Raw genomic sequence first — 57671 nt, 5'->3', positions numbered from 1 at the left:
TACTCTGGCGCCAACGCTACGCAACTGTTCAATCAGGACGCGACTGGATGCTTCTCGCATATCGTCTGTATTGGGCTTGAAAGCCAAGCCCCAAATAGCAAACGTTTTTCCCTCCAGCTGCCCATCGAAGTGATGTTGGATATGCTCGAAGAGATGTTCCTTTTGTCGCTTGTTGACTTCCTCTACGGCTGACAAAAGCGTTGCTTTATAGCCGATCGACGACGCGGTGCGTTCCAGGGCTTGTACATCTTTTGGGAAACAGGAGCCGCCATAGCCACAGCCGGGGTAGATAAAATCGTAGCCAATCCGTGGATCAGAGCCGATGCCTTTACGAACGGCCTCAATGTCCGCGCCCAATCGCTCGGCAAAATTGGCCATTTCATTCATGAATGAAATTTTTGTTGCCAGTAGACAGTTGGCCGCATACTTCGTCAGTTCGGCACTTCTGATGTCCATCGTGATGATTTTTTCGTGGTTTCTGTTGAAAGGCTCATAGAGTTGCCTCATTCGGTCCACCGCGTAACTGCTATCACTGCCTATGATAATTCTATCGGGACGGGTGCAGTCTGCCACCGCAGAACCTTCCTTCAGGAACTCGGGATTGGAGATAACGTGAAACTCCACCTCAAGGTCCCGGGACGTCAATACTTCGGAAACTTTAGCTCTGACTTTATCCGCCGTACCAACAGGCACAGTAGACTTGTTAACAATAATTTTAGCCTCCGTCATGTTGAGTGCGATGGTGGTGGCAACAGACAGCACGTATTTTAAATCAGCACTGCCATCGTCGTCTGGAGGCGTACCGACTGCAATAAATTGGATTTCACCATGACGCACGCCTTGTGCGGCATCAGTTGTGAAATGTAAACGTCCTGCTTCATGGCATTTTTCTACAAGAGCACTCAACCCAGGCTCATAGATAGGAATAATTCCATTCTTCAGGTTCTCGACTTTAATAGCATCGACGTCTACGCAACATACGTCATGACCTGCGTCAGCAAGTACAGCGGCCTGCACGAGGCCCACATAACCTATTCCAAAAACCGTAACATTCATTTTAATAATCCTTTAAACGAGCTCGAGGCGACCATAGCGATCTTCAAAACGAACGATGTCATCTTCGCCTAAGTAAGAACCTGATTGAACTTCTATCAACTCAAGAGGAATTCTCCCCGGGTTTTCAAGGGAGTGCACAACCCCGATGGGTATGAAGGTAGATTGGTTTTCGGTCAACAACACCTGTTTGTCAGCGATTTGCACATTTGCGGTTCCTGAGACCACGATCCAGTGTTCTGCCCGATGATGGTGAAGCTGAACGGAAAGTTTATGCCCCGGTTTGACGGTGATTCGCTTCACTTGATATCTATGACCTTGGTCCACTGAGTCATATTTCCCCCACGGCCGATAGACTTCACGATGACTAGCCCCCTCGACTCGATTATTTTTAGTGAGTTCAGACACTATTTTCTTGACGTCTTGAGAGTGGTCCTTGGTCGTCACCAATATCGCGTCCGACGTCTCGACGACAACGACATCACTTATACCCAGAACAGTAACTAGACGATGACTGGAGTGGACATAGCTGTTAGTAACGCCTTGCAGCAACACATCCCCTTGTGTGCAGTTTTCATTTTCATCCTTCGTTCCCGCCTCCCAAACCGAATCCCATGCACCAAGATCGCTCCAACTGGAGTTGAGGGTAACGACTGAAGCGATGTCGGTTTTTTCCATGACCGCATAATCAATGGACACATTGGGCGCGTTCACGAAATCCACCTGACTGAGCCTGGTGAAATCCTGGTCATGCGTTGCGTTGGCGAGAGAAAGCTCTGCTGCGACAATGATGTCAGGACTCAAGCGCTCCAGTTCCGATTTCATGACGGAAGCCCGGAACATAAACATTCCGCTATTCCAGAAATAGTTTCCTTGTGCAAGGTAGCTTTGTGCTGTTTCCAGATCGGGCTTTTCTATAAAAGCATCGACGTGCGCAGCGCCGTCGGCAGCACCCGTTTGAGTACGGATATAGCCGTAACCCGTCTCTGGCTTAGTGGGTACAACCCCAAAGGTAACAATTCTACCTTTATTGACTTCCAACTTAGCCAACGCCAAGGAAGCCTTAAAAGCATCAACGTCGGCTATTACATGGTCTGCAGCCAAAACCAACAGGATAGGATCATCCCCGTCCTCCAGGGCTGTCAGTGTCGCAGCCGCTATAGCGGGCGCGGTATTTCGCGCAGAGGGTTCCAATAGTATTTTTTGTGGCTTTATATCCAGTGATCTGCTTTGCTCAGCCACGATAAAGCGATGCTCTTCGTTACAAACGATTATCGGAGGACTTAAGCTATCTCCCTCTGCAGACAGATTCTTTATTCTATCCAAAGTAGCTTGAAATAAACTCAGATCACCGTGTATCGACATAAACTGTTTTGGCTTGAGTGCTCTTGAAAGCGGCCACAGACGTGTGCCTGAACCACCAGACAAAATAACTGGAATCATAGCGATTACTCAATAATTAAAAGTGATAAGAGAGCGCCGACAAACAGCGAGGAGTCAAGACGCAAATGACTTTACATAACTGATTAAACGATCTCTTTCTGTGAAATCCAAAGGAATTTCAGCATTGCTGTAATTGAGTGCCGAATCGATAGCCGAAAAAAACTCGTCTTTATCATGGGCAATGAAAACAGATGGAAAGCCCGAAAAATTCTCGACAGTGTCGTACTGATGGTTATTAATGTGTTCACCACGGCTACTATCCCGGGGCACAATAACTATTGGCTTTCCCAGCTCAAGCGAGCGAATGATATTACCCATGCCCGCATGAGAAACGACAACTGTTGAGGCGTTGAAGTTTTCGGAGAAAAAAGGTTCGGCTATTGTCTTGAATGCGCTAATGTGCCCCAAGTCCCTTTCATCATTGCCGACTTGGGCAACAATAGGGATATGGGGGTTTGCATGACTCCATTCACTTAAATAGCTGAGCATTCTCTCAAAGGGTGCTTGAGTACCAACGCTGCAGAATATCATTTAAACAACCCTCCCTTTATATTGAGCCCTGCCGTTTTCTGAAAGAGTGGGCCATTGCGTGAGTATTTCATCTACAAAACAAGAAGCTATTCTGCCGGACAACGATATTTTTTTTGGATTCGCGATACTATCAATCCACAGCGTTTTTTTTCCCATGATCTTTGCCGTGATCAAACCCAGCAGACCCGGTGCAGCTCCCGTAGAGATGACATATTTCGCTTTACTTTGGTAAACGATGTTGAAGATCTGACAGAACCCTTTAATTATTTTGAAGGGCTCACTTCTATTGAAATCGGGAACTTTAACAAAATCGTGAAGTGGGTACTGTGAGCGAACGCTTGTATCGACGGTAGCAATGTTGACTTTTTGGCCGTCAAACGCTGGAAGCAGTTTGCTCATTTGTACCCAGTGCCCACCTCCGGAACAAATCAGTAAAACATCATACGATTGATTCATGACGAATCCCTTTCTGTCAGGATTAATAGACATCATTAGATAACAACAGCTGCTTTCAATAACTCCGCCTGCCCCTCCCAACGTGTTATTCGCTTGGCTTTCAACAACGCTGACTTTTCCTTATAGAGCTCTTCATTTTCGAGGAGTTGAGAAAGTCCGAACTTTATTGACAGGGGGTCTAACGTATCAACAAATACAGCAGCGTCCGAAAACAATGATCGCAGTACTGGTGTGTTCGAAAGTGCCATCGGCCTGCCGGCGCTAACCGCTTCGTTTGCCACACTCAACTGGACATTGTCGCGCGTTGTCAGGCCGAGAACGACGTTTGCGTTGCACAGCAGTTGTTCGAAAGTCAATTTACTCAGAAAACCCGTAAGCTTTATATTGTCTGGCATTGACGCGATGAGAGCTCCGGACAACTTTCCTCCATACCTCCCGGTGATAAAAAAGTCTACATGCGGCATTTCTCTGGCTGCCTTAATAACGATTTCTATCGGCTCGTCGACATCGAAAGAACAGGGAAAAAGCACGTAGGGTGTCTGATGATCACTGGCAGGAGGAGTATTAAAATCACACGGCAAATCCTCCAGGATGAAAATATTTTCCACATTAACGCCTGAGCGGGACAACTCCTCTTTGACTTTGAAGTTATGAACCACAACGGCGTCAATTTTATTGAGCAAGGACACTGTGCCCGGGAAGGTTATCCATTGCTTGCGCAACAAACTATTATGTACATCAGCAATAATCTTGAGGCGCCTATTAATAAAAAACTTGTAGGCCAGTGCTATGTGCAACACAGGGCTCGGCGGCAACTGGACCCAAAGAACCTCCGGCGCACCGACAAAAAGCGATTTAATAGTTTTAAAAGCCTTAATTAAATAATCCAATGGACGTGCATATTTTTTTTTGAATTTATTAGGTAGATGTAGAATGTCATACGCCCAATATTTTTTCATTGTGTCGGCGCGTCGTTGATAGCCGACCCATGCGATCATTAATGATTTCACTTCTGAATCCTGCGTAAGAATAGTAAAGAAAACTGGGCACTACAATGCAAACCAAATAGGAAAATCCGCGCTGTACTGAATGTGTTTATTTCTGAAGCGAATATGTTTAGCCGGATTCCCTCCCACAATCGAATACTCTTCAATATTGCGTGTAACAACGCTACCAGGATAAATGACTGCACCTTTTCCTATTTTGACGCCTGGCATAATCATCACACTGGGAAAGATCCAAACGTTATCTTCAATGACAACCGGCTTCCCGACCGTGTGACTCATGGGGTCGTCGATATCGTGCCCCAGTGTATAAATCCTTGTGCCATGAGATATATTGACATTGTCGCCGATGCGAATTCCCGCTCTATTATCCATGTAACAGTTGTAATTTATGGTGCAGTTTTTTCCTACTGAGAACTTACCGAATGAAAAAAAAACGACTTTCCTATGGACAGTGGTTTTAACGCCAATACGGCAGCCCGTCGCCCTTAGCAGTGAGCGTCTCAAACTGAAAAAGAAAACCAGGTTAAGCGCCGTATTAAACAAGGCCACGGCGACCTTCTTGATATTGAGCTTCAAGTTCTTCATCTAGTTACCTGCACTCTGCCCTGATGTATTAGCGATGCGATGTGAACTCATTACGAAATTTCTGAACTGTATATTGGTACTGGCAGGTGTGGCGAAGGATGCATTGTTTCCACCGAAGAACGTAGAAAATAGCAGTCCATCGATCGTCAGGTTCTTAGTGTCTCTGAACGTCAACCCGGTTTCGGAGTGCACCAGTTTCTTATCATACCAAATAGAAATCACGCCATCGGCGCGACCCGGCGTATTCAACTTTACGAGTTGTTCCAATGTATGCCACTGGCCGACACTAAACGTCCAGGAACCCAGGCCTATCGCTGTGCCCCATGTTTTGCTGGTGGGTAAATAAGCATAGATTGCACCGACACCGTTTTCTTTCCATATGTAGCGAGTGGAAAAACCATCATGGCCATTAGGTATTTTTCCGCCGGTATTGCCTGTGCCGCCGTAGAGCCCTGGAAGTTTTCCGCCTTTTACAAAATTAAAGTTCTTATCGAATTTCAATTCATACGTAAGAATCAGGCATTCCCTACCCGGCTGCTTGAGCTTGGATTTGAATTCAATCCCCCCATAGGGCAACCCCAACCGGACCATCGAACCTGGATCGTACGACCCGGCGGGATAATGCACCGTAATGTCTTTTATTTCATGACTGTAGGTTTTGTTTGTTAAATTAGCACTGCCTTTTATGTTGTCCTGTGCGCGCCTGTTGCCATGACGACTGGCGAACACCTGTGAATCTTCTGGAAGTGTTGGGTAGATGTTTTCAACATTTTGTTCACAGCGGTCATTTATATCGGATGCACTGCTCGTAGCCACATGCAGAGAGAGGGCTAAAGCGATTAACGTCGAGGCTTTTTTTTTCACGTCAGTTGCCCCTCTGATTTTATTTCTTATCGACCCATGCCAAAAAATCATCAACAGCATTTTGTGCGATGGATGATCTCTGTGAAATCTCTTGTTTGAGGTGCTCTGCCATTTGCTCTCTGGCTTGCCTGAATTCGCCAATGGTCGCCATGATCAGGTTATGGTCAGGGGCGCTGACCAGCTTGGTGCCGCGAGGAAGCATCTCATGTACCTTTTTTAGCTTGTTTTCGATTTCAACTGCAATGGTTGGATAGCCTAAGGAAGCAGGCAAAAGTACGCCATGCGCCCTGGCGCTGATAATGACGTCGGATTCAACTATCAATTTCGCCATGAACGTCTCTGGCGTATCGACGGCGGCATCCCAGCACAACCACTCAAACGTGTGGTGCTTATCGATAAGATGCTGGTCGCGCTCTTTATACAGTGACACCAGACGAACATGCTCTCCACGCTTGGACAGTTCATGAGCGGCCTGAACCATAGCCTCGATGAATTTTTGCCCATTCGCATCATGCGGCCAATCCCGCAGGATAAATGACAGGTATTTGTTCTTATTTACGCTGTTTATCTTCAGATCGGTATTAGAGATCCATAGGTCAGAAAGCAAGGTCGGATCGGTGTACACGTCGACATCCGATTTACCAAAAGCATTGCAATGCTTTTGGCTTGTACCATCCCTGACGGAAATATAGTCACAACGATTAATGACATTGACTGCGCGATTCAGCGGCTTGCCGCCACCATCAAACGGGCCTAAACCGATACAGAATGCAGCAAGACGACGATGAAAGAATATTTTGTCTATCCCGCCGCGCATCCCTACATACAAACGTAAAAGAGTGGATTTCAAATCCGTTTGGGCTTTTATGCTTTTGTAAAGTTTTGACACCTTAAGTTGAATTGAGGAAGCCTTCCTGGCGGGAGGAATGAACGAGAAAAACTGACCGCCACCCCCTAAAACCACCAAGTCTGCTTTGACGGGCTCCTTGATATGCAACCATTTTATGCGCGGGTTAAAATTTTTGGCGACAGCTGGATGATCCACCCCCACGGCAATGTCCGACTCTTTGTATCTTTTTTTCAGAATATTGATGACGCACAGCATCAATATGTCATCACCTAGATTGCCTGGGCCGTAAGCACCACGGATATAAACTTTACTGGAATTCATGCTGGGCTTCCAATCTCTACGGGTTCATTAAACATAGTATTCAAGGTAAATGTCGTCGCTAGAATATAGATAAAAATCACGACCACTATCATCAGTCGGTACAGGACACTTTCAACGTAAGCACTTGAGATGAAACTGACAAAAGGCAATGTCCACAAAATCAATATTCTCGGGGTGACAAGCAACTCCAAGGGTAATATTTTTTTGTATATGAAATAGGGTAAGCCTAGCAGGAAGTGTATTAATTGCGAGCCAATGAATGCTTTGGCAATTCCGATGGCGCCTTCTTCCCTCAGGAGCAGGGCCCCGGATATGAACAATACACCCCACAAAATATTACTCATGACGCTGTACCACGCTAAATCCATCACGATCATTTTTCTTGAAACGCCGGATTTAAATGCACTTAGCAGCGAGCCCAGAATGACCAGAATTAACGTTATTTCAAAATCCCGACCGAGAAAGCTGTTGCCATAGAGTTTTGCCAGCAGTTCGGGGAACATGATGACCGGCTGTATAATGATCAATACAATTAGCCAGCCAGACAGAAAATTCAAGGCGTCTAATTTCCGGCTTTTTCCTCCTAGCGTTGCGGCTAGCATCGGGACAAGTACGGAGCCTAATACCACGGAGACATGTGAGAATATTGCATTCCATTGCATGGCAGCTGCATACATGCCTAACGCGGCGAACCCGTTACTTGTTTCTGCCAGCAATTTATTCGCGAACCAATTCATTGGAGCGACCATCAGTCCTGTCAGCAAGACCGGGAGTCCGACCGAAAGAACGGTATGCTTTTCAGTCATTGCCCCTTTGAAACTGAGCGCCGTATTCTTTGCCTTCAATGTTTTCCAGCATGCAAGCGCGCTAAAGAACACGATTAACAGTTGAGAGCACGCCAACCCCAGCAGCGCACCATTGAGTCTGAATTTTGTCGTCAAGAAGTAAGTTGCCGGGATCCCGACGATGGCGATAATTCCATTGATCGTCGCAATAGACCGATATTGCCCCCAGCCAGTTAAACAGCCTTGGGTCCATCCAGATAAAATGATGAAGGTGATGGTGCTCAATACAATCAGTGATACATATTTCAGATTGTCGGAGCCGAGAATAATGGTGGAGAAGAAAAGCGGAAAAAACAGGGCGACGCCAATGATCATTAAACTAAAGGATAAGGAAAAAATCAGCGTTAAAGCGATACCCCTGCCCGTTTTTTCCGGAGACGTCTCTTTAAACTGACCAATATGTTTAGCCGTCGCCGTCGTTGTGGCTTGGGCGGCCACATTGGCGAGCATGACAATGGCGCTTTGTATCAGGCCATATTCTCCAAATGATTGTGCACCCAGTACTCTGGCGACCAAGATACCCGTAATGACAACCGAGACTTTCGTAGCCACTGCTGATATGAAACTCCACGCAGTGCTGGACACAAATTTTTTCAACAGCATATTGTTCATCTGGCTTCAACCTGTAAAGGTGGAGTGATCAGCGGTTGATGAAGTGTCAGTGCTTTTTTACGTTGCCTGGCGGTGTTTTCCGAAAGGGCACGTAAAATGATTGCGCTATAAGCAATTCCGATAGCGTACGGCTGATAAGGTGTGGCCGATACGATGAACATCAGCGCCAGAAAGGTGGCTATTGATACCGCTACACGGGTTTTTAAGTGGTGAGTTATGGACGTAGTAAATACGAATAGCAAGTACAAGCCGATGACCCCGTATTTGACAAAATACGTTAAGTACGCACTGTCGATATTCGAGTTTTTGTCATCGAGACCACGGTATTCAAACCAGGGAATTTCAAAAGGGGTTCCGGCCCCTAGCCCGACAAAGTAGTGCATGGGGTTCATATTTCTTATCAAGTCCAGCGCAGGGCTGAAGCGAGTGGTTAGCTGAACTGCCAAGCCTTCAGATGACAACGCATCATTGATTCGATCAGCACCAATCATGTTACTGACTTCAATAAAGGCCAACAATACAACCGAACCTAATAGCATGACACCCATCATTCGGGCAGGCTTTGTATATTGGTGAATGATGATAGCTGCAAAAACAGAAACAAAGATAAATCTCGAATTGGCGATGAACAGACAGAGGAATGAGGTCATCAAACAGATCCTCGCCAGATTTTTCTTATCTTCAAATATGCGTGGATCTATAAAATAATATATTAGATATGCAACGGCTGCGTATGTACCGCCATCAAGGTACCTGTAGGCGTTTTCTTCATAGTAGACGTCTTGAAAACTGTACAGACCCAATCGCAGCCAAGCGATATCCAATATATTAAAGGCGGTCATCGCAATCAATATTTTCAGTATTGTTTGCAGCGTCAATGTTTTCGCTGCCAGCGAAACAATGTTCGTGAGCACAATAAATGACAGGATCATTATAAATGGTCGAGTGTCTTTTAATAGGTATTTACTCGGAGATCCTATTAAGCCACACGCGAGCAACACCACGTAGAGCCCACATCCAAAAAGAAGGCCAGCAGGCATTGTTAATTGAGTTCTTTGTGTCACGACCTGCCTTATTAACAGCGCCCCCAGTCCGCCAGCTATATAAAAATCGAAAAAATAGATCCCCTTTAAGGATATAATTTCGCTATAGGAATTCCCGGTAGGGATAACAGACAGCATTACGCCAAAAAATATAATTGAGTATTTCGGGGCTTTTACTGCAAGCAAACCCGCTGACAAAGCCATAAGAGACAATAGGTAAAACATAGTTTGATATTCTTTATGCTGATGTTGTCATTTGACACGCTACCGCCCCAGGATTTTTCGTCATCTTCCTCAGGACGTAGCGCTTCCATGAAATATCGGTTTGATCATGCCCATTGGCTAATGATCCGGTGCAGCAATAGCGATAAAAACCCAAGCACAACAACAGCGCTATCGAACATCTGAACTTATGATGCGACCTGTTCAATACCCATCAGTTTTTGTCAGAGGCGTAGGCATAGTGGTAATAACCATAATCACTGTAGCCATATTTATTGGAAGCCTTTTTCTCCACGCCGTTAAAGATTGCGCCTTTAATTGCAACGCCGTTCTGGGTGAACCGGCGGACGGTCAACTCGATTTCTTTCGCCGGGTTCAGGCCATAGCGCGTCACGATCAAATTGGTTCCGGACAGACGCCCGACAATCGCCGCATCTGTCACCGCCAGTAGTGGCGGCGTATCGAGAATCACCAGATCGTATTGCTTGCTCACCTGCTCCAATAGCGCGCTGAAATTGGCGTGCATCAGTAACTCGGAAGGATTGGGCGGAATCAGGCCTCGACTGACAAAATCAAAGTTATCGACCGGGGTCTTGTGGATGGCGGTGGCCATATCACAGCGCCGGGCCAGGATATCGGAGAGCCCGTTGTCTGAGGAAACACCTAACACTTTGTGCAAATAGCCTTTGCGCATGTCGACATCGATCAACAATACCCGCAGCCCGGTTTGTGCTATCACCGCCGCGAGGTTGACCGAGACAAACGTTTTACCCACCTGAGGGCTAGGCCCGGAAATCATCAGGCGGTTGTTGTCGGCCTCATGCATGGCGAAGTGCAGACTGGTACGCAAACTGCGCAATGCCTCGATTGCCAGATCGGTAGGATGAGTGACGGCCAGCAATGAAGTCCCATTGGAGCGCCCTCGTCCGCGGGAGACTTTATCTTCTTCGGCTTTCTGCAGAATGCTGTAGGGAATCGACGCATAGACCGGCAACCCAAGTTGCTCGATGGCTTCCGGACTCTCCAGCCCGCGGTTCAGTGCCTTGCGTACGAGCACCAGGGCCACTGCCAGGAAGCCGCCAAGAATAGTGGCGATCAATACAATCAGGATTTTTTTCGGCTTGACCGGTTTGAGGAAATTGACGTCCGCGGTGTCGATCAGGCGTACGTTACCGACGGTGCCCGCGCGCATCACATCCAGTTCCTGAGACTTATTCAGCAGCTGGGTGTAAATGGCCGTACCGACCTCTACATCCCGGGTAAGGCTCAGCAGTTCTTGCTGGGTGGAAGGAAGGCCTTCCACCTTGGACGCCAAACTTTTCTGCTTGCTGCTCAACTCACCGATCTGGGTCAACAATGCGCGATAGGCGGGATGTTGACGGGTGAACTTGCGGTCCATCTCGGCTTGCTGCAGCTTCAATTCGGAAATGCTGGTATCGAGCCCGACTATCTGATCGAGTATGGCTTTGGTTTCGAGCGTGATGTCCACGGACTTGCTGCGTGTCTGGTACTCATTCAACGCTTTGCCGGCTTTTTCCAGGTCCTTCTTGACCTCAGGAAGTTGCTCTTTGAGAAACGCCAGGCTCTGCGCAGCTTCTGCTGAAGTGCGCTCTACGTTTTGCCGTACATATATAGCGGCGATTTCATTGAGTATTTTAATCGCCTGGTCCGGATCTGTGCTTTCCAGCGCCAGACCGATCATGCCCGACTCTTTTCCACGCTCGGCCACATCCAGGGACTCTTGATAGTCGAGGATACTGGTCAGGCGGGGGTTACGGATAATGCGGAAGCGGGTTCCAGGATTGGCGTGCATTTCCTCTATTTGAAACGTTACGCCATTTTGCTCGAAAAGCTCTCCGGCCCGGCTGGACGCCAATAGATTGTCATCTTCATCCACCAACGTGAAATGACCATTTTCACCCGCGGTCAGGGTCAATTTCTTGCCCAGTTGCGAGTCGGGGAGATCCAGTTTGAATATCTTCAGCGACTCCCCTCCCCAGGCGAAACTGTTCAACCCCAACAAGGGTTCGGCTATTTCACCGGGATTTTTATTCTGGAATCGACGCGCCAGGAACTCTCCGAAAACCGGGAAATACTTCGGCTGTATGACAATATCAAGTTTCAAGTTATCGACAGTTTTACCAATCACGGAGCGGGACTGGATCAACTCGATTTCGGTGGCCGAAGGAGACTCCTTGCCCAGCATGCTGCCGATATCGGAGAAGCCCAGTAAGTCGTTCTTCTTCGCTTCGACCTGTAACAGCGCATTCGCCTGAAATACCGGTGTCGCCAGCACCGCATACGCGGCCCCAGCCACCATAAAGGCACCGGTAATCGCGGCAATCAGCCATCTATGGTCGATGAGTGTTCCAAACAGGCCGAGAAGATCAATCTCGTCATTGTCGTCGTCCCGCACGTTGACTACCGGTGCTTGCTGCATAAGTCGGATTCTTTGCCTTGATTACGATTCAAAAAGGAAGTGGCCATCAGCGTGCCAGACGCTGTGCCCATGCGTGTACGGCTTCTTCGATCAACGCATAAGCGTGCACAAAAGCAGGTTTGCCTTGACGGTAGGGGTCGCTGATCTCTCGATCGTCCTGCCATTTGCCCAACAGCAACACTTTGCCCCGCGCTTCAGGGGCAATGTTGAGCACGCCACTGACATGCCGCCGCTCCATCACCAGTATCAAGTCCGCCTCACTAACGGCTTGAGACGTAAGTTGAACGGCCTGGTGCTCATGGGGCAGATGACCATGCTCCGTGAGTACGGCGTGTGCTGTCGGCTCGATGGGCTTGCCCGTCAGGGCGGCAAGGCCGGCCGAACTGACCTGAATATCGGAATGGACGAGTGCCCCGCGCAGCAAATGCTCCGCGGTGGGACTGCGGCATATATTGCCAACACAGACAATCAAAACCCTTTTAAGCAAGATGACCTTCCCCGTCTTGTCAACATTGGCGGTGACCTAGCACTTGCCGAACATAAGAGCTTTAAATTACGAATGAGCCCGGGCACTTATAATGGCCAGGAACTGCGACTGAAACTTTCAAACAATCAATGCGTATTTATTACCATGACGTTTGAACAGCCCCCAACTTTTTATCCAGACAAAAAATAACACCACACTCTCCAGAGTGTGAAAATAACAGTTATCGAATTTATCCAGACAATTTCTAACAGTTGTCGTTTTATGGCGGCCGTTCAATCTAAATTACACTGAAATAGCGAATGGCTAATGTATAGCCGTTCCGCTAGTGCATTGCCAGGGTGTCGAACATTTGGTTAGTAGTTGGGTAAGGGACGCCTTGGGCAATAACTCTATTTACAGCGGGTTACGTCACGAGCATGCCGTGGAACAACCGGGCATGCTCGCCGGCCAATCGGCTGCTCGATGCCTCCCCTGCCCGCGCCTGGCGAGAAGCATGGCGTGCAGACCATTCGCAGCCCCTGGCGCGTTGCGAACATTTTTCTCGAGTGACCGGGCCGCTTCGAGCCCGCACTCCCCAGCGTGACCGGTTCGGCCAGCCTGGATCGAACCTTTCCTACTGCCATCAGCTATTCCATCAGTCTACTTTCAAGGACGCTTCCATGATTCGTAAATGCCTGTTCCCCGCCGCCGGTTATGGGACCCGCTTTTTACCCGCCACCAAGGCCATGCCGAAGGAGATGCTGCCGATCGTCAGTAAGCCGCTGATCCAGTACGCCGTCGAGGAAGCGCGTGACGCTGGCCTGCAACACATGGCCATCGTCACCGGTCGCGGCAAGCGCGCGCTGGAGGATCATTTCGATACCAGCTACGAGCTGGAGCACCAGATTCGTGGCACCGATAAGGAAAAGTTCCTGCACGGCACTCGCGAGCTGATCGATACCTGCAGCTTTTCCTACACCCGTCAGGTGGAAATGAAAGGCCTGGGGCACGCCATTCTCAGCGGCCGCTCGTTGATCGGTGATGAGCCATTCGCCGTGGTGCTGGCCGACGACCTGTGCCTGAACCTGGAGGGGGATGGAGTTCTGGCGCAAATGCTCAAGCTTTATGAGCAGTTCCGCTGTTCGATCGTGGCGATCCAGGAAGTACCCCGCGAGCAGACTCAGAAGTACGGCGTGATTGCCGGCGAGTTGATTCGCGAGGGGATTTACCGGGTCAACAGCATGGTCGAAAAACCCCGTCCGGAAGACGCTCCGTCCAACCTGGCGATCATCGGTCGATACATTCTGACCCCCGACATCTTTGACCTGATCGCTGACACCGAACCTGGCAAGGGCGGTGAAATCCAGATCACCGATGCGCTGATGAAGCAGGCCCAGAACGGCTGCGTACTGGCTTACAAGTTCGAGGGTCGACGCTTCGACTGTGGCGGTGCCGAAGGTTATATCGAAGCCACCAACTTCTGCTTCGAGCATCTGCATCAAAACGCCCTGTGATGTTGCTGTCCCCCGATATGGTCTTTATCACCTTATGGACGAAGCCTCTATGAATACGTTGAGCGGTTTCAAGGCAGATGAGAGTCGCCACCCGTATAGCGCTGACCTTAAGCACAACCTCGCGTACCGCATCGTGCGCGCCTATGCGTCGGAACTGATTTCCCCTCGCGTGCGAAAACCACCGGTACTGCTGGTGGAACGCATCGGCGCGTTTCCCTCTTCCGGGGAGATCCGCCGCCAAGTCAAGGATGGTCCGGCGCTGTTGGCGAGCATCAAGCAGCGTTACGCCCGCGATGCCCTCGACCTCAATGAGAGCAGCGGGCTGAACCTGGTCTTTGCCGACTGGCGCTTCAGCTTGCGCCTCTCGGGCGAGGGTTGCGTAGCTTGCCTGACCGTGGAAAGTCGGGGCGACAGCTCGCTCCTGCAGCGCAAAACCGCCGAGCTGCTGGAGCAGATCGATGCAGGGAGGGCATTTGAATGAACGCGATTGCCGAACACGCCACCAAAGCCTGGTACCTGGTCCAGTGCAAGCCCAAACAAGATGAGCGCGCCGAAGAACATTTGCAGCGCCAAGGCTATGCCTGCTTTCGCAAGACCTACAGACGTGAGCGCATGTTGCGCGGGCAGCGTCGAGTGATCAGCGAGTCGCTGTTTCCGGGCTACCTGTTCATTCAACTGAGCCTTCAGGACAGCTGGGGTCCACTGCGCTCGACCCGCGGCGTTTCGCGGGTCGTCGGGTTTGGCGGTCAGCCATTGCCGATCCGCGATGCGCTGATCGACGAACTCCAGGAACCGGACAGCCAGGCGATCGTGACCACGCTGTTGAAACACGGAGATGCGGTGCGCATCACTGAAGGTCCGTTCTGCGATCTCGAAGCGGTGTTCCTGGCCATGGACGGCGAAGAACGGGTGCTGCTGATGATGAATTTGCTGCAGCGTGAACAGCAAATCAGCCTGCCACTGGCGCGGGTCAACAAGCTTTAGATGCTTTTAGCTGCTCACACAAAAACGCCGCTTAACAACAAGCGGCGTTTTTTATCAACACAGGAAAACCTACGCCCCTTCCGAGAGGTGATTCCAGTCGACCCAACCCAAAAACCACGTCGCCAGAATCAGTAAACCGAAGGCGATCCGGTACCAGGCAAACACTGCATAACTATGGTTGGCGATGAACTTGAGCAACCCGCGCACGGCAATCATCGCAAAGACGAAAGCGGCGACAAACCCCAGGGCAAACACCGGCAAATCTGCGGCCTGGAACAGGTCGCGATATTTATAGCCCGAGTACACCGCGGCACCCACCATTGTCGGCATCGCCAGGAAGAACGAAAACTCGGTGGCCGTCTTGCGTGACAGGCCAAACAGCAACCCGCCGATAATCGTCGACCCTGAGCGCGAAGTGCCGGGAATCATCGCCAGGCATTGTGCACATCCGACTTTCAAGGCATCGGTCCAGCGCATCTCGTCCACGTGATCGACCACTACCACGTGCTCGCGCTGTTCGGCCCATAACATGATGATCCCGCCGATCACCAGCGCCACGGCCACGGTGATCGGGTTGAACAGATACTGATGGATTTTGTCGGCGAACATCACCCCCAGGACCACCGCCGGCAAAAAACCGATCAACAAATTCAGAGTGAAACGTTGTGCATTTCGCTGGGTCGGCAAACCCGTGGTGATGTCCAGAATCTTGCGACGGAACTCCCAGACGACCGCCAGAATAGCGCCCAACTGAATAATGATATTGAACGCCATGGCTCGCTCACCGCCAAAGTCGAGCAAGTCCGCGGCAATAATCTGGTGGCCTGTACTGGAGATCGGCAAAAACTCTGTGAGTCCTTCAACCAGCCCTAGAATCGATACTTGCGTGGTGGTCCAGAAGTCCATTAATCCCCCGTTAACCCCTCTCGGCTGAAAGGTCTGTTGTTGGTTCCGAGCATCTGTCGGGTCAACGGAGAATTAAAACGCATTACCCGCCGGCTTGAGCCAAACGTTATAAAACGTCCATGACCAGGGCTATGAACACCTCGACGGCCCTATCCGCCTGCTACGCTTTGCGTTCATGACTGGAGGAATAACCATGCCGGACGATCCTACCCCCGCCCGGCCCGACGCCAGATGGACGCCTGAAGAAGAAATTGACCCGGAAGACTGATACTTGTGTGTTGCAAATCCATGGCTGCCACTCATCGTCAGCTCGTTGACGTTTTGAGTTTGGACGCGCGCAATGGCTACCCCAAAAATGATCGCCCAAGAGAACATTCCACATGGCAAAGATCATAGTGCTCGCTGGTGACTTCCCGCAGTGCGACGGGGAATATCACTCGGGTACCATCACGCTCAAAACGGCCCTTAAGCCACGACTGGGGAAAAGCTTCCCGGTCTCGGAATTTAAAGATCTAACGATCCAGAACACGGATTCCAACAAGAATATAAAGAGCGCCATCGGCCTGGGCATTGCGGGCGCAATGTTGTTGGGGCCGGTCGGTGCCATCGCTGGCTATCTGCTCGCGGGCAACAACACGGAAGTGACCTTCATGGCCACCCTGAAGGACGGTGGCAAGCTCCTTGCGGCAACCGATAGCGATACCTTCGAGGACATCTCGGCACGTGCCCACAAAAAAAACCGCCCCGGTCGCCGAGGCGTCCCTCGCGAATCATTTAACAACGACTCCATTCACTGATCCGCTGGCCCCGTGACCGCGAAGATGTTGCAGGGCACTCGATACAGCACATGCTCCGTCGTACTGCCCACCCACTTGCCCAACCCCTTGCGATGCGCATTGCCCATGACGATCACATCGGCCTGGTGATGCGCTGCAAAGTCAGCCAGCGCTTTGCCGGGCGGGCCCGCAACGAAGTGTTGTCGCTCGGTGGGCACTCCATAGTGGTCGGCCAATGCGATGAATGACTGATGCAGAGACTTGCGCAGGTCACTGTTGAAGCCTGGCATCGTCACTGCCCCAGCGCCTGCGTCGGCTATATGCGTCAGCGATAGATCATAGGCATACAGCAAATGCAGTTCTGCGTTGCATTGCATGGCCAATCCGTTCGCTGCCTGGATGATGCGGTCGTTGATGCCGGTGATCTGCGTCTCGGGTTGCGACGGATCGACCGCCGCCACGATCACCCGCGGCAGCGGACACCTGACTTCGCTGACCAGATGCACAGGCACCGGACATTCGCGCAACAGGTGCCAATCCAGAGGCGTAACGAAAACGCGTTTGAGTGCAGACTCGTGCTGCACGTCCTTGATCACCAGATCCGGCTGCATTTCTGCCACATGCCGAAGGATCTCTTGCAACGCGCTGCGGGTTATAAGCACTTCGGTGCTTACCGTGACCCCGCGTCCGCGTATCAGATCGGCTTCATCCTTCAGCCACTTTTCGTTCTCTTGCTGACAGGCCTCACGAAACCGCGCACCGGCGCTCATCAAACCCAAAAGGTGAGAGTCTTCGATAAACACCGTGATGTGCAGCGCTGCGCCAGTGGCTTCGGCGATGGCGACAGCTCGTTCCAACGCTGGAGTGTGACGCATGGCTGGGCCGGCTATCAGAAAGAGTCGTTGATATTGGCTCATGTAACACCTCCAGACCCCCGTCACCACCGACGACCTGCTATCGCCTCAACTAACGGGATCGACACTATCAATATACGCCTGGATTCAATAACGAGCTAAAGAGCTGTCACCCCATACCAACCGGGTGACAACCCAACACTACTTCTGGGCATATTTCGTGCCGTGCTGATCATTAAGCTGTGCCTGCATCAACCCCCACTCACGCTGAATGATCGAGTAAGGAATAAAGATACTGATCCGCTCAGCGCCCTTTACCCCAGGGTGAAAACTCACATCGTGAAGTGTGGTGGAGAAGAATCCGACATTAATACCGACAATGCTGCCGTCATTGGCGATAACCGGCCCACCCGACATCCCCTTGATCATCGGGGCATCATGGATGGCATAGCGTTCGCCGCTGCCTTCATCACTGTTGATGAAAGGCGCCGGATACACCTTGCCCTGCCCGCTGACCGTTGTCATATACGGGCTCGTTCCCACGGCAGTGATGTGCTCACCCACGCGCGGTGCGCGCCATGACGGATAATGGCCGTCGGCCTTGTGCTTGATGAAGACCAGGTCGCAACCGGTGCTGCAGCTGTATATCACGTTGCGAATGAGTGGGGTGTGGCGGGTGGTAACGGCGTAATCCTCGTTCCATTGCACGGCCGAGGCGGTGTACAGATAAGGCAAGGGAAAGCCTGAGAAGACTGAGAAATATGAATCATTGGCAGGCCCCGACAAGTCGGGTTTTACCATACCGTTGCATCCTGCAATACCAGCTCCTATTAAAAAGTAGGTCATGATTTTAATCATGATGTTCACCGACTTATAAGGAGATTTTAGTTTTTGTTGTGTCAGATTTTTAGTGATCAGGTTGTTGTGGTTTTTCCTCGCTGCCCGTTCTGGTGGGTAATGTATGGCCTAGGTTGTAAGCGTGTGTATGAATTAATTGCGCTAAGAACAATCGCTTTTCGTTACATATAAAAAACTTCAAATATTTGGCGCCTGAAAAATGTCGCATGCGCCAAAATAAATATAAATGGAAGTTACACTTAATAAGTGTAAAACCCGTGAAACAGCACTTTTAGAGCGATTTAGAGCACGTTGGAATGCCGCGGCAACCTAACAGAAATCAGTGCCGCGAAAATAACAAATGCGCTGGATATCCATAAACACGCTTCCAGCCCGAAGACCTGAAAAACCCAACCGGAGAGCACGGTGCCGATCAGCCGTCCCATGGCGTTGGACATGTAGTAGAAGCCCACATCCAGCGATACACCGTCTTCCTTGGCGTAGGACACGATCAGGTAGCTGTGCAGCGAGGAATTCACCGCGAACAACGCACCAAAGATCATCAAACCACCCAACAGCACCCACTGCGGCGACAACCCGGTGTTCAGCCCCAGCGCGATTGCCGCTGGCAGGCCTGCCAAGGCAACCGCCCAAAGAAACGCCGCGCGACCATCCGGGACATGCCCTCGTTGCTTGCCGGTGATCCGCGGCGCGAGCGATTGCACAATGCCGTAGCCAATCACCCAGGCCGCGAGGAATCCACCGACCTTCCAGAAGTCCCAGCCAAAAACGCTGCTCAAGTACACCGGTAAAGCCACGACGAACCAGACATCGCGGGCACCGAACAGGAACATCCGTGCCGCCGACAAGATGTTGATGGCCCGGCTCTTGGAGAGGATGTCGCGGAACCTGGGCTTGGCTTTCGCCTTGCCCAGGTCCTTTTTCAACAGGATCAGGCTGCCGAGCCAGATCAGCGAAAGAACGCCTGCCATGGCCAGCAGCGCCCCTCTGAAACCGATCAGGGCGAGCAATGCCCCGCCGAGAAAGAAACCGACGCCCTTGAGGGCATTCTTCGAGCCGGTGAGGATGGCTATCCATTGATAAAGCGTGCCCTGTTGCCCGTCAGGCACCAGCAGCTTGATCGAGCTTTTGGCGCTCATCTTGTTCAGGTCTTTGGCGATCCCCGACAGCGCCTGAGCCCCCATCACCCAAGGAATCGTCAGCCAGGTGACTGGCACCGTCAGCATCAACAGCGCCACAACCTGCATTCCCAGCCCGATGTTCATGGTCCGGTTCAGCCCCAGTCGCGCACCGAGATAACCGCCCAGCAGGTTGGTGATCACGCCAAAGAGTTCGTAGAACAGAAACAACGCCGCGATTTGCAAAGGGCTGTAGCCCAACCCGTGAAAGTGCAGCACCACCAACATGCGCAAGGCACCGTCGGTGAGGGTAAAAGCCCAGTAATTGCCCGTAACAAGCAGGTATTGCCGCACTGACGGCGCGAGGGCTGACAAGGCTTTCATCAACGCTCCTTAAACGGCCAGACCGACCATCCTGGCCAATTCAACGGTGCGGTTCGCGTAACCCCATTCGTTGTCGTACCAGGCATAGATTTTGACCTGGGTGCCGTTGATGACCATGGTCGACAGCGCATCGATGATCGATGAGCGCGGATCGGTGCGGTAGTCGATGGACACCAGCGGGCGCTCCTCGAAACCGAGAATACCTTTGAGTTCGTTCTCGGACGCGTCCTTGAGAAACCGATTCACTTCGTCAACCGTGGTGACGCGCTCGACCTCGAACACACAATCAGTCAGCGAAGCATTGGCCAACGGTACGCGCACCGCGTGGCCATTCAGTCGCCCGCGCAGCTCCGGGAAAATTTCCGCGATGGCGGTGGCCGAACCGGTGCTGGTCGGGATCAGGCTCATGCCCGAAGCCCGCGCGCGACGCAGATCCTTGTGGGGTTGGTCGAGAATGCTTTGGGTGTTGGTCAAGTCGTGAATGGTGGTGATCGAGCCGTGGCGAATGCCTAGCGCTTCATGGATCACCTTGACCACTGGCGCGAGGCAATTGGTGGTGCACGACGCAGCGGTAACGATGCGATGTTCCGCCGGATTGAACAGTTGATGGTTGACGCCCATGACGATGTTCAGCGCGCCCTCTTCTTTCACCGGAGCACTGACCACCACGCGCTTGACGCCCTGGTCGAGGTACGCCTGAAGCACCGCGACAGTCTTCATCTTCCCGCTGGCTTCAATCACCAGATCGCAGCCCGACCAATCGGTATCGGCAATCGCCTTGTTGGCAGAAACCTTGATGCGCTTGCCGTCGATGACAATGCAGTTACCTTCGGCGCTGGCTTGATCATTCCAGCGACCATGCACCGAATCGAAGTTCAGCAGGTGCGCATGCGTCGCCGCGTCGCCTGCCGGGTCGTTGATCTGCACGAACTCAAACTCTGGCCAGTGCCAGGCGGCGCGCATGGCGAGACGACCGATGCGGCCAAAACCATTGATGCCCACTTTGATAGTCATGTCGAGGTGCTCTGTAGCGGTTGTCAGGGAGGGTGCTTTGGCAATCATCAAGCCGGACAGCAGGCGGCTGCCCGTTCAGGACGGTCGCCCATTTGTTCAAGGCGTTTGGCATCGGGGCTCAACCAGTGCGTGTTGGCTTGAAGCGCCACGATCAGCATCTGATTCACCCAGTCAGGAAGAGTCGGGTGCAATCGGTAGTAAACCCATTGACCTTGCCGACGGTCCGCCAGCAATCCGCAGGTGCGCAACTGCGCCAGGTGCCTGGAGATTTTCGGCTGGCTCTCGTTCAACGCGCAGGTCAGCTCGCAAACACACAACTCTCCCTCACGGGCGATGAGCAGCATCATGCGGACGCGGTTGTCGTCAGCCAGGCATTTGAAAACGGTGGTCGGCGTCAGAGAGTCAGACATTTCGGTTCTCGCTGGTTTGGGCTATGCGTCACAACGGAGCATCAGCTTATATGCGATTGGCCGAATATATGTTTTTCCGCATGTGCGGTAAAGCGCCAACAGTCAGTGTGTCGACTTCATAGCTGAATGATATTTATTTACTTACAAAAGGTAATCGTTATCATTAGCGTCACAATACAAAAAGGAGCTCATGGTGGCTTTACCGCGCATTTACCCCGCCTCTCTCTCACTGCTGGGGCTGTTGGCAGTCCCCGATTTACAGGCAGAAACCCAATCGGCAGTCACCTTGCCTGCCACCGCTGTGACCAGTGATTACAGCGAGCAAAGTTACAGGCCGACCGACAACCGCAGTGCGCTGAAGATCGATGCCCCACTGCGCGACATTCCGCAAACGGTGAACGTGATCCCGCAGAGCGTGATCAAGGACCAGGGCGCGCGATCGATGGAAGACGTGCTGAAAAACGTTCCTGGCATCGGTCTTTCCAATGGCGATGGCCAGCGCGATCAGGTCACCATTCGCGGCTTCAGTGCGATTGGCGACATGTACGTCGATGGCGTCCGCGACGACGCGCTGTACTTCCGCGATCTGTCTAACGTCGAGCGGGTGGAAGTGATCAAGGGGCCGGCAGCGGTGCTCTATGGCCGCGGTTCATCCGGTGGCCTGATCAACAGCATCAGTAAGAAACCCAACTTCACTCCCAAGCAGGAAGTGGGTGTCAGCTTCGACAGCGAAGGCAAAAAGCGCACGCAGTTCGATGCGGGCTGGGCCGATCAGCAGCAAAACGACAAGGCTTTCCGGGTAACTGGCGCACTGGAAAACAGCGACACCTTCCGCGATGACGGTTACATCGACCGCAAGGCCATTGCGCCTTCGGCCTACTTCAAGCTCTCCGATGATCTTGAGCTGAATCTGGGCGCCACGTACCTCTACGATAAACGCCTGATCGACTTCGGCATCCCCGCGCTGGGCAACCGTCCGGTCAATGTCGACCGGGACAAGCGCTTCGGCGCCGCCGACCCGGATGATGATTACACTCGCAGCGAAGTGTTCTCGTTCACGGCGGGCGTCGACTACCGCCTCAACGACGACTTCACCCTGAGCAACACCAGCCGCTACTACCACTACGACCTGGATCGCAACAACACCCTCGCCGACTCCAGCCCGACACGCTTCGTCACTGCCCCCAACGGCGAATTGCTGGTCAAGCTCAACCGCGGCAACGTGCAGCGCAAGGAAGACGGCTGGTTCAACCAGACCGAACTCAAGCAACAGGCCACGCTCGCCGGGATGAACCACAACCTGCTCTATGGTGTGGAACTGGGGCGCCAGGTCAAGGATCAATCCGTCTTCAGCCAGAACAACGTAGCGCGGGTTCCGGTGTACCGCGATGCTCTGGTCGACGTACCGTTCCAGGCCAATCGGCAAACCGCCAAGGGCACCAATACCCAGGACACGGCCGGTTTCTACGTCCAGGATCTGATTGAACTGACCCCGCACTGGAAAGCGCTGCTGGGCGTGCGCCATGACGTGTTCGACCAGGAATATTCGGATGACCTGACCCGCGCCACCATGTCTCGAACCGACAACACCTGGAGCCCGCGTGCAGGCCTGGTCTACCAGCCTGATCAGGTCCAGTCCTACTACATTTCGGTGAGTCGCTCTTACCAGCCGTCTTCCGAAGTCTTCGCCCTGAGCACCACCAACCAGGACCTTGAACCGGAGCAAACCACTAACTTCGAAATCGGCGGCAAGTGGGACCTGCTCGACAATCGCCTGGCGTTGACGGCGGCGCTGTTCCGCCTGGAACGCACCAACATGAAAACCACCGACCCGGCGAACCCGACCAAACTGGTCCTGTCGGGCGAGCAGCGCACCGACGGCCTGGAACTGACCGCCAGCGGGCAGTTGAGCGACAAGTGGCAGGTCTATGCCGGCTACGCCTACCTGGATGCCGAGATCACCAAGTCCAACAACCGGACCAATGGCGTCGCCAACGAAGGCCAGACACCGACCCTGACCCCGCGTCACAGTGCCAACCTCTGGCTGGTGCGCTCGCTGACCAACACCTGGCGTGTCGGCATGGGCGCGAACTATGTCGATGACCGCTACACCGCCCTGGACAACCGGGTGGTCATGCCCGCCTACACCACCGTGGACGCGGCATTGCTCTATAACCTGCCGAAGTGGGACATGGCGCTGCGTTTGCGTAACGTCTTCGACAAGGACTATTACGCCTCGGCCCATGGCTCCGTGGACCTGATCACCCCTGGAGCGCCACGGACCCTGGAGTTGAGTACCAACTACCGGTTCTGACTGAACACCTGAAATCAAACGCCCTTGCCGGTCAGGTAAGCAAAATACCCGTGGGAGCGAGTCTGCTCGCCCCCACGCGTTTTGCGCAGTTTACTGACAGGCATTCGTTTTAAAGCGGGCAGACTGCGATAACGGCACCATCAGTGCTTGGGGTGGTCATCTGCACAGTCCAGCCTGGGGCAAAAACCAAGTCGTGATACTCAACGATGGCACTGATTTCGGAGCAAAGTTTTTTGGCCTCCTCCGGAGAGTGATCTACATCGATGTTGACCGAACGATTCTCGGCTGAGTATTCGCTAGCCTGGGTCAAGTTCATCGTGTCATTCCCATCCAGTATTTTGCTGAGCAGTGAGGCGTTCTCGACGGACTCGTCCATACCGCTGGAATAAGCACATTGAACAGCCACAATCGTCAGTAAAAAAAACAGACCCGCTGCGTATTTGTTTCTCACATCCATGTTCCTTGAAGTCGGGATTGGTCGAGCCTGCACTGCGTGGCGAAGCGATCCGGGGTACAGCATACGTCCTGAGGTTCATACGGCCCAAGGAAGATCAGCGAAAGGATTTCGTATACCCTATCGCTATCTCACTTCCAAACGACCGCCGCCGTGAACCTACCCAAACTCAACGCTCCCGACCTTGGCAATACGCCTTCGACCTCGGAAATCATCACCCGTCATCTGCGCGACGCGATCGTCGCCGGGCATTTCGCCGAAGATGAGCCGATTCGCCAGGACGACATTGCCCGCCAGTTCAACGTCAGCAAGATTCCGGTGCGCGAGGCCCTCAAGCGGCTGGAAGCCGAAGGGCTGGTGATGTTCCAGCGCAATCGCGGGGCGATGGTCACGCGGGTTTCCGATGCCGAGCTGGCGCAGATGTTCGAAGTGCGCATGTTGCTGGAAGACAAAATACTGCGCCTGGCCATTCCCAACATGACCGAAGAAACCTTCGCCCGGGCCGAGCGTATCTGTCAGGAATTCATCGGCGAGGACGACGTAGGCCGCTGGGCCGAGCTCAATTGGGAGCTGCACGCTTGCCTTTACGAACCGGCACAACGGCCGTTTCTGGTCAGCCTGATTCGATCGGTCAACGACAAGCTGGAGCGCTACCTGCGCATGCAGATGAGCCTGTCGGCCGGCAAGGAACGGGCCGATCACGAACACCGTGAGATCCTCGCGGCCTGCCGTGCCGGCGATGTGGAGCTGGCGGTGAAGCTGCTTGACGAACACATTGCCGGAGTCTGCAAGACCCTGTTCGAACACCTGCCCCACGCTCACTAAGCGCTGTGCCGATTTCGTCATCGGCACAGGATAAATCCATCAAGCCGGCACCCCGCTGCACAGGCCACTCTTGCGTTCACTCATCTGAACGGACGTGGCCCTCCCATGAAACGCATCACCGTGATCGACTCCCACACCGGCGGCGAACCGACCCGCCTGGTGACCGCCGGTTTTCCTGACCTGGGCACCGGCAGCATGGCTGAACGGCGTAAGTTGCTGGCCGACCATCACGATCAATGGCGCGCCGCCTGCGTGCTGGAACCACGAGGCAGCGACGTGCTGGTGGGTGCCCTGCTCTGCACACCGGTAGACCCGAGCGCCTGTGCCGGGGTGATTTTCTTCAACAACAGCGGTTACCTGGGCATGTGCGGCCACGGCACCATCGGCCTGGTGGCGTCGTTGGCGCATCTGGGCAAGATCGGCCCCGGCGTGCACCGCATCGAGACGCCGGTGGGGACGGTGCAGGCGACCCTGCACGAAGACCACTCGGTGAGCGTGCGCAATGTGCCGGCCTACCGTTACCGCAAGGCGTTGGTGTTGCAGGTGCCGGGCATCGGCCAGGTGGTCGGCGATATTGCCTGGGGCGGCAACTGGTTTTTCCTGATCGCCGAGCATGGCCTGAGGGTCGCCGGCGACAACCTCGACGCGCTGACCGCTTATACCTACGCCGTGCAACAAGCGCTGGAAGCCCAAGGCATTCGTGGCGAAGACGGCGGGTTGATCGACCATATCGAGCTGTTCGCCGATGACGATCAAGCCGACAGCCGCAACTTTGTCCTATGCCCCGGCAAAGCCTATGACCGCTCACCGTGCGGCACCGGCACCAGTGCCAAACTGGCGTGCCTGGCGGCCGACGACAAGTTGCAACCGGGGCAGATCTGGCGTCAGGCCAGTGTCATCGGCAGCGAGTTCGAAGGTTCTTATGAATGGCAAGGCGAGCGCATCGTGCCGACCATTCGTGGCCGTGCCTTTATCAGCGCCGAAGCCAGTTTGATCATCGAACAGGATGACCCGTTCGCCTGGGGCATTCGCCCATGAGCGAGGGCCTGGTGGCCGATGTGATCGTGATCGGCGCCGGCATCATCGGCGCCGCCTGCGCCCAGGCGCTGGCCCGTCGTGGCTTGCAGGTGCTGGTGCTGGACGCCGGCCTGCACGGTGCGACGGCGGCAGGCATGGGCCACCTGCTGGTGCTCGATGACAACCCGGCCGAACTGGCCCTGAGCCAATATTCCCTGCAACGCTGGCGTGAACTGGCGCCAGACCTGCCCGACGGCTGCGCTTACCGCAACAACGGCACACTGTGGCTGGCGGCCAACGCCGAGGAAATGGCGGTCGCCCACAGCAAATACCTGAACCTGAAAGCCCAGGGCGTGGCGTGTGAACTGGTCAGCGCCAGCGCCTTGCGTCAGCGTGAACCGGAACTGCGCGAGGATCTGGAAGGCGGCTTGCTGATCAATGGCGACGGCATTCTGTATGCGCCGGCGACGGCCCGCTGGATGCTCGACACACCGAACATCCGTCAGCACCGGGCGCGGGTCAGCGCGGTCGATGGAAATCGCGTTTGCCTCGATGACGGCCATTGGTTGCGGGCCGAAGCGGTGGTGTTGGCCAACGGCATTCAGGCCAGCGACCTGTGCCCGGAGTTGCCCATCGAGCCGAAAAAAGGCCACCTGCTGATTACCGACCGCTACCCCCGCACGGTCACTCACACCCTGGTGGAACTGGGTTACGTCACCAGCGCCCACAACGCCACGGGGCCATCCACCGCCTGCAATATTCAGCCGCGCCCCACCGGGCAGTTGTTCATCGGTGCCTCGCGGCAATTCGGCACCACCGACCCGCAGGTCGAAGGCTGGATGCTGGCAAAAATGCTCAAGCGTGCCGCCGAGTACATGCCAGGGCTGGCCCGACTCAACGGCATCCGCGCCTGGACCGGTTTTCGCGCCGCCAGCCCCGACGGCCTGCCGCTGGTTGGCCAGCACCCACAGCAGCAGGGCTTGTGGCTGGCGGTCGGGCACGAAGGGTTGGGCGTCACCACGGCCCCCGGCACGGCCGACTTGCTGGTGGCGCAGCTGTTCAACGAAACCCCGCCACTGGCCGCGCAACCCTATCTGCCCCAGCGTTTCCTCGGAGAACCCGTCTATGCCTGAATTACTGCTGGACGGCCGCGCCTTGAAGGTGGCCGAGGGCACCAGCGTCGCCGCTGCCTTGGCGCTGGGCAGCGACGGCTGCACGCGCACTTCGGTCAGTGGCCAACGCCGCGCACCGCTGTGCGGCATGGGCATTTGCCAGGAATGCCGGGTGACCATCGACGGCCGGCGACGCCTGGCCTGCCAGACTCTGTGCCGTGACGGCATGCAGGTGCAGACATGCCCATGAACGAATACGCCGATGTGCTGATCATCGGAGCCGGCCCCGCTGGCATGGCCGCTGCTCTTGCCGCTGCCCCCAGTGGCGCACGCATCGTCATGCTCGACGACAATCCGCTGCCGGGCGGGCAAATCTGGCGTGATGGTCCGCAAGCCAATGTGCCCGATCAGGCCCGTCGCCTGCGTGAACGTTTGCAGGCGTGCAGCAACATCCGCCGTCACGCCGGCACCCGGGTGATCGCCAGTCCCGGTCCGAAACAACTGTTGGTCGAAAATGACGATGCCGGTTGGCTGATCAGTTACGACAAGCTGATTCTGTGCACCGGCGCCCGCGAGTTGCTGCTGCCCTTCCCCGGCTGGACGTTGCCCGGCGTGACCGGCGCTGGTGGCTTGCAGGCGCTGATCAAGGCGGGCCTGCCGGTGCAGGGTGAGCGCGTGGTGATCGCCGGCAGCGGCCCGTTGTTACTGGCCAGTGCCGCCACCGCGAAAAAACACGGCGCGCAGATCCAGCGCATCGCCGAGCAAGCCTCGCGCACCGCCGTCGCCGGTTTCGCCGCGCAACTGCCCCGCTGGCCTGGCAAATGGCTGCAATCGTTCAGCCTGTTCGACCGCCATTACCGCACTGCAACTCATGTGCTGGCCGCCCTTGGCACTGACCGGCTGGAAGGTGTGCGCCTGCAACAGCAGGGCAAAATCATCGAACTTGAATGTGATCGGTTAGCCTGTGGTTTCGGCTTGATCCCGAACATTCAATTGGGCCAGGCACTGGGTTACGCCATCGAGGGTCAGGCGTTGGCCGTGGATGCCTGGCAGGCCAGTCGCGTCGATCATTATGCGGCGGGAGAATGCACCGGGTTTGGTGGCAGTGAACTGGCGTTGGTCGAAGGTGCCATTGCTGGCCACGCGGCGGTCGGTGACCTTGAAGCGGCACGCCAGTTGTGGCCACGCCGGGCACGCTGGCAGGGTTTCGCCAAGGCACTGAATCAGGCCTTCGCCCTCGACCCGCAACTCAAATCCCTGGCCCGCCCCGACACCCTGGTCTGCCGCTGCGAAGACGTGCCCTACGGCGCATTGACCGGGCACACCGACTGGCGTGAAGCCAAACTGGCCAGTCGCTGTGGCATGGGCGCCTGTCAGGGCCGGGTGTGTGGTGGCGCGGTGCAGCACCTGTTTGGCTGGCAACCCTCGGCCCCCCGCCCGCCCTTCAGCCCGGCACGAATCGAGACCTTGATGTGCCTGGACGACACCCCGCCAGCCTGAAACCCCCTCGGGGGTTTCAGCCGCGCTGTCGAGCCTCTATGATCCCGGGGTCGCCCTCAGACCCCAGCGCCATGTACCCCTCGCTCAGCACCTTCAAACCCTGCGATCTGCCCACGCTGTTGAACAGCCTGCAGCCGATTGCGCCGCTGCTCGACACCCTGGCGGACGTGGTGTTTTTCATCAAGGACCGCGAAGCTCGCTACGCCTTCGTCAACCAGACCCTGGCCCGGCGTTGCGGTTTCAAACATCGCGAAGATCTGCTGGGGCTCACCGCCGAGATGGTCTTCCCGGAACGCTTCGGCCCGCTGTACACCGAACAGGATCGGCGGGTGCTGTCCAGCGGCCGCGAGATGGCCGACCAACTGGAACTGCACCTGTATTACGGCAACCAGCCGATCTGGTGCCTGACCCACAAACTCGCCTTGAAGGATGAACAGGGTCACATCGTGGGCCTGGCCGGGATCTCCCGCGACCTGCAATCGCCACAGTCCAATCACCCCGCATTCCAGAAACTCGCCGCCGTGGACGCGCATATCCGCAGCCACTTCGCCCGCCCCGTGAGCCTTGCCGAACTGACCGCCATCGCCGGTTACTCCGTGGCGCAACTGGAGCGTCACTGCAAGCGGGTGTTCCAGCTCACGCCACGGCAGATGATCAACAAGGCGCGCCTGGAAGAAGGTTCGCGGCTGTTGCTGCACACCGAGTTGCCGATCACCGAGATCGCTCTGCGCTGCGGTTACACCGACCACAGTGCGTTCAGCCGGCAGTTTCGTGCGTTGACCGGTCTGTCACCGAGCCAGTATCGCGATACTCAGCGCTAAGGATCGTTCCCACGCGGAGCATGGGAATGATCAACACACAGTAAGACCAATAAACAGGCGATGTTTAATAGACATCTCCAGACACTCACCCAGGCTACACATCCTTGCGCCTCTGCCTACGACTACGCCAGAATCCGCCGGCTAGTGCGCCTGTGACCGGAGCTATATCGTTTCCCTGTCGCTGAAAAACAGCGATCGGGTTTGGTAGCCCGCCGTTCACATGTCGCATAGCTTCACCTTATGCAGGTGCTTCTTCAGCATTTGTATTTATGGTGGCCATGCGTAGGGTGCCCTCGGGCACGCCGGTTTTGCCATGTGGGCCGGTCTACCAACCTTCGTATGGCCACCACCTCTTCGTTTGGTAGCGAGAGTGATGGCTCCTCTAATCACATATGGAGCTCCATCTATGTTCAAACCAACGCCAAATCCTCCGGAAACCGACGACGTTTCCCCCTACGAATCCCTCGATTCGAAAAAACTCCACGCAGCCGCCGACCGCGCCCTGGACCACTACCTCAAACCACCCATCCCCAAAGACACCAAGCGCAAACCCAGCACCATTTACCATGTGGGTGAGAAGGTCGATAACGAAACCCTGCTGGTCAATGCCTGCGAATCCCTGGCGTCAGCCAGCATGATGCTCAGTGAGTTCGCCGGGTTGATGGAGATGCCCCATCGCAACGTGATGTTGGGGATTCAATCGGTGGTCATGCTCGGTGAATTGGCGGTGAATCGAGTGCTGGATAACCTCGATCCGCAGGGCTAGCCAGAATCTGTGGCAAAGGGGCTTGTTGTGGCGAGGGGGCTTGCCCCCGTTCGGCTGCGAAGCAGTCGTCAATCCGGTGTATGCGATTTCTCTGATACACCGCGGTTGCAGGTTTTGGGGTCGCTTCGCAACCCAACGGGGGCAAGCCCCCTCGCCACATGGGTGTGTCAGAGCACGGGGTGATCGCAGGGCGCCGATGTTCCCTAAAGGGGCGCCCCGCACAACCATTGCTCCCATCTGTAACACCCACCATCGCGGCCCCCGCCCCTCACGGCGTCACTCTGACGCACCGCAACACCTCTACTTCCAAGGTCTGCCAACAAATTCACGCCTCGGCCTGGAAACGGGCACGCTGATTGCTATATTTAATATCGTATACGAAATCCCCAATACGATATCCAACAGCACTTCACATCAACGAGGCCTCTATGAAAAACCCCGCATTTGCCGTAGCCCTCAGCGCTGTTCTCAGTACCTCTTTCATTGCCACCGCCCAGGCCGACAAGCTCGACGACATCATCGGTTCGGGCAAGCTGCGCTGCGCCGTGACCCTGGACTTCCCGCCCATGGGTTTCCGCGATGCCGGTAACAACCCGGCCGGTTTCGACGTGGACTACTGCCGTGACCTGGCGAAAATCCTCGGGGTCGAGGCCGAAGTGGTCGAGACGCCGTTCCCGGACCGTATTCCGGCGCTGGTCTCCGGGCGGGCCGATGTGATCGTCGCCTCCACTTCCGACACCCTCGAACGGGCCAAGACTGTCGGCCTGACGGTGCCCTACTTCGCCTTCCAGATGGTGGTGCTGACCCGCGACGACACCGGCATCAACAGCTTCGATGACCTCAAGGGCAAACCCGTGGGCAACACCAGCGGCACCTATGAAGCCATCGCCCTGGAGAAAGACGTGAAGAACTGGGGCACCGGCACCTTCCGCGCCTATCAGTCGCAGAACGACACCCTGCTGGCCGTCGCCCAGGGCCACATCGACGCCACCGTGGTCACCAATACCGTGGCCGCCGCCACCCTCAAATCGGGCAAATACAAAAACCTGAAAGTCGCCGGTAACGCGCCGTACGTGATCGACTACGTCTCCCTCGGGGCCAAGCGTAACGAGTATGGCCTGCTCAACTACCTCAACCTGTTCGTCAACCAACAGGTGCGCACCGGTCGTTACAAAGAGCTGTTCGTCAAATGGGTCGGCACTGAAATCCCGCCGACCAACCTGACCGTGCCACAGGTTTACTACTGAGGTGTCCGGCATGCCTAGGCCCACTTCTCTGACCGGTCGCAGCCTGGTCGCGGGCGCCGCCGAGGGCGCCCTGCTGTTCGCCGATATCGGATTGAGTTTCTGGGGCGGGGTCGATCCGTTTAGCGGCGAGATCATTGACCGTCACCACCCGCTCAGCGGCGAATACCTGGCCGGCCGCGTGCTGGCCATTCCCAGCGGTCGCGGCTCGTGCACCGGCAGCAGCGTGTTGATGGAACTGATCAGCAACGGCCACGCACCGGCCGCACTGGTGCTGGCTGAGCCCGATGAGATCCTGACCCTGGGCGTGCTCGTGGCGCAGACCATTTTCGAGCGTTCCCTGCCGGTGCTGTGCATCGGCCGGGAGGCCTTCGCCGCGTTGCGCGGCAAGGCCTTCGCTCGGGTCGACGGCGCCTCGGTAACCGTGTTCGAACACCTGCCGGGCGATGCCTGGCAGGCACTCGACAGCCCATTGCAAACGCAAGACCCAAGCGCCCCGCTCGAACTCACCGAACACGACCGGGCGCTGCTCGACGGCCAACATGGCAAGGCTGCACAAGTGGCCATGCAGATTGTTCTGCGCATGGCCGAACTGCAAGGTGCCCGCCGCCTGGTGGATGTCACCCAGGCGCATATCGACGGCTGCATCTACACCGGACCTGCGAGCCTGCGCTTTGCCGAACAACTGGTGCAATGGGGCGCCAACGTGCGGGTGCCCACCACCCTCAATTCAATTTCCGTGGACCAGCGCCGCTGGCGCGAATTGGGCATCGACCCGGCGCTTGGCGAACCGGCCAGCGCCTTGGGCGATGCCTATATGGCGATGGGTGCGCAACTCAGTTTCACCTGTGCGCCCTACCTGCTCGACAGCGCACCCAAGGCGGGCGAGCAGATCGTCTGGGCCGAATCCAACGCGGTGGTCTACGCCAACAGCGTGCTGGGGGCACGCACCCTGAAGTACCCGGACTACCTGGATATCTGCATCGCCCTGACCGGCCGCGCCCCGTTGATCGGCTGCCACCTGGACGCACAACGCAAGGCCCGATTGCAGGTCGAAGTGCCCGCCCTGGGTGAACTGGACGATGCCTTCTACCCGCTGCTCGGTTACCACATCGGCACGTTGGCGGGCAGCCGGATTCCACTGGTGCGCGGGTTGGAAAACCGCAAGCCGAGCCTGGACGACCTCAAGGCGTTCGGCGCAGCGTTTGCCACCACCTCCGCCGCTCCCTTGTTCCATATCGCCGGGATCACCCCGGAAGCTATCGACCCGGCGCAGGTGCTGGAGGGAGATGTAGCCCTGCCCGTGGAAACAATCCGTCTGAAGGATCTATTGGTCAGTTGGCGCGAACTCAACAGTGCCCGCGACAGCCGGGTGGATGTGGTCTCGCTGGGTAACCCGCATTTCTCCCTCAGCGAGTTCGCTCACCTGGCGCGACTGTGCCTGGGTCGGCACAAACACCCCGACGTGGTCCTCGCCATTACTTGCGGCCGCGCCGTGCTGGAGCAGGCTCGCGAAGCCGGGCATATCGCCGTGATCGAAGCCTTCGGCGCGACCCTGGTCACCGATACCTGCTGGTGCATGCTCGGCGAACCGGTGATCCCGCCGGGTGCAAAAACCTTGATGACCAACTCCGGCAAATACGCCCATTACGCACCCGGACTGGTGGGTCGCAAGGTGCATTTCGCCAGCCTGGCTGAATGTGTCGATACCGCTTGCAGTGCCAAGGCCAGCGGTCGTCTGCCGGCCTGGCTGAACATTGCCACCCCTCTGGAGACGCTCGCGCATGTTTGATTACACCTTCCAATGGCGCGCCACCCTGCGCGCCCTGCCGGACATGCTCGCCGGTGCCTGGGTCACTTTCGAGACCGCCGCGTTGTCGATGATCTTCGGCGTGCTGATCGCCCTGGCCCTGACGGTGATGCGCGAAAGCAAAACCCCGCTGCTGCGCGGCATCGGCAACGGCTGGGTATCGATCGCGCGCAACACCCCGTCGCTGTTCCAGATCTACGTCCTCTACTTCGGCCTCGGCTCGCTGGGCTTGCACGTCAGCTCATGGTTCGCCCTGCTCGCCGGGATCACCTTCAACAATGCCGGGTATCTGGCGGAGAACTTTCGCGGCGGCCTCAAGGCCGTCCCCGACACGCAAGTGCGCGCCGCGCGTTCGCTGGGCATGAGTGCCTTCCAGGCCTACCGCATGATCATCGTCCCGCAGCTGTTGCGGATCGTCTTCTACCCGCTGACCAATCAGATGGTCTGGGCGGTGCTGATGACGTCGCTGGGGGTGATCGTCGGGCTGAACAATGACCTGACCGGGGTGACCCAGGACTACAACGTCAAAACGTTCCGCACCTTCGAATACTTCGCCATCGCCGCGGCGCTGTATTACCTGATTGCCAAGGCGATCGTCGCGTCAGCCCGGCTGATGGCCTGGCGGTTGTTCCGTTACTGAGGGCTTGACCATGTTTTCCACCAGTTTTTCCTGGAATGACCTGCTGTTCCTGCTCGACGGCGCCTGGGTCACCCTGCAACTGACGTTCTGGTCGATCATCCTCGGCTCCTTCGCCGGGCTGTTGTTTGGCCTGCTGCGAGCGCTGTTGCCACGCGCCAGCCTGCCCCTGGCCTGGGTGCTGGACGTGTTTCGCAGCGTGCCGCTGTTGATCCAGTTCGTGCTGTTCAACTCGCTCAAAAGCATCGTCGGCTTGAACCTCAGCGCCTTCAGCGTCGGCTGCATTGTGCTGGGGGTCTACACCGCCGCGTACTTCACCGAGATCGTGCGCAGCGGCGTGCTGTCGGTGCCGTTCACCTTGCGGCGGGCCAGTCGTTCGCTGGGCCTGAGTTTTATGCAGGACCTGCGCTGGATCGTCCTGCCGATGGCCACCCGCGTGGCCTTCCCCGGCTGGCTGAACCTGGTGCTCGGGGTGATGAAAGACACCGCGCTGGTGATGTGGATCGGCATCGTCGAACTGCTGCGCGCCTCGCAAACCATCGTCACCCGCATTCAGGAACCGTTGCTGGTGCTGTGCATCGCGGGCCTTATCTATTACGTCATGAGCCTGGTGGTTGCACGCCTGGGCGCTCGTCTGGAAAGAAGGTGGCAAGAAAATGATTGAGATCGACAACGTACATAAATCCTTCGGCGATCTGGCCGTGGTCAAGGGTGTCAGCCTGACGGTGGACAAGGGCGAAGTGGTGTCGATCATCGGCGGCTCGGGCTCCGGCAAATCGACCCTGCTGATGTGCATCAACGGCCTGGAGCCGATCCAGAAAGGCAACATCCGGGTCGACGGCGTCGAGGTCCATCACAGCGCCACCGACCTCAACCGCCTGCGGCAGAAAATCGGCATCGTGTTCCAGCAATGGAATGCCTTCCCGCACCTGACCGTGCTGGAAAACGTGATGCTGGCGCCGCGCAAAGTGCTGGGCAAAAGCAAGGCCGAAGCTGAAGAGCTGGCGGTGCAGCAACTGACCCACGTGGGCCTTGGCGACAAGCTCAAGACCTTCCCCGGCAAGTTGTCCGGAGGCCAGCAGCAACGCATGGCCATCGCCCGCGCCCTGGCCATGTCGCCGGACTACATGCTGTTCGACGAAGCCACCTCGGCCCTCGACCCGCAACTGGTCGGCGAGGTGCTGGACACCATGCGCATGCTCGCCGAAGACGGCATGACCATGGTGCTGGTGACCCACGAAATCCGCTTTGCCCGCGATGTGTCCGACCGTGTGGCGTTCTTTCGCAATGGCCTGGTGCACGAGATCGGCTCGCCGGATCAGGTGATCGGTAATCCGGTGCATGCGGAAACGGCGGCGTTTCTCAAATCAGTGAAATAACGACCGGCGATAAAAGGAGTCAGCCATGCGTTCATCGAAAGTCATTCATGTGGTCAGCTGCCACGCCGAAGGCGAAGTCGGCGATGTGATCGTCGGCGGTGTCGCCCCACCGCCCGGCGCCACCGTGTGGGAGCAATCGCGCTGGATCGCCAAGGATGAAACCCTGCGCAATTTCGTCCTCAACGAACCCCGCGGCGGCGTGTTCCGCCACGTCAACCTGCTGGTGCCGGCCAAGGACCCTCGGGCGCAAATGGCGTGGATCATCATGGAACCGGCCGACACGCCACCGATGTCCGGCTCCAATTCGCTGTGCGTCGCCACGGTGCTGCTCGACAGCGGCATCCTGCCGATGACCGAACCGCAAACCCGGCTGGTGCTCGAAGCGCCCGGCGGTTTGATCGAAGCCGTGGCCGATTGCCGTGACGGCAAGGTCGAACGGGTAGAAATCAAGAACGTGCCCTCCTTCGCTGATCGCCTCGATGCCTGGATCGAAGTCGAAGGCCTCGGCTCGTTACAGGTCGACACCGCGTACGGTGGCGACAGTTTTGTCATCGCCGACGCCAAACGCCTGGGCTTTTCCATCCGCCCTGACGAGGCGGCCGAGCTGGTCGAGGTCGGGTTGAAAATCACCCGCGCGGCCAATGAACAACTGGGCTTCGTCCATCCGCTGAACCCCGAGTGGTCGCATATTTCCTTCTGCCAGATTGCCGCGCCCATCGTGGTTGAAAATGGCATCGCCACCGGGGCCAACGCGGTAGTGATTCAACCCGGCAAGATCGACCGCTCGCCCACCGGCACTGGTTGTTCGGCGCGTATGGCAGTGTTACAGGCCAAGGGATTGATGCAGGTTGGCGAGCGCTTTATCGGCCGTTCGATCCTCGGTTCCGAATTCCATTGCCGCATCGATTCGATGACCGAAGTGGCCGGCCGCCCAGCGATCTACCCGTGCATTTCCGGCCGGGCCTGGATCACCGGCACCCACCAATTGCTGCTCGACCCCAGCGATCCCTGGCCACAGGGCTATCGCCTGTCAGACACCTGGCCCGGCGCCTGAAACTCCCCCAGACCAACGGCTATAAAAAACCCTGATTGATTCAAAAAAACCACTGGCCGAGTATCGGCATTTAAAATATCGTATACGAAATACAAAAACGAACCGGAGGCAACAATGAGCAAGCGCATAAACTGGAGTGGCGTCTTCCCCGCGGTGACCACTCAATTCAACGATGACTTCTCCATCAACCTGGAAAAAACCCACCAGGTGATTTCCAACGTGATCCGTGACGGCGTATCGGGCCTGGTGGTGTGTGGTTCGGTGGGGGAAAACACCTCATTGACCGCCGAAGAAAAAATCGCCGTGACCGAAGTTGCGGTCGACGCCTCTCGCGGCCGCGTGCCGGTGATTTGCGGTGTGGCTGAATTCACCAGCGTGCAAGCGGCCAAGGTGGCCAACGCGGTGCGCAGGGTCGGTGTCGACGGCGTGATGCTGATGCCGGCGCTGGTTTACGGCTCCAAGCCGTTCGAGACCGCCGAGCATTACCGCTACGTGGCGAAGAACGCCGACGTACCGCTGATGGTTTACAACAACCCGCCGATCTACAAAAACGACATCACCCCGGACATCCTGATTTCCCTGGCCGACTGCGACAACGTGGTGTGCTTCAAGGATTCCTCTGGCGATACCCGCCGTTTCATCGACGTGCGCAATGAAGTCGGCGACCGTTTCGTGCTGTTCGCAGGTCTCGATGACGTGGTGCTGGAAAGCATCGCGGTGGGGGCCGAAGGCTGGGTCTCGGGCATGTCGAACGTGTTCCCGAAAGAAGGTGAAACCATCTTCCGCCTGGCCAAGGCCGGTCGCTTCGCCGAAGCCATGCCGATCTACGAATGGCTGATGCCGATCCTGCACCTCGATGCCCGTGCCGACCTGGTGCAGTGCATCAAACTCTGCGAAGCCATCGCCGGTCGCGGCAGCGCCCTGACCCGTCCGCCACGCCTGGCACTGCCGCAAGCGGATCGGGAGTTCGTCGAGCAGATCATGGCCAAGGCCATGGCCAATCGTCCGGAGTTGCCGGACGTCGGTCTCTGAGTGATTGCCGGGCGGATCCTTGCAGGTCCGGCCCGGCTACCTGTTTTCGCGCCTCTACAGGAAACGTCAGCATGTCCAATCCTCACAGCACGTCCAGCGCAACCACACCCTCGGGACTCAAACGCGTGGTGGCCGCCGCCATGGCCGGCACTGTCGCCGAGTGGTATGAATTCTTTCTCTACGGCACCGCCTCGGCCTTGGTCTTCGGCCAGCTGTTCTTCCGTCAGACCGACAGTCCGATCGACGGCATCATCGCCGCCTTCGCCCTGTACGCCGTCGGCTTCCTCGCCCGTCCGTTGGGCGGTCTGGTGTTCGGTCACTACGGTGACAAGTTCGGCCGCAAGCGCCTGCTGCAACTGAGCCTGGTGGTGGTTGGCATCACCACGTTCCTGATGGGTTGCCTGCCCGGCTTCGACAGCATCGGCTATGCCGCGCCGGTGTTATTGGTGCTGCTGCGGCTGATCCAGGGCTTTGCCTTTGGTGGCGAATGGGGTGGCGCGATTCTGCTGGTGTCCGAGCACTGCCCGGACAATCGCCGAGGCTTCTGGGCCAGTTGGCCGCAAGCCGGGGTGCCGGCCGGTAACCTGGTGGCGACCGTTGCCTTGCTGCTGTTGTCGTCGAACCTGTCAGAGCAACAATTCCTCGCCTGGGGCTGGCGCGTGGCGTTCTGGTTCTCGGCGGTGGTGGTGCTGATCGGCTACTGGATTCGCACCAGCGTCGATGACGCGCCGATTTTCAAGGAGGCCCAGGCCCGGCAAGCGCAGACCAAACAGCAACAACTGGGCGTGGTGGAAGTGTTGCGCCATCACTGGCGCGCGGTGCTGGTGGGGATCGGCGCGCGGTTTGCCGAGAACATCCTCTATTACACGGTGGTCACCTTTTCGATCACCTACCTGAAACTGGTGGTGCACAAGGACACTTCAGAGATTCTGTTGCTGATGTTCGGCGCGCACCTGCTGCACTTTTTCCTGATCCCGTTGATGGGCTATCTGTCGGATATCGTGGGGCGTAAACCGGTGTACCTGATCGGCGCGGTGCTCACTGCGTTCTGGGGCTTCATCGGCTTCCCGATGATGGACACCGGCAACAACTGGCTGATCATCGGCGCCATCACCCTGGGCCTGGCCATCGAGTCGATGACCTATGCGCCCTACTCGGCGCTGATGGCCGAAATGTTCCCGACCCATGTGCGCTACACCGCCCTTTCGCTGTGCTACCAGGTGGCGCCGATCTTCGCCGGATCCCTCGCGCCGCTGATCGCCATCACCCTGCTCAACAAGTACCACAGCTCGACACCGATCGCCTGGTACCTGGTGGGCGCCGCGCTGATCTCCATTGTGGCTGTCGGCCTGACCCGGGAAACCCGTGGCAAGTCGTTGCACCAGGTGGATGCCGAATCTGCTGCGCGTATTGCTGCGCTGGACAACGCCGTGCCGGCCGCTGCGCGCCGGGGTGATTCGCTGGCCTGAACCGGATCTTTAGTCCGGCAAACATTTGTGGCGAGGGGGCTTGTCGGAACGCCGCATCGCCCCGTTCGACCGCGCAGCGGTCGCAAATCCCTTTCAGGGCCGCTTCGCGACCCAACGGGGGCAAGCCCCCTCGCCACGGGTTTTGTGTTCGACGCGCCTTTTCCTCAATCAAAACTGCCCTTTTTCGACAGGAGTTTTCCATGCCCCAGATCATCGGCCACAACTACATCGGCGGTGCCCGCAGCGCCGCTGGCAACATCGCGATGCAGAGCCATGACGCCAGCACCGGCGCAGTACTGCCCTATTCGTTCATGCAAGCCACCGTCGAGGAAGTGCACGCCGCAGCCCAAGCCGCCGCTGCCGCTTACCCCGCCTTTCGTAACTTGCCGGCGACGCGCCGTGCAGAGTTTCTCGAGGCCATCGCCGCGCAACTGGATGCCCTGGATGACGAATTCGTCGCCCTGGTCACTCGCGAAACCGCCCTGCCAACCGGACGCATCCAGGGCGAACGCAGCCGCACCAGCGGCCAGATGCGCCTGTTCGCTCAGGTGCTGCGCCGGGGCGATTTCTATGGTGCGCGCATCGACCGCGCATTGCCCGAACGTCAGCCACTGCCACGGGTCGACCTGCGTCAATACCGGATCGGCGTCGGCCCGGTGGCCGTGTTCGGTGCCAGTAACTTCCCGCTGGCCTTTTCTACCGCTGGCGGTGATACCGCGGCGGCTCTGGCCGCCGGTTGCCCGGTGGTGTTCAAGGCCCACAGCGGACACATGGCGACCGCTGAACGCGTGGCCGACGCAATCATCCGCGCCGCCGAGCAAACCGACATGCCTAAAGGCGTGTTCAACATGATCTACGGCGCGGGCGTCGGTGAAACGCTGGTCAAGCATCCGGCGATCCAGGCCGTCGGTTTCACCGGCTCGCTCAAAGGCGGTCGCGCCCTCTGTGACATGGCCGCCGCACGGCCACAACCGATTCCGGTGTTCGCCGAAATGAGCAGCATCAACCCGGTGCTGGTATTGCCTGAAGCCCTGCGCGCACGGGGCGAAAAAATCGCCGGTGAACTGGTGGCGTCGGTGGTCCAGGGGTGCGGTCAGTTCTGCACCAATCCAGGGTTGGTGATCGGTATCCGCTCACCACAGTTCAGCGCGTTCACCGCTCGGCTCAGCGCCTTGATGGCCGAACAGCCGGCGCAAACCATGCTCAACGCCGGCACCCTCGCCAGCTACGAAAAAGGTGTGCAGGCGTTAGTCGACCATCCAGGGATAAGCCATCTGGCAGGCCAGGACCAGCACGGCAATCAAGCCCGGCCGCAACTGTTCAAGGCCGACGTCAGCCTGCTGCTCAAGGGTGATCCGCTGTTGCAGGAAGAAGTGTTCGGCCCGACCACCCTCGTCGTCGAAGTGGCCGATAAAGCCGAGTTACAACAAGCGCTGAACAGTTTGCACGGTCAACTCACCGCCACTTTGATTGGCGAAACGCAGGACCTGCACGAACACGCCGATCTGCTGGTGCTGCTGGAACAAAAGGCCGGCCGGGTGCTGTTCAATGGCTACCCCACCGGCGTTGAAGTGTGCGATGCGATGGTGCATGGCGGCCCTTACCCGGCGACCTCCGACGCCCGTGGCACGTCGGTCGGCAGCCTGGCCATCGAGCGTTTCCTGCGCCCGGTGTGCTACCAGAACTGCCCGGATGCCTTGCTGCCCGACGCCCTGAAAAACGCCAACCCGCTGGGCATTGCCCGCCTGGTCGATGGCGCCAGCCACCGCGAACCGGTCTGACAACACAACGCTCCTGTGTGGTGAGGGGGCTTGCCCCCGTTGGGTTGCGAAGCGGCCCCAAAACCTGCAATCGCGGTGTATCAGGTACACCGCATGTAATGGTTTTACGACTGCTACGCAGCCGAACGGGGGCAAGCCCCCTCACCACACAAGCCCCCTCGCCACACAGGCTCGCTTCCACAGGAGTTCGGATTATCAAGTCAGCAGCACTTTCAGATCGTTGTACAGCGCCTCGGGAATCTGCACGCCCTCCACCAAACTGTGCGCCCGTGCCGCATAACGCCGTTGCGACGGCAAGCGCGCCCCCTGCCCTTCAATCCCCTGAAACAACACCTCGGCCCGGGCCAAGTGCTCTTCAGTGGCCGCTCCCAGAAAGCGTCGCGGATCCAGCGCGATGATCAACTCGCCATGGTAGGGCGATGACTTGCTGCCCGCGTCGTAAGCCAGTGACTCGGCGCTGGTCAGGTCACCGATCAAAGGCCCGGCAATCAACTCCACCATTGCCGCCAGCGCCGAGCCCTTGTGCCCACCGAACGTCAGCATCGCGCCGCTATCGAGCACCACGTTGGCATCGGTGCTCGGCCGCCCCTCGGCGTCTACGCCCCAGCCCTCGGGAATCGCCTTGCCGGCACGCCGATGCAACTCGATATCGCCACGGGCAATTGCACTGGTGGCGAAGTCGAACACAAACGGATCCTGCCCCACGCGTGGCCAGCCAAAGGCAATGGGATTGGTGCCGAACACCGGCACCCGTCCCCCGGCCGGCGCCACCCAGGCATGGCTCGGATTACACGCCAGCGCCACCAGCCCGGCGGCGGTCAACTGCTCGATCTCCACCCACAGCGCCGAGAAATGCACGCAGCGATTGATCGCCAACGCCGCAATCCCGTTGGCCCGGGTTTTCTCCGCCAGTAGCGGCAAACCTGCCTGGAACGCCAACTGCGAAAAACCACCCCCGGCATCCACCCGCACAATCGACGGTGCCTGGTCGATCACCCGTGGCTCGGCGTTGGCCGACACCTTGCCGGCCCGCAGGGAATTCACGCAGCCCAGAATCCGGTACAAACCGTGGGAGGCGCAGCCATCGCGCTCGCCGGCGATCACCGTCGCCGCCACCGCTTGCGCATGGGCCAGGTTAAAACCGTTGTGCAACAGGATCGCTTCGGCCAATTCACGGGCTTCGATCAGGGTCAGTCGAATCATGGTCATCTCCTTGGACAGACCGTTCAGCGTGGTCTATCCAAGGAGCGGTGGCTTGATCGGTTTAGGGACGGAGGGTGACGAAATGGGCACAGTGCCCTTTCGATCAAAACTGCGCTGCTTCCAGTTCAAAGAGGCATTCGCTACCGGCCCTGGCCGATGCACTCAGCGAGTGGATGCGCGGCAGCAGGCGGGCGAAGTAGAAGCGCGCGGTGGCCAGTTTACTGGCATAGAAAGCGTCCTTGGAGTGCGTACTCATCGCAGTCTTGGCCATTCGCGTCCACATGTAGGCGTACGCGGTATAGCCGAACACATGCAGGTACTCGACCGAGGCCGCGCCGATTTCATTCGGGTTGCTCTGGGCTCGATCCAGCAGCCACGCGGTCAGTTCGTCAAGGGTGTCCATCGCGGCATTCAACGGTTTGGTGAACTCACCCAGGTCAGCGCAGGCGTTGGCGGTGTAGTGGCGAACTTCGGCGGCGAACAAGCGGTAGAGCGCCCCGCCGCTGGCGACTATTTTGCGCCCGGCCAGGTCCAGCGACTGAATGCCGTTGGTGCCTTCGTAGATCTGAGTGATGCGCACATCGCGAACCAATTGCTCCTGGCCCCATTCCCGGATGTATCCGTGGCCGCCGAAGATTTGCTGGCCGTGCACCGTGGTTTCCAGCCCCATGTCGGTGAGGAACGCCTTGGCCACAGGGGTCAGCAGCGACACCAGTTCCTGGGCGCGGGTGCGGGTTGGCGCGTCATCGCTGTACCTGGCGGTATCCAGTTGCAGGGCCACGTAGCTGGAAAACGCCCGCCCGCCTTCGTTCAAGGCCTTCATGGTCAACAGCATCCGCCGTACATCCGGATGCACGATGATCGGATCGGCAGACTTGTCCTTGCTCTGCGCGCCCGTCGGCGAACGGCTTTGCAGACGGTCACGGGCATATGCGACGGCGTTCTGGTACGAGCGCTCACCCAACGCCAGGCCCTGGATACCCACGCCCAGGCGTTCGTAGTTCATCATGGTGAACATCGCCGCCAGCCCCTTGTTCGGCGCATCGACGATCCAGCCAGTGGCGCCGTCAAAGTTCATCACGCAGGTCGCGGACGCCTTGATGCCCATCTTGTGTTCGATTGAACCGCAGGACAGTGCATTGCGTTCACCCAGCGAGCCATCGGCATTCACCAGCACCTTGGGCACCAGGAACAGTGAAATGCCCTTGGGGCCGGCGGGTGCATCGGGCAGTCTGGCCAGCACCAGGTGAATGATGTTTTCGGTCAGGTCGTGCTCGCCGCCGGTGATGAAAATCTTGCTGCCACTGATCTTGAAACTGCCGTCGGCCTGAGGCTCGGCTCGGGTGCGGATCAGGCCCAGGTCGGTGCCGGCATGCGCCTCGGTCAGGCACATGGAACCGGTCCAGGTGCCGGCATACATGTTCGGCAGATAACGCTCCTTGAGTTCCTGGCTGGCATGGGCATTGATCGACAGGCACGCCCCGGCGGTCAACATCGGGTATAGACCGAACGACAGACTCGCCGAGTTGACCATCTCCTCGACCTGAGCCGAGATGGCCTTGGGCATGCCCATACCACCGAACTGTGGGTCACCGCCGACACCCACCCAACCGCCTGCGGCGAACGCTTGATAAGCCGCGACAAAACCTTCGGGAGCGATGACGATGCCATTGCTCCAGGTGCAGCCCTGCTCATCGCTGCTGCGGTTCAGCGGCGCGACCACCTCGGCGCTGATCTTGCCGGCCTCCTCAAGGATCGCGGCGGCCGTTTCTTCATCGATCACCTCGGCCAGGCCAGGCAATCTGGCCCAGAGCCGGGACACCTCGAAGACCTCGTTGAGTACGAAGCGCATGTCGCGCAAGGGAGCTTTGTAATCAGACATAGTTGGCTTACTCAGAAGTGGTCAGGGCATGCGACATGGCCTGACGTTGGGTTGTATCGGTTTCAGCGGTTTGCGCCACATCAGCTTGCGCAACGGGGTGACGCAGCAAGAAGTACGACAGGGCCGGGATCAGGATCAGCGCGCCGAGCATGTTCCACAGGAACATGAAGGTCAGCAGGATGCCCATGTCGGCCTGGAACTTGATCGGCGACCAGACCCAGCACACAACGCCCGCCGCGAGGGTGATGCCCACCAGGCCCACCACCCGGCCGGTAAACGACACGGCGCTGCGGTAGGCCTGGCTCAGCGGCAGGCCCTGGCGCTGGTAATGCAATTGCACGCTGAGCAGGTACAAGGCGTAATCCACGCCGATGCCCACGCCCAAGGCGATCACTGGCAGGGTCGCGACTTTCACGCCAATGCCCATGGCCACCATCAACGCCTCGCACAGGATCGAGGTCAGGACCAATGGCAACAGGGCGACCAGGGTTGCGCGCCAACTGCGGAAGGTGATCAGACAGAACAGCGTCACCGCCGCATAGACGTAAAGCAGCATGGTGCGATTGGCCTCGCGCACCACAATGTTGGTCGCCGCCTCAATCCCGGCCGACCCGGCCGCCAGCAGGAACTGGCGATCGTCGCTGTTGTTCTCCAGGGCAAATTTTTCGGCGATGCCCACCACGGCATCGAGGGTCTCGGCCTTGTGGTCCTTGAGGAACGTGATCACTGGCATCAGCGAACAATCGGTGTTGAACAACTCCGGGGAGTTGACCGAGGCTTGCTGCGCGGCGTAATTCAATACGTCCTGATTGCGCTGGATGCTGTTGAGCTTGGGGTTGCCTTCATAGGTGCCGGCGGTGATCTGGCGCACCGCGTTAACCAGCGAAGTCGTGGCCTGTACGCCCGGATACTGCTGCAGCTCCCAGGCCAGGCGATCGGCGAGAATCAGCGTCTTGTAGCTCAGGCAGCCTTCCGGCGCGGTCTTGATCATCACCGCGAACAGGTCGCTGGACAGCGCGTAGTGGCTGGTGATGTAGGCGTTATCACGGTTATAGCGAGAGTCGGCACGCAACTCCGGTGCGCCACTTTCCAGATCGCCGATCTTCAGCTGCTGGCTGATCATGAAACCGCCGATGCCCATCAGTACCGCGACCACTACCGCCCCCGTGGCCCATTTGGCCGTGGTGAAGCGGTCGAGCAAGTCCCACAGTTTGCCGAAGCCTTTGTGCCCTTCGGCGCGCGTGTCGATGTTCAGCGCACGCTCGGCAGCCCTGGCGCCCACGCCGACATAAGACAGCGCCACCGGCATCAGCAACAGCGAAGTGAAAATCAGCACCGCCACACCGATACTGGCGGTGATCGCCAGATCCCGGATCACCGGAATATCGATCAGCATCAGTACCGCGAAGCCGACGGCGTCGGCCAGCAGCGCGGTAACGCCGGCAATGAACAGGCGGCGGAAGGTGTAGCGTGCGCCGATCAGTTTGTGGGTGCCACGGGCGATGTCTTGCATGATGCCGTTCATCTTCTGCGCCGCGTGGGACACGCCGATGGCGAAGATCAGGAAAGGCACGAGCACCGAGTACGGGTCGATGGCATAGCCGAGCCAGGCGACGATGCCCAGCTGCCAGACCACCGCGATCAGCGAGCAGCCGACCACCAGCAAGGTGCTGCGCACGCATCGGGTGTAGGCGTAAATGATGATCAGCGAAGTGACGACGGCCAGGCCAAAGAACATCATCACCTGGATCAACCCGTCGATCAGGTCTCCCATCAGTTTGGCGAAACCGATCACCCGGACTTTGTACGGGCCCTTGCCCTCCTCCCCGGCCTTGCGTGCAGCACTATCACCGGCAAACTCGATCTGGTCGCGCAACTGTTCTTCGAGCATTTGCGAAAAGGCGTGGTAGTCGATGCGCTGACCGCTGGCCGTGGCCTTGTCCAGCAGCGGCACGATCAGCATGCTCGATTTGTAGTCGCAGGCCACCAGACTGCCGACGATACCGGCGCGGGAAATGTTCTGGCGCAGCTGTTCTATTTCTGCCGGCTTGCCCTGGTAGGTATCGGGCATCACCGGGCCGCCCTGGAAACCTTCCTCGGTGACTTCGGTCCAGCGCACCGCCGGGCTCCACAACGACTTCATCCAGGCACGGTCGACACCCTCGGCAAGGAACAATCGGTCGTTGACCTGTTTGAGCACGTCCAGGTAACCGGGGTCGAAGATATCGCCCTGAGTGTTCTCCACCACCACCCGTACCGAGTTACCCAAACCGCGCAGCGACTGGCGGTTTTCCAGGAAGTTCTGGATGTACGGCTGGCTCTGCGGAATCATCTTTTCGAAGCTTGGACGCAGCTCCAGGCGAGTCGCGGCCATGTAGCCCAACATCAGGGTGACCAGCGCCATCAGCAGCATGAACAGCGGACGATAGTTGAACACCAGCCGCTCCAGCCGATTGCCGGAATGGCGGTCGAAATCCCGCAGATCGCGGATCACCGGCATGGTTTCTTGTTTGGTATGGCCCATGTCTGGGTTCTCGCTCTAAGGGTTCGAGGACTTATTCAACGGACAGCGTCCGTGCACCACGGCTGCCAACCAGCACCAGCGCACCGTCGGCGGACTGAGCGGCGCCGGTCACCGGGGTCGATGCCGGTTGCTGAACCAGGTGCAATTGCGCGCCTGTGCCCTGGCTGACCAGCATCTGCCCGCCCTGGGTGAACAAGCGATAGTTGCCACGGTTATCGACGAGGCCGGCGGTGATGCTGACGTGCAGGCCACTGTCCAGCGGGGTCCAGTTGAGGCCGCCGTCGGTGCTGCGCAACACGTTGCCGCGCAGGCCGTAGGCAATCACTTCGCCGGATTTGCCAAGCACGCCGAAAAAACTGCCCTGATAGGGTGTCGGTACGGCGGCGAAGCGCTGATCGGTGTTGTTCCATTTGAGCAACAGGCCCTGTTCACCGGCGATGTACAACGCATCGCCGGTGGAGGCGATGGCGTTGAGGTGAAAGCCCTGCGGGTTGTCGGTGCGGTCCTGAAACGGCGTCCAGCTCTGGCCGCCGTCTTCGGTACGCAGGATCAGGTTGAACACCCCGACCACATAGCCGAGGCGGTCGTTAGCGAACCAGACATCGAGCAAGGGTTTGTCGGCGCCCTGCGCAATCAGGCGCTCACCTTCGGCGACCAGCAGTGGCCATTGCTCGTTGCCGGGCTCTGCACTGGCCAACGCGCCGTAATGCTTGACCAGCAAGGCGCCGATCTCGCGGCCATCCAGTTGCTTGCGCCAGGTCGCACCCGCGTCACTGCTGTGCAACACCACGCCGTCACCGCCCACCGCCCAGCCTTGGGTAGTGGAAGGAAAACTGACGGCATTGAGGTCGGCACTGACTGGCACCGCTGCCTGCTGCCAGTGTTTGCCGGCATCATCGGAATACAGAATGTGGCCACGCTGCCCGACGGCGACCAGACGGTCGCCGTCGCGGGCCATGCCCGATAGCGGGCTGTTGACAGCCAGGGCGCTGACCCTGGCCGGCAGATCCAGCACGTCGACATAACCGGAGGCCTGGCTCAAGCCCTGCAACATTGCAAGCAGTGCGCCGAGCGCCAGCCGCAGATAATTTTTGTACGAACACATACCGCGTCCTCTTCGGATAACCGCGCCGGGACACACATCCGTGTGCCTGACTTTCAAACCTGACGCCCGAAACGATCGGCATACGCCGACCGTCGTGCGTTCCCTTGCCTTGCGGGCAACGGAACGCTCGGACGCGTTGTCACGGTTTGCTTAGCGAATCCCGCTACCTGCCAGGGATTCCGACGACCACTGCGCCTTGGAGAGCGGCTCGATGTACTTGATCCCGCCGTAAGGCCCGACCACACCGTTGATGTTGTAGGAACCACCCACCAGGTCGTAGATCATGAAGGGCGTGGAGTCCGGGACTTGCTTGTCGTAGCTCTGGCTGAGGAACGCGAAGGAGCCACGGTACAGCTGACCACGGGCGTCGTACTGGTCAGAGGCCAGAGCGGTCCAACTGTCTTCATCGAGGTAGAAGCGACGCTTCTGATAGATGTGTCGGGCGCCAGCCTTGAGATTGCCCTCCACCACCCAGACGCGATGTTTTTCCCAACGCACATAATCGGGTGCCAGGTGATTGGCAGTGGTCAGCGACTTGGGGTCCTGGGCGTAGGTCAGCTTGTAAGTGTTGTAGGGCACGATCATTTCCTGCTTGCCCACCAGCTTCCAGTCGTAGCGGTCCAGTGCACCGTTGAACACGAAAACATCGTCGTAGGTGCCGGCACCGGCGGTGCCAGGGTTAGGCGTGTCGTAAGCCAGGTTCGGTGCCAGCTTGACCCGACGCTGGCCAGGCAAGTATTGCCAGGCACGGCGCGGTTGCTGCAGCGGGTTGGCGGCGTCCTTGAGCATCACCGCTTCACCGGCCCGGCGCGCAGGGCCGGTGTAGGACAGCTTCATCTGGTAGTACACGTCGGCGCTGCTGATCGGCTGCGCCAGGTTCTCGTAGATCGGATAGGAAATGAACGCCTGCCCGGTGGTCGCCAGGCTCGGAATGCCTGCGGAGTCGACGTTCCAGGAGTCGTACTTGGAGTTGATGCTGACGCCCTGATAACGCAACAGGAAGTTCCACATCGCCTCGTTACCCGTCTGCGGAATCGGGAACGGCACGCCGGGCAGCACGTTATCGACGGCCAACCCGCCTTCGAGGGACTTGGCGCCGGTGGCATTTTTCACCCCGTTGTCCAGCACCGCCTTGGGCAAAGAGACGGTACGGTGGGTCGGGTAGACATTGACGCGGAAACTTGGGAAACGCTTGGCCAGTTCCGCGGTGGTTGCACTGAGCAAGCCCTTGTACTGATCGACGTTCTTGCCGTCGATCACCAGCAGCGGCTTTTCGTTGGCGAAGGGATCCGGGCGCATGCTGTCACCGGATTTGAAGCTGGCCGGCGGCGTGGTCAGGCCACCGTCATAGGCGGGGATGGATCCGTCGGCATTCCCGGCTTTTTCAGCCCCGACCAGGGTCAGGCTGGTGCCGAGCCTGGCGGCTTCCTGAGCCGATACAGCGGCCTGTGCCTGGGAGGCAATAACCATCGCCAACGAGGCGGCTAACACGGTTTGCACACATTTCATCTTGTTATTCTCCTGCTTACTTTGCGTAAGCCAGTGGTGAATCAAAAAGTGGTTTTCATCGTCAGGTAAACGGCGCCACGGTCCTCAGTCGTGGCACCACCACCGGAGAAGGCCGAGTAGCCACCGCCGTAACACGCGTAGTTTTCATTGCCGCTAAAGGCATTGGGTGTGGAACCGTCTCCGCTGCCGGCATTGGCCGCGCCGGTGCTCAAGCCACTGACGTCGCACTTGTCGGTCTTGCCGAAGGAGTCCACGTACTTCAGGTCGATGAAGTATTTGTTGTACACAACGGCACCCACGCCCAAGGCATAGTTGCCGGTGTCTTTGGCACCGCCACCGGACACCGGTGACACGCCGGCGAGGCCGACGTTGATGGACATCGGGGCGTTGAGATCGACCCCCGGGAATACCTGGTACCAGGTCGGTGTGAAGTTGACCGCGATGCCCCAGTTGTCCCGGGTCGGCTGGTCGATGCCGCGATAGGTGTCCTGGCCCTTGTAGAGCGCTTCGTTCTTGCTATCGAGCTTGAGCAGGTTGCTGTAGTACAACTCGGCGAGCAGGCTGGCCGAATCGAACACCGGTGTTTTCGGGAATGTCATCAGGCCGTTGAGCGTCCAGTGCAACGTGTCACCGGTGGCACTCAGGCTGTCGCCCTTTTGCGGGGTGTCATAGATCACACCGGTGGCCGCCGTACGGGCCGGCAGCAGGCCCAGACCGGCGCCGAAACCCTGCGGCCCGGTCGAGCTGACAATCGCCGGAATACTGGCCAGCGGCATGTTGTGACGAATGTTCAGGTCCGAACCCACACTGATACCGCGCACATCCTTGGACAGGCTCAGGCCAAAGATCTGAATGTTGTCGGCATAGGCCAGTTGATAGGTGCTGGTGCTCAACGAATTGAGGGTGTTGACCACCGCCGGCACCATGCCGGCAGGCGGGGTGCCGTTGGGATTGGCCGACGTCAGCCCGGTGGCGTTCAGCCAGGCTTGCGGCAGGATTTCCGAGGTATTGCGGTAGTAAACACCGAGGGTGCCATCCAGCCAGGCCGGCGACCACTTGGCCATCACGCCCCAGTCGCCGCGCTTGTCCGGCGTCAGGTCATGACCGCGACGCACATTGGTCAAACTGTTGCAGGGCGCCAAACCACAACCCAACGGGCTGCCCGGCACCACGCCATTGGTGTTGCCCAGCAGGAACGACTGCGCACCGAAGCCGACCAGATCGGAGCCGCCATAGTAAGTACCGGCTTCCGGTAGGCGGGCGGCATCCCAATCGAGGAAGTACTGAGCGGCCACGGTCAACTCGGGATTGACGGTGAACGACATCGACAGCTGGTTACGCGGAACGAACAGTTCCTTGGCTTCGGTTCCCGGCGATGCGGCCAGTTTGGCCAGGTCCAGCCCGGACTGGCCGTAGCTGATCGAGTGCACCGGGTTGAGAATGGTCTCGCCCCAGAACACGTTGTGCTGACCGGCCTTGACGCTCAACAGCGACTCCTCGCCCACTTCGGTGCTGTAGAACACGAAGGCGTCGAGGATTTCGCCGGAAGGACCGGTGTAGTAACGCTCGGCGTAGTGGCTCAGGTGGGGGCTGCCATTGCCGACATTGTCGCCCGTGACCCCGGCCAGGCGCGGATCGTTGGCGACCAGACCCGACCTTGCGTCATTGCCATTGACGAACGGGTTGGAATTGGAGCCGGTGTTCTCGTAGGCCTTGTCATACCAACTGGCGGCGCTGACGCGAAAGCCCATGTGGTCCTTGTAGACCACATCCATTTCGGTCAACAGGTCAACGCGGTTGGTGATGTTGGTTCCGGCCTTGCGGAAGTTGTAGTCGCCATCGTTGTTGTTCGGCGTCGCCAACAGGCGCTTGTCGGCGCTTTCGGTGCGCACACCGTAGTTGTACTTGACGGTGTTATCCAGGCGCGCGGTCCAGTCCGGGTTACCTGTGTCGAGTTCGACCGCATGGGCAACCGGCACGGCTGCGCCCAGAATGGCCGAGGCCAACAAGGTGCATCGCGAGGGGGCGAACCCGTGACTCTTATTGTTGTGCATTGCGTTGTCTCCGCCTTTTTGTATTTGTTTTAAGCGCAGCCGCCCTCACACCCCCTTGTTCCAGGGGTTTGCGTTTTTCAGGAATGAGGGCAAATGCCGGATGACTGGGGGCCACCCGGCGCCTGAACTAGCGGTCCAGCTCCAGGATGAGAGCTTCGGCTTGAGGCCAGTGGCCAAAGCCTGCAGCCGGATTGAGATGACCTGCATCGCCCACGTTGAGCAGTTCACTGCCCCAGCCTTCAGCCAGCTGAGTGACGGCGGCCAGGCTGGCGAGGTGGTCGTTGGTACTGGCGGCCACCAGACTGCGGAACGGCAGAGGCCCTTTTGGCAGGGGGTTCCAACCTTGGGTACGCAGGGTTTCAGCGGATGGGTAGCCTTGCGGCCAATCAGCATCGAGATCCGGAGGAGTGGCCAGCAGCGCACCCTTGATCGGCCGGCTGTGTTGCGCAGCCCAGTGTGCGACCATCAACACGCCCGCGCTGTGGGCCACCAGAATCACCGGCCCATCGATCTGCTCCAGCTGGTGTTGAATCGCTTCGACCCGCTTGGCGCAATCGAGCTTGTCGGTTGCCTGCGGCGGCACACTGCGCACCTTGCACAACCTGGCTTCAAGCAGCGTTTGCCAATGCTCGGCAACGTGCTCGCGCAGGCCCGGTACGATCAGAACGGTTGCGGCAGTTTGCAGTTTGTCCACGTCAACACCTTCGCTTTCTCGATGACTCGACTGGCTCTATTGGCCAGGGGCTTTTTGTAGGACTGACATTAAAGAGCGCCCACCCAAAGCGCTTTTCATTGGACGTCAGGCACTTTTCTTTTCATGACAAATTTCCAGGGATCGGCACGCGGCGACCATTGGTCGTAAATCCCCGCAGGTTCTCTGCGGGTCACTGTAATCAACGGGTGAGCGTCGATTGCTCCACCACAACGAAGGTGATTCTGGACAGATTTGAGCGAGCGCCCTCGACAACCTCGCAACTGTTCAATTGCTGATGTGCTGGATATAGTCGCCACGCTCATTTGAATCGCAACCGGCCCAGGAAAGACTTTCGCATGCCCAAGCTTGTTCGCGCCGCCGTCTTGACCAACTACCTGGAAGTCACTCAATACCTGGGGTTCAACCCGCGCGATGTACTGGCCGGCGTCGGCCTGAGCAAAGCCCTGCTGCAAGCGCCCGAATACCGCATTCCCATTGATGCCGCCGTACGCCTGCTGGAAGACTCGGCCGCCGCCAGCGGCTGCCAGAATTTCGGCCTGAGCATGGCCGAGTCGCGCCAGCTCTCGGACTTCGGAGTGGTCAGCCTGCTCCTCAGCCACCAACGTACGCTGCGTGATGCCTTGCAGGTCGTGGTGAATTACCGTCACCTGATGAATGATTCGCTGGCCATCTTCATTGAAGAGGCCGACAAGATGGTGATCATTCGCGAAGAGGTGGTCACCGAATCGCCCATGCCGTCCCGCCAGGCCACCGAGCTGGCCATCGGGGTCATGTTCCGCCTGTGCGCCGCCCTGCTCGGCACCCACTGGCACCCCTACAGCGTCAACTTCACGCACCAGCCCCCGGACAACCTGCAACTGCATCGCCGTCTGTTCGGCTGCACGCTGGAGTTCGGCAGTGAGTTCAATGGCATTGTCTGCTCCGACGCCAGCCTCGACATGACCAACCCCAATGCCGACCCGGCCATGGCGCGCTACGCCCAGAGTTACCTCGACTCGCTGCTCAACCACGAAGGCCCGTCGATACTGTTCGAGGTGCGCAAAGCCATCTACCTGCTGCTGCCGATGGGACGCGCCACCATCGAGCAGATCGCCCAGACCCAGGGCATGAATGTCCGGACTCTGCAGCGCCGCCTCAAAGACGACGGCTGCGCCTTCAACGACCTGATCAACGACGTGCGCCGCGACCTGGTGCTGCGCTACCTGGACAATCCGAATTACTCGCTGGGCCGGATCGCCGACATGCTCGGCTACTCCATGGCGAGCTCCTTCACACGCTGGTTCATCACCCAGTTCGGCATGCCGCCCGCTACATGGCGCAGCGCACAAAAACAAACCATCTCAAGACCGCTCTCTGGCTCCAAAGAGTCCTGAGCTAGCCGCACCTTCGAGTCACCTATGGCTGGCGCGGGCAAAAAAGTCCGCTGCCATTCCACACCTCATACCCTGCATTCATTGCCTGAAGGCTTTTCTGACAGCCTCAGGCTTCAACCATCCCATCTCGATCCTACAAGCGATCAAGCCGCGACTGGCAGCGTCACCTATTCCCCAACGCGCACCGTTGTTCCCAGGAAACCGATCACTGATTTGGCGCCCGGGGACGGGCTTTGCGCAAAAGGGATGCATCCATGGAAAAGGACTTTGTGGGTTACCACTGTGCCGTCTGCCGCGAGCGAGCTCAGGCAGAGCGTGCCCGACGGCCCGTGCACCGACCGAACCAGGCTCAATACGATGAAATGATGGCCCGACAGCGGGCGCGGGAGGAGCACCACAACGCTGAGTGGGAAGCCAAGGAAATACGCGAGGAAGCCGCTCTCGCGAATGTCACCCTGCGTATCGGGGTGTTTTTCGATGGCACCGGCAATAACCCGTTCAATGTGGAGATGGGGCGCAAGTGCGGGGCTCATCATCCGGTGTCGACGGAGGATATGGATGGGAGTTGCAAGCCGTATATGCAGGACCCTGACGGCAGCTATGGGGGTGAGGTGACGAATGTTGCGCGGTTACATGATTTGTACATGACATCTACCGACCGGGGAAAAATCATCCAGCAAAAAAAGGCATTCGATAAAGTCTATGTCGAAGGTATTGGCACGACCGCAGGCGGGCAAGACAGTCTGCTGGGCATGGCTTGGGGCCGGGGTGAGACCGGTATCGAAGCTCGGGTATTTGACGCATTCGGCCAGATCAAACGGCGGTTACGCAACTTTCATCAGGTCTTCCCGGACATCCAGATCAGCTCCTTGACCTTCGACGTGTTCGGCTTCAGCCGTGGTGCGGCCGCCGCCCGACATTTCGCCTGTTTGTGCCTGTCAGGGACCAACAGTCCGCTCAGGGAAACGCTGTACTTGCCGAATAGCCTGTTCGCCCGGGGCTTCAGCAAGGTCTTTGGTGAAGGGGTCAACATCGGGTTTGTCGGCCTGTTCGACACCGTCGCTTCCGTGGGTGGCCTGAGTAACCTGGGTTATGTGCGCAGCCCGGTAGCCCCCGGGGTCAAGTTGTATTTGATGCCGCGCTTCTTTCCCAATGTTCTGCAACTGGTGGCACGGGACGAGTACCGCGCGAACTTCGCCCTCAACAGCGTCGGTCCGGACCATCTGGAAATCAGCCTGCCGGGTGCTCACTCGGATATCGGCGGTGGTTACCGCGAAGACATCGAAGAGTGCGTGTTACTCAACCCCATGCAGGCCTTGGAAGTCGGTGAGTTCACCGACGTAAAAACCACCTCGATCTACCGCGATGCCCAACAGGAACGGGCGAAATGGCACGCCAAGGGCTGGCCCATGGAGATGCTGGAACTGATCACCCCAGATCCGGTAAAGCTGCTGCCTGAACCAAGAGAGCAGAACGCGCCAAAACAAAAGCGGGTATTTGTCGGTTTACAGCTACGACGTAAGATCGGTGCCGGGCTGTCGCGGGTGTACCTGCGGGTGATGTATGAAGCTGCCAAAAAGCATGGGGTTGAATTTGACGATCCTCAGGAAGATCCCGAATTAGCACCACCCGCGGAACTTGAGCCAATGTGCGAGCGGTTTGTCGCCGGTGATTACCGCGTTACCGCCGCAGAGGAGCAATTGCTGAAGCTGCACTACATCCACCAGTCAGCGCACTGGACCCCGACTTTCCTTTCGGGGCCTCGCATCACCCGATTCGAACTGGCCTATGCCCATATCCCAACGGCAGATGCCGCAAGGGTGCACCACCCTCATGTACCGGAATGGACACTGTAACCATGAAAATTCTGATCCTGTTATTGGCGCTTATATCGATAGGTGCCTGCCAACCCGTCGATCCGCTGTCGGCCAAAAACGACTACAGGACATCCTGGTGGTACATCGGCTTCACCGAGCCCGCTCATATGACGGTATGGGTCGAGACCTCCGCTGTCGAGGACATAAACGGGCGGATTTTTTACAATATCGCTGCGGGGGTAGCAGGTAGCAGCGACCACGAGAATGGAACTGAAAATGCGCGGGGCTGGGTAGGTATTGGCGGGGCCGGCAAGCCCGTCACAGGCGCCGACCTGCCGAAGCGACTCTATGTGCGCTGGCAATCGATTGTCGAGCGCAAGACCTACGCGGGCTGGATCGATATCTCCGAGTCCACCCGCGATATCATGCGCAACTCGACAGCCCAACGTTGCCACGAGACCCCAGAGTTCACCGCCAACCCGAGTGCGGCCCTGAATCTGGGATTGGCGCCGGGCGGCATCATTCAGGTCTGGGTCTGGGACGATTGTTTCCGTGCCCACAAAGTCGACCGTGGCCAAGTCGGCATCGAGCCGTTAGGCCCCTATCAAGGCAAGTACAACGGCTACCACGGAAAGATCAAAGACTCTTCCAAACGCTACATCGAACGCTTTGGCATTCCCTATGGCAGTTGGTGACGACGTATCGTTGTTCCAGAACCGGTCAAACAAAAAAAACGGCGACTGCTGGCACAGTCGCCGCAAAAGAACCGGTGTCAGGGACACCGGCCGAGAGTCCCACCGCGCCATGGAGGCAACGCAGTGCAACGCCGCTCGTGAATGAGGTTGTCGCGTGTCTACAGCCCCCAGCGCAGCAACAGCAACACCAGCACGACCAGGAACACCGTCTCCCCCACCATCAGCAGAATGGGTTTGATACCGACCGCCGCCAGCTCCTTGAGCTGAGTCTTCATGCCCAGGGCGCTGATGGACACCACCAGGCACCAACGCGACAGTTCATTGACCGAACCTTGCACCACCGGGGCAACCCAGCCGGTGCTGTTGATACAGGCCAGCAGCAGAAAACCGACGGCGAACCACGGTAGCAGCGGTGGTCGCTTGCCGGTCGGATCGGCACCCTGCATGCGCGTGACCATCGCCGCACACACGATCACCGGCAGCAGCATCGCCACCCGCATCAACTTGACCACTGTTGCGGTATCGCCAGTTTCGGTCGACAGGCTGTAACCAGCGCCGACGACCTGGGCGACATCGTGGATGGTCGCCCCCAGGAACACCCCCGCCACTTGCGGCGACAACGACAGCCAATTGGCAATCATCGGGTACACGATCATTGCCAGGGTCGACAGCGCCGACACCCCGATCACCGTGAACAACGTCGCGCGTTCTTTCTGTGGATGATTGGGCAATGCCGCCGCCAGCGCCAGCGCCGCCGACGCACCACAAATCGCAGTGGCCCCGCCGGTGAGCATGCCGAACAAGCGCTGAAATCCCATCGCCTTGGCCGCGATCACCGAGACGCCGATTGTCACCACCACCAGAATCACCACCAGCGCCACAGGCTTCCAGCCCAGCGCGGCAATCTGCTCAAGGGTGATGCGCATGCCGAGCAAGGCCACGCCAATGCGCAACACAGTACGTGCAGTGAATTCGATGCCAGCCTTGCAGGCACCCTCACTGGCCAGGAAGTTCAGCGCCATGCCCAACAGCAAGGCAAACAGCATCACCGGCGCACCGTAATGCTCGGACAAAAAGGACGCGGCGGCCGCCACGATCAAGCTGACGATAAAGCCTGGCGCCAATTCGCGCGTTCGGCTGTGGATACGGGTAAGCGCGATAGCGTTCATGGCGCGGGCTCCTCGCAAGCGATGACGATGAATGCCTGGCCGTCTATTGTCTCGACCGGATAGTTGGCAACTTTGACCTGGGTTGAATTGAGCAAGTAACCGCTGCGCAGATCGAAGCGCAGGCCATGGGCGCAGCACTGGATCACCCGCCCCTCAAGGCGCCCGCCACACAACGAAGCGCCCTGGTGCGGACAACTGTCGTCAATGGCGAACAGGTCACCTTCGATGTTGAATAACGCCAGGCTTTTACCATCGCATTCGAACAGCGCACGACCGCCTGCCGGCGGGAGTTTTCCAGCGGGCACGGGGATTCGAAGACTCATGCCGGTTGCCGCGCGCGATGACTGTCGAGCAAGGCTTCGCACATGGCGTCAAGTAGCGCCTCGGCAGGCTGCGCGCCCACCACCGTCAGGCGACCGTCAAACTGAAAACTGGGCACGCCGCTGGCGGCTCCCGCCTCGTTGCCAATGTAAGGATCGCCGTCGCCTTGCAGGCAGGAGGCCATGGCATCAGGGTCGAAACCACACGACCGGGCGATGGCAAGCAAGGTCTCCTGGCTGCCCAGATCCTCACCGCTCTCTGATCCCTGAAGCTGGAAATAGGCTGCGAACAAACGCTCAAGCAAAACATCGCATTGGGCGCTATTGCCCAGCACCTTCGCACGCTCCAGCAAGCGATGGGCGTCGGCGGTATTGGGCATGCGGACGATGCGACTCAAATCGATGGGCACGCCCACCGCCATCGCAGCCTGCTGCACCTGGGCCAGGCGCATCGCTACGGCTTTAAGACTGCCCAGGCGCTTGAGGTAAAAATCGACAAAGGGTTCACCCTGTGCCGGCAGCTGCGGCAGCAAT

At 57.8% G+C, this 57671-nt stretch carries 53 protein-coding genes (2 of these 53 only partly in view); 24 read left to right on the top strand and 29 right to left on the bottom strand.

Going from position 1 to position 57671, the window contains the following annotated elements; translation table 11 throughout:
* The 12 genes from AC1RL4_RS12580 to AC1RL4_RS12525 form a co-directional block, all read right to left on the bottom strand.
* Positions 1-1056 carry the 5' portion of a UDP-glucose dehydrogenase family protein gene (locus AC1RL4_RS12580; protein ID WP_019581981.1) on the bottom strand. The gene continues 288 nt to the left of window position 1, outside the view, so 1056 of the gene's 1344 nt are visible here — the first part of the coding sequence; the start codon lies at positions 1054-1056; its stop codon lies off the left edge, out of view.
* Positions 1057-1068: 12 nt separating this feature from the next.
* Complete coding sequence (locus tag AC1RL4_RS12575) at positions 1069-2496, bottom strand: mannose-1-phosphate guanylyltransferase/mannose-6-phosphate isomerase (RefSeq protein ID WP_019581980.1); 1428 nt, start codon at positions 2494-2496, stop codon at positions 1069-1071.
* A 54-nt stretch (positions 2497-2550) separates the two neighbouring features.
* Positions 2551-3027: a glycosyltransferase gene (locus AC1RL4_RS12570; RefSeq protein WP_028939767.1), complete on the bottom strand. Its 477-nt coding sequence runs from the start codon at positions 3025-3027 to the stop codon at positions 2551-2553.
* The gene (locus tag AC1RL4_RS12565; RefSeq protein ID WP_230172850.1) at positions 3028-3483 is read right to left on the bottom strand and encodes a glycosyltransferase family protein; all 456 of its coding nucleotides are present in this window, start codon (positions 3481-3483) and stop codon (positions 3028-3030) included.
* 35 nt (positions 3484-3518) lie between these two features.
* A complete protein-coding gene (locus AC1RL4_RS12560) occupies positions 3519-4493 on the bottom strand; it encodes a glycosyltransferase family protein (RefSeq protein ID WP_230172851.1) in 975 nt (324 codons plus the stop codon).
* 39 nt (positions 4494-4532) lie between these two features.
* Complete coding sequence (locus AC1RL4_RS12555; RefSeq protein WP_019581976.1) at positions 4533-5075, bottom strand: acyltransferase; 543 nt, start codon at positions 5073-5075, stop codon at positions 4533-4535.
* Entirely contained in the window at positions 5076-5939 is an 864-nt protein-coding gene (locus tag AC1RL4_RS12550; RefSeq protein WP_026331906.1) for a polysaccharide lyase, read from the bottom strand.
* Positions 5940-5958: 19 nt separating this feature from the next.
* A complete protein-coding gene (locus tag AC1RL4_RS12545) occupies positions 5959-7110 on the bottom strand; it encodes a polysaccharide pyruvyl transferase family protein (protein ID WP_019581974.1) in 1152 nt (383 codons plus the stop codon).
* The gene (locus AC1RL4_RS12540; protein WP_028939769.1) at positions 7107-8567 is read right to left on the bottom strand and encodes an oligosaccharide flippase family protein; all 1461 of its coding nucleotides are present in this window, start codon (positions 8565-8567) and stop codon (positions 7107-7109) included. Before AC1RL4_RS12540 ends, AC1RL4_RS12545 begins: the two co-directional genes overlap by 4 nt.
* A complete protein-coding gene (locus AC1RL4_RS12535; RefSeq protein WP_230172852.1) occupies positions 8564-9835 on the bottom strand; it encodes a DUF6369 family protein in 1272 nt (423 codons plus the stop codon). The genes AC1RL4_RS12540 and AC1RL4_RS12535 overlap by 4 nt, the downstream gene beginning before the upstream one ends.
* Positions 9836-10046: 211 nt before the next feature.
* Entirely contained in the window at positions 10047-12272 is a 2226-nt protein-coding gene (locus tag AC1RL4_RS12530) for a polysaccharide biosynthesis tyrosine autokinase (RefSeq protein WP_096480767.1), read from the bottom strand.
* Positions 12273-12318: 46 nt separating this feature from the next.
* Positions 12319-12759 (bottom strand): low molecular weight protein-tyrosine-phosphatase, encoded by a 441-nt coding sequence (locus AC1RL4_RS12525; protein ID WP_172901207.1) that lies wholly within the window; start codon positions 12757-12759, stop codon positions 12319-12321.
* 659 nt (positions 12760-13418) lie between these two features.
* On the opposite strand from AC1RL4_RS12525, the gene galU reads away from it, so the two are divergent.
* Genes galU through rfaH form a run of 3 tightly spaced genes read left to right on the top strand, consistent with a single transcriptional unit; the run spans position 13419 to position 15236 of the window.
* The gene (gene galU, locus AC1RL4_RS12520) at positions 13419-14252 is read left to right on the top strand and encodes a UTP--glucose-1-phosphate uridylyltransferase GalU (protein WP_018928284.1); all 834 of its coding nucleotides are present in this window, start codon (positions 13419-13421) and stop codon (positions 14250-14252) included.
* Between the two features lie 49 nt (positions 14253-14301).
* Positions 14302-14733 carry a phosphohexomutase domain-containing protein gene (locus tag AC1RL4_RS12515; RefSeq protein WP_230172853.1) on the top strand — a complete coding sequence of 144 codons (432 nt, stop codon included), beginning with the start codon at positions 14302-14304 and terminating at the stop codon, positions 14731-14733.
* Positions 14730-15236, top strand: a complete 507-nt coding sequence (gene rfaH / locus AC1RL4_RS12510; protein ID WP_019581966.1) for a transcription/translation regulatory transformer protein RfaH — start codon at positions 14730-14732, stop codon at positions 15234-15236. Before AC1RL4_RS12515 ends, rfaH begins: the two co-directional genes overlap by 4 nt.
* A 69-nt stretch (positions 15237-15305) precedes the next feature.
* Here the strand turns inward: rfaH and AC1RL4_RS12505 are convergent, their stop codons facing one another.
* Positions 15306-16142, bottom strand: coding sequence for an undecaprenyl-diphosphate phosphatase (locus AC1RL4_RS12505; protein ID WP_019581965.1), 837 nt, complete (start codon positions 16140-16142; stop codon positions 15306-15308).
* A gap of 380 nt (positions 16143-16522) precedes the next feature.
* Here AC1RL4_RS12505 and AC1RL4_RS12500 point away from each other — a divergent pair, with 380 nt between their 5' ends.
* On the top strand, positions 16523-16939 hold the full coding sequence (locus AC1RL4_RS12500; protein ID WP_018928288.1) for a hypothetical protein: 417 nt from the start codon (positions 16523-16525) through the stop codon (positions 16937-16939).
* On the opposite strand, the gene AC1RL4_RS12495 is transcribed toward AC1RL4_RS12500, so the two are convergent.
* The 5 genes from AC1RL4_RS12495 to AC1RL4_RS12475 all read right to left on the bottom strand — a co-directional run bounded on the left by AC1RL4_RS12495 (position 16933) and on the right by AC1RL4_RS12475 (position 21556).
* Positions 16933-17835 carry a universal stress protein gene (locus AC1RL4_RS12495; RefSeq protein WP_230172854.1) on the bottom strand — a complete coding sequence of 301 codons (903 nt, stop codon included), beginning with the start codon at positions 17833-17835 and terminating at the stop codon, positions 16933-16935. The genes AC1RL4_RS12500 and AC1RL4_RS12495 overlap by 7 nt on opposite strands.
* A gap of 138 nt (positions 17836-17973) precedes the next feature.
* Positions 17974-18573 carry a trypsin-like peptidase domain-containing protein gene (locus tag AC1RL4_RS12490; RefSeq protein ID WP_019581963.1) on the bottom strand — a complete coding sequence of 200 codons (600 nt, stop codon included), beginning with the start codon at positions 18571-18573 and terminating at the stop codon, positions 17974-17976.
* Positions 18574-18911: 338 nt separating this feature from the next.
* On the bottom strand, positions 18912-20132 hold the full coding sequence (gene arsJ, locus AC1RL4_RS12485; protein ID WP_018928291.1) for an organoarsenical effux MFS transporter ArsJ: 1221 nt from the start codon (positions 20130-20132) through the stop codon (positions 18912-18914).
* Positions 20133-20141: 9 nt separating this feature from the next.
* Positions 20142-21146, bottom strand: a complete 1005-nt coding sequence (locus tag AC1RL4_RS12480; protein WP_019581962.1) for an ArsJ-associated glyceraldehyde-3-phosphate dehydrogenase — start codon at positions 21144-21146, stop codon at positions 20142-20144.
* Positions 21147-21193: 47 nt separating this feature from the next.
* The gene (locus AC1RL4_RS12475) at positions 21194-21556 is read right to left on the bottom strand and encodes a metalloregulator ArsR/SmtB family transcription factor (RefSeq protein WP_096480769.1); all 363 of its coding nucleotides are present in this window, start codon (positions 21554-21556) and stop codon (positions 21194-21196) included.
* A 190-nt stretch (positions 21557-21746) separates the two neighbouring features.
* Between AC1RL4_RS12475 and AC1RL4_RS12470 the strand changes: the two genes are divergently transcribed.
* Positions 21747-23870 carry a TonB-dependent receptor gene (locus AC1RL4_RS12470; protein WP_230172855.1) on the top strand — a complete coding sequence of 708 codons (2124 nt, stop codon included), beginning with the start codon at positions 21747-21749 and terminating at the stop codon, positions 23868-23870.
* Positions 23871-23979: 109 nt separating this feature from the next.
* Here AC1RL4_RS12470 and AC1RL4_RS12465 read toward each other — a convergent pair whose 3' ends face one another.
* Positions 23980-24327: a hypothetical protein gene (locus tag AC1RL4_RS12465; protein ID WP_019581959.1), complete on the bottom strand. Its 348-nt coding sequence runs from the start codon at positions 24325-24327 to the stop codon at positions 23980-23982.
* Between the two features lie 150 nt (positions 24328-24477).
* On the opposite strand from AC1RL4_RS12465, the gene AC1RL4_RS12460 reads away from it, so the two are divergent.
* The 16 genes from AC1RL4_RS12460 to AC1RL4_RS12385 all read left to right on the top strand — a co-directional run bounded on the left by AC1RL4_RS12460 (position 24478) and on the right by AC1RL4_RS12385 (position 40771).
* A complete protein-coding gene (locus AC1RL4_RS12460) occupies positions 24478-25149 on the top strand; it encodes a GntR family transcriptional regulator (protein WP_007935506.1) in 672 nt (223 codons plus the stop codon).
* Between the two features lie 105 nt (positions 25150-25254).
* On the top strand, positions 25255-26187 hold the full coding sequence (locus tag AC1RL4_RS12455; RefSeq protein ID WP_019581958.1) for a 4-hydroxyproline epimerase: 933 nt from the start codon (positions 25255-25257) through the stop codon (positions 26185-26187).
* On the top strand, positions 26184-27299 hold the full coding sequence (locus AC1RL4_RS12450) for an NAD(P)/FAD-dependent oxidoreductase (RefSeq protein ID WP_230172857.1): 1116 nt from the start codon (positions 26184-26186) through the stop codon (positions 27297-27299). Before AC1RL4_RS12455 ends, AC1RL4_RS12450 begins: the two co-directional genes overlap by 4 nt.
* A complete protein-coding gene (locus AC1RL4_RS12445; protein WP_008074690.1) occupies positions 27292-27528 on the top strand; it encodes a (2Fe-2S)-binding protein in 237 nt (78 codons plus the stop codon). The genes AC1RL4_RS12450 and AC1RL4_RS12445 overlap by 8 nt, the downstream gene beginning before the upstream one ends.
* Positions 27525-28778, top strand: coding sequence for an NAD(P)/FAD-dependent oxidoreductase (locus AC1RL4_RS12440; protein WP_096480773.1), 1254 nt, complete (start codon positions 27525-27527; stop codon positions 28776-28778). The genes AC1RL4_RS12445 and AC1RL4_RS12440 overlap by 4 nt, the downstream gene beginning before the upstream one ends.
* 71 nt (positions 28779-28849) lie before the next feature.
* Positions 28850-29599 (top strand): AraC family transcriptional regulator, encoded by a 750-nt coding sequence (locus tag AC1RL4_RS12435; RefSeq protein ID WP_096480774.1) that lies wholly within the window; start codon positions 28850-28852, stop codon positions 29597-29599.
* 406 nt (positions 29600-30005) lie between these two features.
* Positions 30006-30365: a DUF6124 family protein gene (locus AC1RL4_RS12430; RefSeq protein WP_096480775.1), complete on the top strand. Its 360-nt coding sequence runs from the start codon at positions 30006-30008 to the stop codon at positions 30363-30365.
* Positions 30366-30793: 428 nt separating this feature from the next.
* Entirely contained in the window at positions 30794-31612 is an 819-nt protein-coding gene (locus AC1RL4_RS12425) for an ABC transporter substrate-binding protein (RefSeq protein ID WP_019581953.1), read from the top strand.
* Positions 31613-31622: 10 nt separating this feature from the next.
* Positions 31623-33401: a cis-3-hydroxy-L-proline dehydratase gene (gene lhpI, locus AC1RL4_RS12420; RefSeq protein WP_230172859.1), complete on the top strand. Its 1779-nt coding sequence runs from the start codon at positions 31623-31625 to the stop codon at positions 33399-33401.
* Positions 33394-34059, top strand: a complete 666-nt coding sequence (locus tag AC1RL4_RS12415; protein ID WP_018928302.1) for an amino acid ABC transporter permease — start codon at positions 33394-33396, stop codon at positions 34057-34059. Before lhpI ends, AC1RL4_RS12415 begins: the two co-directional genes overlap by 8 nt.
* Before the next feature lie 10 nt (positions 34060-34069).
* Complete coding sequence (locus AC1RL4_RS12410) at positions 34070-34720, top strand: amino acid ABC transporter permease (protein ID WP_028939784.1); 651 nt, start codon at positions 34070-34072, stop codon at positions 34718-34720.
* Positions 34713-35435 carry an amino acid ABC transporter ATP-binding protein gene (locus AC1RL4_RS12405; RefSeq protein WP_019581950.1) on the top strand — a complete coding sequence of 241 codons (723 nt, stop codon included), beginning with the start codon at positions 34713-34715 and terminating at the stop codon, positions 35433-35435. The genes AC1RL4_RS12410 and AC1RL4_RS12405 overlap by 8 nt, the downstream gene beginning before the upstream one ends.
* A 25-nt stretch (positions 35436-35460) precedes the next feature.
* On the top strand, positions 35461-36489 hold the full coding sequence (locus AC1RL4_RS12400) for a trans-3-hydroxy-L-proline dehydratase (RefSeq protein ID WP_096480776.1): 1029 nt from the start codon (positions 35461-35463) through the stop codon (positions 36487-36489).
* A 114-nt stretch (positions 36490-36603) separates the two neighbouring features.
* On the top strand, positions 36604-37521 hold the full coding sequence (locus AC1RL4_RS12395) for a dihydrodipicolinate synthase family protein (protein WP_230172861.1): 918 nt from the start codon (positions 36604-36606) through the stop codon (positions 37519-37521).
* A 71-nt stretch (positions 37522-37592) separates the two neighbouring features.
* Positions 37593-38990: a fosfomycin efflux MFS transporter AbaF gene (gene abaF, locus AC1RL4_RS12390; protein WP_086945302.1), complete on the top strand. Its 1398-nt coding sequence runs from the start codon at positions 37593-37595 to the stop codon at positions 38988-38990.
* 200 nt (positions 38991-39190) lie between these two features.
* Positions 39191-40771, top strand: coding sequence for an aldehyde dehydrogenase (NADP(+)) (locus AC1RL4_RS12385; RefSeq protein ID WP_230172863.1), 1581 nt, complete (start codon positions 39191-39193; stop codon positions 40769-40771).
* 195 nt (positions 40772-40966) lie between these two features.
* Here AC1RL4_RS12385 and AC1RL4_RS12380 read toward each other — a convergent pair whose 3' ends face one another.
* From AC1RL4_RS12380 to AC1RL4_RS12350, 7 genes are all read right to left on the bottom strand, one after another.
* Positions 40967-41974: an Ldh family oxidoreductase gene (locus tag AC1RL4_RS12380; RefSeq protein ID WP_019581946.1), complete on the bottom strand. Its 1008-nt coding sequence runs from the start codon at positions 41972-41974 to the stop codon at positions 40967-40969.
* A gap of 103 nt (positions 41975-42077) precedes the next feature.
* Positions 42078-43856, bottom strand: coding sequence for an acyl-CoA dehydrogenase C-terminal domain-containing protein (locus tag AC1RL4_RS12375; protein ID WP_230172865.1), 1779 nt, complete (start codon positions 43854-43856; stop codon positions 42078-42080).
* Between the two features lie 7 nt (positions 43857-43863).
* Positions 43864-46380, bottom strand: a complete 2517-nt coding sequence (locus AC1RL4_RS12370) for an efflux RND transporter permease subunit (RefSeq protein ID WP_230172867.1) — start codon at positions 46378-46380, stop codon at positions 43864-43866.
* Between the two features lie 31 nt (positions 46381-46411).
* On the bottom strand, positions 46412-47485 hold the full coding sequence (locus AC1RL4_RS12365; protein WP_230172869.1) for a WD40/YVTN/BNR-like repeat-containing protein: 1074 nt from the start codon (positions 47483-47485) through the stop codon (positions 46412-46414).
* 150 nt (positions 47486-47635) lie between these two features.
* Positions 47636-48994, bottom strand: coding sequence for a DUF1329 domain-containing protein (locus tag AC1RL4_RS12360; RefSeq protein ID WP_230172871.1), 1359 nt, complete (start codon positions 48992-48994; stop codon positions 47636-47638).
* A 41-nt stretch (positions 48995-49035) separates the two neighbouring features.
* Positions 49036-51048 (bottom strand): DUF1302 domain-containing protein, encoded by a 2013-nt coding sequence (locus AC1RL4_RS12355; RefSeq protein ID WP_230172873.1) that lies wholly within the window; start codon positions 51046-51048, stop codon positions 49036-49038.
* 127 nt (positions 51049-51175) lie between these two features.
* Positions 51176-51742, bottom strand: coding sequence for an RBBP9/YdeN family alpha/beta hydrolase (locus AC1RL4_RS12350; RefSeq protein ID WP_064616845.1), 567 nt, complete (start codon positions 51740-51742; stop codon positions 51176-51178).
* Positions 51743-52098: 356 nt separating this feature from the next.
* Here AC1RL4_RS12350 and AC1RL4_RS12345 point away from each other — a divergent pair, with 356 nt between their 5' ends.
* The 3 genes from AC1RL4_RS12345 to AC1RL4_RS12335 all read left to right on the top strand — a co-directional run bounded on the left by AC1RL4_RS12345 (position 52099) and on the right by AC1RL4_RS12335 (position 55648).
* Positions 52099-53136: an AraC family transcriptional regulator gene (locus AC1RL4_RS12345; protein WP_096480784.1), complete on the top strand. Its 1038-nt coding sequence runs from the start codon at positions 52099-52101 to the stop codon at positions 53134-53136.
* 254 nt (positions 53137-53390) lie between these two features.
* Positions 53391-54992 carry a phospholipase effector Tle1 domain-containing protein gene (locus AC1RL4_RS12340; RefSeq protein WP_230172876.1) on the top strand — a complete coding sequence of 534 codons (1602 nt, stop codon included), beginning with the start codon at positions 53391-53393 and terminating at the stop codon, positions 54990-54992.
* Positions 54993-54994: 2 nt separating this feature from the next.
* A complete protein-coding gene (locus tag AC1RL4_RS12335) occupies positions 54995-55648 on the top strand; it encodes a DUF2931 family protein (RefSeq protein ID WP_028939797.1) in 654 nt (217 codons plus the stop codon).
* A gap of 158 nt (positions 55649-55806) precedes the next feature.
* On the opposite strand, the gene AC1RL4_RS12330 is transcribed toward AC1RL4_RS12335, so the two are convergent.
* The 3 genes in view from AC1RL4_RS12330 to AC1RL4_RS12320 are tightly spaced (each overlapping or abutting the next) and all read right to left on the bottom strand, a layout consistent with a single transcriptional unit that may run on beyond the window.
* On the bottom strand, positions 55807-56817 hold the full coding sequence (locus AC1RL4_RS12330) for a YeiH family protein (protein ID WP_019581936.1): 1011 nt from the start codon (positions 56815-56817) through the stop codon (positions 55807-55809).
* A complete protein-coding gene (locus tag AC1RL4_RS12325) occupies positions 56814-57140 on the bottom strand; it encodes a Rieske (2Fe-2S) protein (RefSeq protein WP_026286598.1) in 327 nt (108 codons plus the stop codon). Before AC1RL4_RS12325 ends, AC1RL4_RS12330 begins: the two co-directional genes overlap by 4 nt.
* On the bottom strand, positions 57137-57671 hold the 3' portion of the coding sequence (locus AC1RL4_RS12320; protein ID WP_230172879.1) for a DsbA family oxidoreductase. Its footprint extends 146 nt past the window's final position; the window shows 535 of its 681 coding nt (coding positions 147-681); its start codon lies off the right edge, out of view; its stop codon occupies positions 57137-57139. Before AC1RL4_RS12320 ends, AC1RL4_RS12325 begins: the two co-directional genes overlap by 4 nt.

Source organism: Pseudomonas sp. GW822-FHT07A10, assembly GCF_058798795.1.
The sequence above is the reverse complement of the archived record's forward strand: the minus strand, read 5'-3'. Positions and strand labels throughout refer to the sequence as shown.

What these genes read in the sequence shown, in the direction of transcription:
- AC1RL4_RS12575 (WP_019581980.1), bottom strand. Translation starts at nt 2,496, where the DNA reads ATGATTCCAGTTATTTTGTCTGGTGGTTCAGGCACACGTCTGTGGCCG.
- AC1RL4_RS12570 (WP_028939767.1), bottom strand. Translation starts at nt 3,027, where the DNA reads ATGATATTCTGCAGCGTTGGTACTCAAGCACCCTTTGAGAGAATGCTC.
- AC1RL4_RS12565 (WP_230172850.1), bottom strand. Translation starts at nt 3,483, where the DNA reads ATGAATCAATCGTATGATGTTTTACTGATTTGTTCCGGAGGTGGGCAC.
- AC1RL4_RS12555 (WP_019581976.1), bottom strand. Translation starts at nt 5,075, where the DNA reads ATGAAGAACTTGAAGCTCAATATCAAGAAGGTCGCCGTGGCCTTGTTT.
- AC1RL4_RS12545 (WP_019581974.1), bottom strand. Translation starts at nt 7,110, where the DNA reads ATGAATTCCAGTAAAGTTTATATCCGTGGTGCTTACGGCCCAGGCAAT.
- AC1RL4_RS12540 (WP_028939769.1), bottom strand. Translation starts at nt 8,567, where the DNA reads ATGAACAATATGCTGTTGAAAAAATTTGTGTCCAGCACTGCGTGGAGT.
- AC1RL4_RS12535 (WP_230172852.1), bottom strand. Translation starts at nt 9,835, where the DNA reads ATGTTTTACCTATTGTCTCTTATGGCTTTGTCAGCGGGTTTGCTTGCA.
- AC1RL4_RS12530 (WP_096480767.1), bottom strand. Translation starts at nt 12,272, where the DNA reads ATGCAGCAAGCACCGGTAGTCAACGTGCGGGACGACGACAATGACGAG.
- galU (WP_018928284.1), top strand. Translation starts at nt 13,419, where the DNA reads ATGATTCGTAAATGCCTGTTCCCCGCCGCCGGTTATGGGACCCGCTTT.
- AC1RL4_RS12515 (WP_230172853.1), top strand. Translation starts at nt 14,302, where the DNA reads ATGAATACGTTGAGCGGTTTCAAGGCAGATGAGAGTCGCCACCCGTAT.
- rfaH (WP_019581966.1), top strand. Translation starts at nt 14,730, where the DNA reads ATGAACGCGATTGCCGAACACGCCACCAAAGCCTGGTACCTGGTCCAG.
- AC1RL4_RS12505 (WP_019581965.1), bottom strand. Translation starts at nt 16,142, where the DNA reads ATGGACTTCTGGACCACCACGCAAGTATCGATTCTAGGGCTGGTTGAA.
- AC1RL4_RS12500 (WP_018928288.1), top strand. Translation starts at nt 16,523, where the DNA reads ATGGCAAAGATCATAGTGCTCGCTGGTGACTTCCCGCAGTGCGACGGG.
- AC1RL4_RS12495 (WP_230172854.1), bottom strand. Translation starts at nt 17,835, where the DNA reads ATGAGCCAATATCAACGACTCTTTCTGATAGCCGGCCCAGCCATGCGT.
- AC1RL4_RS12490 (WP_019581963.1), bottom strand. Translation starts at nt 18,573, where the DNA reads ATGGTAAAACCCGACTTGTCGGGGCCTGCCAATGATTCATATTTCTCA.
- arsJ (WP_018928291.1), bottom strand. Translation starts at nt 20,132, where the DNA reads ATGAAAGCCTTGTCAGCCCTCGCGCCGTCAGTGCGGCAATACCTGCTT.
- AC1RL4_RS12480 (WP_019581962.1), bottom strand. Translation starts at nt 21,146, where the DNA reads ATGACTATCAAAGTGGGCATCAATGGTTTTGGCCGCATCGGTCGTCTC.
- AC1RL4_RS12475 (WP_096480769.1), bottom strand. Translation starts at nt 21,556, where the DNA reads ATGTCTGACTCTCTGACGCCGACCACCGTTTTCAAATGCCTGGCTGAC.
- AC1RL4_RS12470 (WP_230172855.1), top strand. Translation starts at nt 21,747, where the DNA reads ATGGTGGCTTTACCGCGCATTTACCCCGCCTCTCTCTCACTGCTGGGG.
- AC1RL4_RS12465 (WP_019581959.1), bottom strand. Translation starts at nt 24,327, where the DNA reads ATGGATGTGAGAAACAAATACGCAGCGGGTCTGTTTTTTTTACTGACG.
- AC1RL4_RS12455 (WP_019581958.1), top strand. Translation starts at nt 25,255, where the DNA reads ATGAAACGCATCACCGTGATCGACTCCCACACCGGCGGCGAACCGACC.
- AC1RL4_RS12450 (WP_230172857.1), top strand. Translation starts at nt 26,184, where the DNA reads ATGAGCGAGGGCCTGGTGGCCGATGTGATCGTGATCGGCGCCGGCATC.
- AC1RL4_RS12445 (WP_008074690.1), top strand. Translation starts at nt 27,292, where the DNA reads ATGCCTGAATTACTGCTGGACGGCCGCGCCTTGAAGGTGGCCGAGGGC.
- AC1RL4_RS12440 (WP_096480773.1), top strand. Translation starts at nt 27,525, where the DNA reads ATGAACGAATACGCCGATGTGCTGATCATCGGAGCCGGCCCCGCTGGC.
- AC1RL4_RS12435 (WP_096480774.1), top strand. Translation starts at nt 28,850, where the DNA reads ATGTACCCCTCGCTCAGCACCTTCAAACCCTGCGATCTGCCCACGCTG.
- AC1RL4_RS12430 (WP_096480775.1), top strand. Translation starts at nt 30,006, where the DNA reads ATGTTCAAACCAACGCCAAATCCTCCGGAAACCGACGACGTTTCCCCC.
- AC1RL4_RS12425 (WP_019581953.1), top strand. Translation starts at nt 30,794, where the DNA reads ATGAAAAACCCCGCATTTGCCGTAGCCCTCAGCGCTGTTCTCAGTACC.
- lhpI (WP_230172859.1), top strand. Translation starts at nt 31,623, where the DNA reads ATGCCTAGGCCCACTTCTCTGACCGGTCGCAGCCTGGTCGCGGGCGCC.
- AC1RL4_RS12415 (WP_018928302.1), top strand. Translation starts at nt 33,394, where the DNA reads ATGTTTGATTACACCTTCCAATGGCGCGCCACCCTGCGCGCCCTGCCG.
- AC1RL4_RS12410 (WP_028939784.1), top strand. Translation starts at nt 34,070, where the DNA reads ATGTTTTCCACCAGTTTTTCCTGGAATGACCTGCTGTTCCTGCTCGAC.
- AC1RL4_RS12405 (WP_019581950.1), top strand. Translation starts at nt 34,713, where the DNA reads ATGATTGAGATCGACAACGTACATAAATCCTTCGGCGATCTGGCCGTG.
- AC1RL4_RS12400 (WP_096480776.1), top strand. Translation starts at nt 35,461, where the DNA reads ATGCGTTCATCGAAAGTCATTCATGTGGTCAGCTGCCACGCCGAAGGC.
- AC1RL4_RS12395 (WP_230172861.1), top strand. Translation starts at nt 36,604, where the DNA reads ATGAGCAAGCGCATAAACTGGAGTGGCGTCTTCCCCGCGGTGACCACT.
- abaF (WP_086945302.1), top strand. Translation starts at nt 37,593, where the DNA reads ATGTCCAATCCTCACAGCACGTCCAGCGCAACCACACCCTCGGGACTC.
- AC1RL4_RS12385 (WP_230172863.1), top strand. Translation starts at nt 39,191, where the DNA reads ATGCCCCAGATCATCGGCCACAACTACATCGGCGGTGCCCGCAGCGCC.
- AC1RL4_RS12380 (WP_019581946.1), bottom strand. Translation starts at nt 41,974, where the DNA reads ATGATTCGACTGACCCTGATCGAAGCCCGTGAATTGGCCGAAGCGATC.
- AC1RL4_RS12375 (WP_230172865.1), bottom strand. Translation starts at nt 43,856, where the DNA reads ATGTCTGATTACAAAGCTCCCTTGCGCGACATGCGCTTCGTACTCAAC.
- AC1RL4_RS12370 (WP_230172867.1), bottom strand. Translation starts at nt 46,380, where the DNA reads ATGGGCCATACCAAACAAGAAACCATGCCGGTGATCCGCGATCTGCGG.
- AC1RL4_RS12365 (WP_230172869.1), bottom strand. Translation starts at nt 47,485, where the DNA reads ATGTGTTCGTACAAAAATTATCTGCGGCTGGCGCTCGGCGCACTGCTT.
- AC1RL4_RS12360 (WP_230172871.1), bottom strand. Translation starts at nt 48,994, where the DNA reads ATGAAATGTGTGCAAACCGTGTTAGCCGCCTCGTTGGCGATGGTTATT.
- AC1RL4_RS12355 (WP_230172873.1), bottom strand. Translation starts at nt 51,048, where the DNA reads ATGCACAACAATAAGAGTCACGGGTTCGCCCCCTCGCGATGCACCTTG.
- AC1RL4_RS12345 (WP_096480784.1), top strand. Translation starts at nt 52,099, where the DNA reads ATGCCCAAGCTTGTTCGCGCCGCCGTCTTGACCAACTACCTGGAAGTC.
- AC1RL4_RS12340 (WP_230172876.1), top strand. Translation starts at nt 53,391, where the DNA reads ATGGAAAAGGACTTTGTGGGTTACCACTGTGCCGTCTGCCGCGAGCGA.
- AC1RL4_RS12335 (WP_028939797.1), top strand. Translation starts at nt 54,995, where the DNA reads ATGAAAATTCTGATCCTGTTATTGGCGCTTATATCGATAGGTGCCTGC.
- AC1RL4_RS12330 (WP_019581936.1), bottom strand. Translation starts at nt 56,817, where the DNA reads ATGAACGCTATCGCGCTTACCCGTATCCACAGCCGAACGCGCGAATTG.
- AC1RL4_RS12325 (WP_026286598.1), bottom strand. Translation starts at nt 57,140, where the DNA reads ATGAGTCTTCGAATCCCCGTGCCCGCTGGAAAACTCCCGCCGGCAGGC.